Origin of the sequence: Streptomyces olindensis, assembly GCF_040645895.1 — a bacterium.
Classification (GTDB): domain Bacteria; phylum Actinomycetota; class Actinomycetes; order Streptomycetales; family Streptomycetaceae; genus Streptomyces; species Streptomyces olindensis.
On sequence record NZ_JBEYZD010000051.1, the window covers coordinates 1 to 57,671 of the forward strand.

Consider the following 57,671-nt stretch of genomic DNA (forward strand, 5'->3'; position numbering starts at 1 on the left):
CCCTCACTTACATCCCCCCGCCCCGGGCGCGGCGTTCGGCCTCTCAGGCGAACGGCCCGGCTTCCGTGTGCGGGGCGGCTTCCGCGCCGCCTATAGGGGCGAGATAGGCGGCGTCGGGATCCTCCGCTCGGAGCGTCACGCCGTCATGGGCCGACGCCTTGGTCCGCACTGGTACACCGTTCTGGGAGCGTGAGTCGGTTGGCACTTTCCGAGGTTCGAGACGACGTCCGCCTGCCGGTCACCGCCGCCCAACTCGGCGTGTGGGTGGCTCAGCGGCTGGAACCGGAGAGCCCGCTCTACCAGTGCGCCGTCCACTTCGACACCGCTCCGCTCGACATCGAGGTGCTGCGCCGGTCCGTCGAGCGAGCGGTGGCCGAGACCGACACGCTGCGGTCCCGGTTCGGCGACGACGGCGAGGTGTTCCAGATCGTCCGTGCCGAGGTGGACGCCACGGTGGACCTGGTGGACCTGCGGGCCGAGACCGACCCGGAGGCCGCCGCCCGCGCCTGGATGGACCGGGACCTCGCCACCGTCGCCGACCTGGAGTCCGGTCCCCTGTTCCGGCACGCCCTGCTGGTCCTGTCGGACGAGCGGCACTTCTTCTACCTGCGCTACCACCACATCGTCCTCGACGGCTTCGGGCAGACCCGCTACCTGGACCGCCTGGCCCGCGTCTACACCGCCCTGGCCGCCGGGGAGGAACCCGCCCCGGCCCGCCGCCGCGGACTCGGCGAACTCGTGGCCGAGGAGCGCGCCTACCGGGACTCCCCGCACCACGCGAGCGACCGCGACTTCCTCCTCGCCCGTCTCGCCGGGGCCGAGGAGCGCCAGACCCTCGCCGACGGCGCGGCCGGCCCGGCCCCCCGCGCCCTGCGCCGCCACACCGACCTGCCGGGCGAGCTGACCGGCCCGCTCACCGCGGTCGGGCCGTGGCCGGCCGTGATCGCCGCCGCCACGGCCGTGTACCACCACCGGATGCTCTCCGTCGACGACGTGGTCCTGGGCATCCCGGTGGCCGCCCGTCGCACCCCGGCCGCGCTGGCCACCCCGTCGATGCTCGCCAACGACCTGCCGCTGCGCGTCACCGTCACCCCCGGCACCACCTTCGCCGAACTGGTCGGCACGGTCCGCGCCGAACTGGGCGCGCTGCTGCGGGCCCAGCGGTTCCGTCGCGAGGAACTGCACGAGGCCCGCGACCTCACCGGCACCGACGCCGCCCTGTTCGGCACCGCCGTCAACGCCATGTCCTTCGACGCCCGGGTCCGCTTCGGCGACGTGCTCGCCACTCCCCGTCAGCTGTCCAACGGGCCGGTGGCCGACCTGGCGGTGGCCACCTTCGGCGACCCCGCCGACGGCGAGGTCCGCCTGGAGATCGCGGCCAACCCCGAGCTGTACTCGGAGGACGAACTCGCGGCCCACCAGGAGCGGTTCCTCACCCTGCTCGCCTCGCTCGCCGCCGCCCCCGGCGCCCCGGTCGGCCGTGCCGAACTGCTCGACCCCGCCACCGCCGGCCGTCTGCTGCACGCCCCCAACGACACCGCGGGCCGGGTGCCCGGCGGCCTCGTCGAGCTGTTCGAGCGGCGGGCCGCCGCGCGTCCCGACGCGGTGGCGCTGTGTGCCGACGAGACGCTCACCTACGCCGAGCTGGACGCCCGCGCCAACCGGCTCGCCCGCCTCCTGGCCGCCCGCGGCGTCGGCCCGGAGCGGCTCGTCGGGGTGGCGCTGCCGCGTACCGCCGGTCTGGTCGTGACCCTCCTCGCCGTGCTCAAGACCGGCGGCGCCTACCTGCCCATCGACCCCGAACACCCCGCCGACCGGCGGGCGATGGTCCTCGAGGACGCGGGCCCCGAGCTGCTCGTCACCACCTCCGGCACCGACGTCCCGGACGGGGTGCCCACCCTGCTGCTGGACACGGTGGACTGGACGGCCGGCGACCCGGGCCCGCTCGGCCGCCCGCAGGACGGCCGGTCCACCGCGTACGTCATCTACACCTCCGGCTCCACGGGCCGTCCCAAGGGCGTCGCCCTGGAGCGGGCCGCGATGGACAACTTCCTGGCCGCGATGGCCCGCGCGGTGCCGGTCGGGCCCGAGGACCGGCTGCTCGCCGTCACCACCGTGAGCTTCGACATCGCCGTCCTGGAGATCTTCCAGCCGCTGCTGGCCGGCGCCCGCGTGGTGCTCGCCAGCCGTGACGAGGTGCTCGACCCGGACGCCCTGCGGGCCGTCGTCGAGCGCGAGGCGATCACCGTGGTCCAGGCCACCCCGAGCCTGTGGCAGCCGCTGGTCGAGACCCGCCCGGAGGTCTTCGCCGGGGTGCGCGTGCTGACCGGCGGCGAGGCCCTGCCGCAGTCCCTGGCCGGTCTGCTGGCCGAGCACGCCGCGAGCGTCACCAACATGTACGGCCCCACCGAGACCACCGTCTGGTCGATGACCGCTCCGGTCGAACGCGACGGCGGTCCCGTGCGGCTCGGCGCCCCCGTCCTCAACACCCGGGTGTACGTGCTCGACGGGGCGCTGCGCCCGGTGCCGGCCGGCTACAGCGGAGAGCTGTACATCGCCGGTGACGGCGTGGCCCGCGGCTACCGGGGCCGTCCCGGGCTGACCGCCGAGCGGTTCGTCGCCGACCCGTACGGCCCGGCCGGCACCCGGATGTACCGCACGGGCGACCTGGTGCGGGTCGAGCCGGACGGCGCCCTCACCTTCCTGTCCCGCCTGGACCACCAGGTCAAGGTGCGCGGCTTCCGCATCGAACTCGGCGACATCGAGGCGGCGTTGCTGGCCCACCCGCCGGTCGAGCGGGCCGCCGTGCTGATGCGCGAGGACCGCCCCGGCGACAAGCGCCTCGTGGCCTACGTCGTCTCCCCGCAGGGCGACTCACCGGCCCTGCGCGCCCACCTCGCCGAGCGCCTGCCCGAGTACATGGTGCCCGGCGCCGTCGTGGTCCTGGACGCGCTGCCGCTGACGCCCAACGGCAAGCTGGACCGACGCGCTCTGCCCGCGCCCGTGCGGATCTCCCTGCCCGACGGGCGGGCCCCGCGCACCGAGCTGGAGGAGCGGCTGTGCGCCCTGTACGCGGAGGTCCTCGGTCTGGACTCCGTCACCGTCGACGACGACTTCTTCACGCTCGGCGGCACCTCCCTGTCGGCCACCCGCGTCGTCTCCCGCGCCGCCCGCGAGGGCGTCACCGTCGCGATACGCGACCTGTTCCGGGCCCGCACCGTCGCCCGCCTCGCCCCCTCCTGCACGGCGGGTGAGCGCACCGGCGGCGAGGTGCCGGCCCCGGCGCTGCCCGCGCCGCTGCCGGACGACGAGCTGGCGGCGCTGTTCACCGACCCCGGGGTCGAGGACGTACTGCCGCTGACGCCGCTCCAGGAAGGCCTGGTGGTGCACAGCCTCACCGCCGGCCACGGCGACGGCGTCTACACCGTCCACATCGGGCTCGACCTGTCCGGCGAGGTGGACGCCGAGCGGCTGCGCGCCGCCCTCGGCACCGTCGTCGCCCGCCACCCGGTGCTGCGGTCGGGGATCGTCCACGACGGTGTGAGCCGGCCGGTGCTCGTGGTGCGCGGCCGGGCCGCCGTGCCGTGGCGCGTCCACGACCTGCGGGGCCGTGCGGACGACCTCGACGCGGTGCTGCGGGCCGAGGCCGCCGAGCCCTTCGACGTGGCGTCCGCGCCGCTGCTGCGCGCGGCCCTGCTGCGCCTCGACGACGGATACCGGCTCGTGGTGACCTGTCACCACCTCGTCCTCGACGGCTGGTCGGTGCCGATCCTGCTCGGCGAGACCCTGCGCGCCTACCGGGGCGGGCCGGCCGGCCCCGAGCCCCGGCCCTACCGCGACTACCTCGGCTGGCTGGCCGGCCTCGACCACGAGCGCTCCGCCGCCGTGTGGGGCGAGGCCCTCGCCGGGGTGCGTCCGACCCTGGTGGGCGGGTCCGGCGACGCCCCCGCGCGGGACGCCGTACGGCTGGAGAGCGCGCTGGACGCCGCCACCACCCGACGCCTGGAGCACACCGCGCGCGAGCTCGGCGTCACCGTCAACAGCCTGGTGCAGGCCGCCTGGTCGGTCGCGCTGCGCGAGCTGACCGGCCAGGACGACGTGGTGTTCGGCATCACCGTGGCGGGCCGCCCCGCCGAGGTGCCCGGTGTCGCCGAGATGGCCGGTCTCTTCGTCAACACCGTCCCGCTGCGGGCCCGTCCGGGCTCCGGCCGCACCCTGGCCGAGGTGGCCCGCGCGGTCCAGGACGACCAGGCCGACCTCCTCGCCCACCAGTACCTGCCGCTCGTCGAGGTGCAGCGGGCAGCCGGTGTCGCGGGCCTCTTCGACACCGTCGTCGCCTTCCAGAACTATCCGGTGGACCGGGAGGCCCTGGACGCCGTGGCCCGGGAGAGCGGCCTGGTCGCCGGTGCGGCCGACGTCACCGACGTCAACCACTACCCGCTCACCCTCACCGCCGTGCCCGGCGAGCGGCTGGCCGCCCGGCTCACCTGCCGCCCCCACCTGTTCGAGCCGGCCGCCGCGCAGGTCCTCCTCGACCGGTTCACCGACACCCTCGCCCGTCTCGCCGGTGCCCCCGGCACGCTGGTCGGCGAGCTGGTGCCCGACCGCGGGCCGGTCGTCGGGCAGGAGCGGGGCGACCTGGTCGAGCTGCGTGGCTTCCGGTTCGACCCGGCCGAGGTCGAGGCCGCGCTCGCGGCCCACCCCGACGTGGTGCGCGCCGCGGCCGTCGTCCGCGAGGACACCCCCGGCGAGCGCCGCCTCGTCGGCTACGTGGTGCCGCGCCGGGGCGCCGCCACCGACCCGTCGGACCTGCGGGACGCCGTGGCCGCGGCCCTGCCGGACTACATGGTCCCGTCCGTGCTGGTCACCCTGGACACCCTGCCGCCGGCCGCCGGCGGCGGGATCGACCGGCGCGCACTGCCCGTCCCGGTGATCTCCGGCACGGCCGTACGCGGTCCGCAGACCCCGCTCCAGGAGCTGCTGTGCGCGCTCTACGCGGAGGTGCTCGGCATGGAGTCGGTCGGGATCGACGAGGACTTCTTCGCGCTCGGCGGGGACAGCATCCTCGGCTTCCGGCTGCTCAGCCGGGCCCGCGCCCGCGGTGTCTCGTTCGGCTTCCGCGACATGTTCGAGCGGCGCACCGTGGCCGCGCTGGCCGAGGTGTGCTCCGTCCACGAGCCGGCGGCCGGGCCCCGGCGGATCACGCTGCCCGTCTCCGCCGAGGAGGCCGGGCGGCTGGCCGCCGAGCCCGGTGTGGAGGCCGTGCTGCCGCTCTCGCCGAACCAGCAGGGGCTGTTCTTCCACCACGCCTTCGACGACGCCGAGGCGGACCCGTACACCCTCCAGGTCGTCCTCGACTTCGCCGCTCCCGTGGACACGGCGCGGCTGGGCGCCGCCCTGGACCGGGTGCTCGGCCGGCACGAGGCGCTGCGCGCCTCCTTCCGCACCACGGAGGACCAGCGGTCGGTGCAGCTGGTGCACGCGGCACCGCGGGTGCCGGTGCGGGAGGTGACCCTCGCCGACGACGCCGCGTTCGACGCGCTCCTGGACGAGGACCGGGCCACCCGCTTCGACCTGGCCCGCCCGCCGCTGGTGCGGGCCACGGCGGTGCGCCGCGCCGACGGCGGCGGCACGGTCGTCCTGACCCTGCACCACATCGTGGTGGACGGCTGGTCGTTGCCGATCGTCGCGCGCGACCTGTTCACCGAGTACGGCGCCGCGGAGGCGGTGGCCGTCCCGGACGACGGGGAGCGGGCCCGCTACCGCGACCACCTGGCCTGGCTCGACGGCACCGGCACCGAGGCGTCCCTGGAGGTGTGGCGGTCCGCGCTCGCCGAGGTGACGGAGCCTTCGCGGGTGGCCACCGGGCAGGGTGCCGGGGTGGTGGAGCCGGTCCGGCAGGAGCACCTGCTGACCGTCGAGGAGACGGCCGGCCTCGCCGCCGTCGCCCGCCGGTACGGCGTCACCGTCAACACTCTGGTGCAGGCCGCCTGGGCGATGGTGCTGCGCGGTCTGACCGGCCGTGACGAGGCGCTGTTCGGCGTCACCGTGGCCGGCCGCCCGGCCGAGCTGCCGGGCGCGGGCGACCTGGTGGGCCTGTTCATCAACACCGTGCCGCTGTCGGTGCGGCTCGACCCGGGCGAGAGCCTCGGCGACCTCGCCGTGCGGCTGGGCCGGGAGCAGTCCGCGCTGCTCGACCACCACCACGTCGCGCTCGGCGACATCCAGCGCGCCCTGGGCATGGGCGAACTCTTCGACACCCTGCTCAGTTTCGAGAACTACCCGCTGGACCTGGCCGCCATCACCGCCTGCGCGCGGGACGCCGGGCTCGAACTGGCCGGTGCCCGGGTCCGCGACGGCAGCCACTTCGCCATCAGCGTCGTCGTCGAGCCCGGTGACCGGATGCGGCTGCGGGTGCGCCACCAGCCGCAGTTGGTGGACGAACAGACCGCGCTGGCCGCCGCCGCGGAGCTGCTGGCCGCGCTGCGCGCCTTCGCCTCCGCTCCCGAGCTGCCGCTCGGGCGCCTCGCCCGGGCCGGCGAGGAGGCACCGGCGGACCGCTCCCAGGGGCCGTCGGCCCCGGCGGTCACGCTGCCCGGGCTGTTCGCCGCGCAGGCGGCCCGCACCCCGGACGCGCCCGCCGTGCTGGCCGGTGGCGAGACCCTCACGTACCGCCAGCTCGACCGCCGCTCCAACGCCCTGGCCGCCGAGCTGATCGCACGCGGCGCCGGGCCCGGGCGCCTGGTCGCGGTGCTGCTGCCGCGCTCGGTGGACCTGCCGGTCGCGCTGCTCGGCGTCCTGAAGTCGGGTGCCGCCTATGTGCCGGTGGACCCGGCCTACCCGGCGGAGCGGATCGCCGTCATCCTCCAGGACAGCGCTCCGGCGCTGGCCGTCACCGCCGACCCGGACCTGGCGCCCGAGGGCCTGGCCACCGTGCGGCCCAGCGCCGCCGAGGCCGACGCGGTCGGCCGTGTCCCCCGCCCCGAGGACGCCGCGTACGTCATCTTCACCTCGGGCTCCACCGGCCGCCCCAAGGGCGTGGTGGTCGAACACCGGGCGCTGGGCGCCTACGCGGCCCGGGCCGCCGAGGCCTACCCCGACGCGGCGGGCCTCGCCCTCGCGCACACGTCGGTGTCGTTCGACCTCACCGTGACCTGCCTGTACACCCCGCTGGTCGCGGGCGGCCGGGTGCACCTGGCCGAACTCCCGGACGCGCTCGGGGCCGAACGCCCCACCTTCCTCAAGGGCACGCCCAGCCATCTGCGGCTGCTCGACACGCTGTCCGAGGAGGTGTCCCCGTCCGGCACCCTGGTGCTCGGCGGTGAGGCGCTGCGCGGTGAGATGCTCGCCGGCTGGCGGGCCGCGCACCCCGAGGCGACGGTGGTCAACGCCTACGGCCCGACCGAGGCGACCGTCAACGTCATGGAGTACCGGATCGAGCCGGGGCAGCCGCTGCCCGACGGCCCGGTCCCGATCGGCCGGCCCTTCCCGTACGCCCGGGTGCACCTGCTCGACAGCGGTCTGCGGCCGGTGCGGCCCGGTGCCCGGGGCGAGCTGTACCTCGCGGGCGAGGGCCTGGCCCGCGGTTACCTCGGCCTGCCCGGCCAGACCTCGCACCGGTTCGTGGCCGACCCGTTCGGCCCGGCCGGGAGCCGGATGTACCGCACCGGCGACCTGGCCCGGCAGCGTCCGGACGGCACCATCGAGTACCTGGGCCGGGTGGACGACCAGGTGAAGGTGCGCGGCTTCCGCATCGAGCTGGGCGAGGTGGAGGCGGCGGCCGAGGCCGTGCCCGGCGTGACGCGTGCCGCCGCGGCCGTCCGCGGCAGCGCGGGTGAGGCCCGTCTGGTCGGCTATCTGGTGGCGCCCGACGGCGTGGACACCGCCGAGGTCGAGGCGCGGATGCGCGCCGCGCTGCCCGAGTACATGGTGCCCGCCGCCTTCGTGGTCCTGGGCGAGCTGCCGCTGACGCCCAACGGCAAGGTGGACCGGGCGGCCCTGCCCGAGCCCGCCGTCACCACCGGCACCGCGACCCGTGGGGCCGGAGGCAGCCCGCTGGAGGAGCGCCTGCTCGGCCTGTTCCGCCAGGTGCTCGGCCGCGACGACGCGGGCGTCCAGGACGACTTCTTCGCCCTCGGCGGCGACAGCATCATGTCCATCCAACTGGTCGGCCGCGCCCGGGCCGCGGGACTGAAGTTCTCCGCCCGCCACGTCTTCGAACACCGCACCCCCGCCCGACTCGCCGCCGCCCTGGCCGACCAGGCCGGAGGCAGCCCGCTGGAGGAGCGCCTGCTCGGCCTGTTCCGCCAGGTGCTCGGCCGCGACGACGCGGGCGTCCAGGACGACTTCTTCGCCCTCGGCGGCGACAGCATCATGTCCATCCAGCTCGTCGGCCGCGCCCGGGCCGCAGGACTGAAGTTCTCCGCCCGCCACGTCTTCGAACACCGCACCCCCGCCCGGCTCGCCGCCGCCCTGGCCGACCAGGCCGGACCTGCGTCGGCCCCGGCGCCCCAACAGGGGTCGGACAGCGCGCCGTTGCTGCCCCTGATGCGCCGCCTGGTCACCCGCGGCGGCCGCTACGCCCAGTACCACCAGTCGGTCACCCTGACCCTGCCGCCGACCAGCCGGGCGCACTTGGCCGTCGCCCTGGGCGCCGTACTGGAGCGGCACGAGAGCCTGCGGATCCGCGTCGCGGACGCGGACGGCTTCACCGTCACGCCGGTGGGCGCGGGCGGGCCCGCGGCCCTCGCCGAGTCCCTGCTGACCCGGGTCGCCGTCCCCGGGGACGCCGGTGACGAGGAGCTCACCGCCCTCGTCGCCGAGCACACCGCCGCCGCCCGCGACAGCCTCGACCCGGCCGCCGGGCGCATGCTGCGAGCCGTCTGGTTCGACCGGGGCGCCGAGCGGGCCGGGCGACTGCTGCTCGTCGTGCACCACCTGGCCGTCGACGGCGTGTCCTGGCGGATCATCGTGCCCGACCTCGCCGCGGCCTGGGAGGCCGTCGCCGCGGGCGGCCGGCCCGACCCGGCGCCGGTGGGCACCTCCTTCGCCCACTGGGCCCGGGCGTTCACCGCACTGCCCGCCGACGACGCCGACCACTGGCGCGAACTGCTCGCCGCGGACGACCCGTTGATCGGTCCCCGCCCCCTCGACCCCGGCCTCGACCTGCGCGGCGACGCCGGACGGCTGACCCTGCGGCTGCCCGCCGACGTGACCGGCGCGGTGCTCGCGGACCTGCCCGCGGCCTTCCACGCGGGCCCGGACGACGTACTGCTGACCGCGCTCGCCGCCGCCGTGCCGCTGTGGCGCGGCGACCGGGCCGGCCTGCTGGTGGACGTCGAGAGCCACGGCCGTCACGAGGACCTGGTCCCGGGCGCCGACCTCTCCCGCACCGTCGGCTGGTTCACCGTCGCCCACCCCGTGCGCCTGGACACCCGGGAGGCCGACCCGCGCGCCGTCCTGGCGGGCGCGGACGCCGCCGGTGACGCCCTGCGCACCGTCAAGGAGCAGCTGCGCGCCACCCCGCGGCAGGGCATCGGCCACGGCCTCGCCCGCTTCGGCGACCCGCGCACAGCGCCGCTGTTCGCGGAACTCCCCGAGGCGCAGTTCGGGTTCAACTACCTGGGCCGGGTGAACCTGGCCGGCGCCCTCGCACCCGGCTGGGAACTGGCCTCCGTGGGCGCCGACGACGCCCCCGAGGTGCCCCTCTCCCACACGGTCGAGGTGAACGTCGCGGCGCACGACGGCCCCGACGGGCCGGAGCTGGTCGCCACCTGGACCTGGGCCCGCGCCCTGGTCTCCGACGCCGACGCGGCCCGCCTCGCCGACCTGTGGGACACCGCCCTGCGCGGCCTCGCCGCCCACGGCACGCGCCCGGGCGCCGGCGGGCACACCCCGTCCGACCTGCTCGTCCCGCTGGAGCAGGCGGAGATCCGGGAGCTGGAGGCGGACGGTGACGTGGCGGAGCTGCTGCCGCTCGCCCCGCTCCAGGAGGGCCTGCTCTTCCACCACCAGTACGGCGACGGCGCCGACGACCCGTACGTCTCCCAGCTCCGCGTGGAGCTGACCGGTCCCCTGGACCGCGCCCGGCTGCGCGCCGCCGCCGCCGAGGTGCAGCGCCGCCACCCCGCGCTGCGGGCCGCGTTCCGCCGCACCTCCCAGGGCACGCCCGCGCAGGTGGTGTTCCGCGACCCGCCCCTCGACTTCACCGAGGTCGAGCCGGCCGACGCGGGCGATCTCGACGCCGTGTGCGCGGCCGACCGCCGGCGCGGCTTCGACATCACCCGCCCGCCCCTGATCCGCTGGACGCTGGCCTCCCTCGGGAAGCGCCACACCCTCGTCGTCTCCGCGCACCACAGCATCCGGGACGGCTGGTCCATGCCGATCGTGATGCGCGAGCTGATGGCCCACTACCTGGGCGACCCGCTGCCCCGGGTCCGGCCGCACCGCGACCACCTGGCGTGGCTCGCCCGCCAGGACCGTGCCGCGGCGAGCGCCGCCTGGAGCCGGGCGCTGGCGGGCCTGGACGGCGGCACCCTCCTGTCCGACGGCCCCGCCCCGGCCGGGCAGGAGCCCGGCCGGCTCGACCTCGCCGTCGACGGACTCGACGCGCAGGGCGCCGCCCGCCGCCTCGGCGTCACCGTCAACACCCTCGTCCAGGCCGCCTGGCTGCTGCTGGTGGCCCGGCTCACCGGCCGGGACGACGTGGTCACCGGCGTCACCGTCAGCGGCCGTCCCGCCGACCTGCCCGGAGCGGCCGACATGGTCGGTCTCCTCATCAACACGGTGCCGCTGCGCGCGACCCTGCGCGCCGACGAGCCGGTCGGGGACTTCGCCCGGCGGCTGCAACTGGAACAGGCCCAGCTCGTGGAGCACCACCACCTCGGGCTGGTGGACATCCGGCGCCTCGCCGGGCACGGCGAACTCTTCGACACGTCCATGGTGTTCGAGAACTACCCGCTGGACGTGGCGGCCCTGACGGCGGTGGCCCGCCGCGCCGGTCTGGAGGCCGGCGAGGTCGCGCACCACGCCGTCACCCACTACACCCTCGCCATGGAGGCGAGCCCCGGCCCCGACGGCCTGCGGCTGCGGCTGCACCACCGCCCCGACGTGCTCACCGAGGAGCGGATGGGGCAGATCGCCGACCTGCTGCCCCGGCTGCTGCGCACCGTCGTCAGCGAGCCCGCGACCCCGGTCGGCCGGATCTCCGGGCACACCCCCGCCTCCCGGGCGGACCTCCTGGCGCTCGGCCACGGCCCCGAGGACGCCGCGGACCCGCGCACCTGGCCCGAGCTCTTCCTCGACCAGGCCCGGCGGACGCCCGACGCGCCGGCCCTCGTCACCGATGCGGAGACCGTCACCTTCCGCGAACTCGCCGACCGGGCCGGCGCCCTGGCCCGCGTCCTCGCGGAGGCCGGCGTGGACACCGAGAAGCGGGTGGCGATCGTGCTGCCGCGCTCGGTCGAGATGGTGGTGGCCCTGCACGCCGTCGCCCTGGCGGGCGGCGCGTTCGTGCCGGTCGACCCGGCCCACCCGGCCGAGCGGATCGCGCAGACCCTGGCCGACGCCGCGCCCGAACTGGTCCTCACCACGGCCGCGACCACACTGCCCGGGACCGGGCTCCCCCGTTTCGACCTGGACCTGCTGGACCTGTCCGGCGAGGGACTGGTCCGGCCCGTCCGCCCCGAGCAGGCGGCGTACGTCATCTACACCTCCGGCTCCACCGGCCGTCCCAAGGGTGTGGTCGTCACCCACGCGGGCATCCCCGGCCTGGCCCGGGCCCAGCGCACCGGCTTCGACGTCACCGAGGACAGCCGGGTGCTCCAGTTCGCCTCGCCGAGCTTCGACGCCTTCGTCTCCGAGGTCGCCGTCACCCTGCTCGCCGGTGCCCGCCTGGTCCTGGCCTCGCGCGAGGAGCTGCTGCCCGGTGCCCCGCTGGCGCGGACCGTCGCCGAGCACGGCGTCACCCACGCCACCCTGCCGCCGGCCGCCCTGCGCGAGCTGCGGCCCGAGGACCTGCCGACGCTGCGCAGCCTGGCGGTCGCCGGTGAGCAGTGCCCGCCGCAGGTGGCCGGACTCTGGTCGGCCGGCCGCCACATGGTCAACGCGTACGGCCCGACCGAGACGACCGTGTGCGCCACCATGAGCGCCCCGCTGTCCGGGTTCGGCGTGCCGCCCATCGGCACCGCCCTGCCGGGACTCGCGGTCCGCGTCCTCGACGCGCATCTGCAGCCCGTCCCGGTGGGTGTCGTGGGCGAGTTGTACGTGTCGGGCGCGGGCCTGGCGCGCGGCTACCTCGACCGGCCGGCGCTGACCGCCGAGCGGTTCGTCGCCGACCCGTTCGGCGCCCCGGGCGGCCGGATGTACCGCACCGGCGACCAGGTCGCCTGGCGCGAGGACGGGCAGCTCGTCTACGTCGGCCGTGCCGACCGGCAGATCAAGCTGCGCGGTTTCCGCATCGAGCCGGGCGAGATCGAGGCCGCCGTGGTGGCGGCCCCCGAGGTCGCCGCGAGCGCCGTCGTCGTCCGCGAGGACCGGCCCGGCGACCGCCGGGTGGTCGCCTACGCGGTGCCCGCCGCGGGCGCCACGGTGGTGCCGGCGGCGCTGCGGGCCCGGCTGCGCGAGGCGCTCCCGGACCACATGGTCCCGGCCGCCGTCGTCGTCCTCGACCGGCTGCCGGTCACCGTCAACGGCAAGCTGGACCAGGCCGCGCTGCCCGCACCGCGCTACGACTCCGGCGCCGGGCGCGGGGCCGCGAGCCCCGCGGAGGAGCTGCTCGCCGGGGTCTTCGCCGAGGTGCTCGGCGTGGACCGGGTCGGCGTGGACGACTCCTTCTTCGACCTCGGGGGCCACTCGCTGCTCGCCATGCGCCTGGTCGCCCGGGTCCGCGCCGTGCTCGGCGCGGAACTCGGGGTCCGCGAGGTGTTCGAGACGCCCACCGTCCGGGAGCTCGCCCGGCTCGCCGCCGGCGGGCCGCGCCCCGCCGGCGCCGCCCCCGGCGACCTGCCCCGCCCGGACCGGCTGCCGCTGTCCTACGCGCAGCAGCGCCAGTGGTTCCTCGACCGCTTCGACGGCACGGACACCGCGTACCACATCCCGATGGCGCTGCGTCTGACCGGCGTGCTCGACGAGGCGGCGCTCGCCGCCGCCCTCGACGACCTCGCGGCCCGCCACGAGAGCCTGCGCACGCTGATCGCCGAGGACGAGGAGGGCCCCTACCAGCGGATCGTCTCCAACGGCCTGCCGTTCGAGCGCGCCGAGGTCGGTGCCGAGGAGCTGGACGGCGCCCTGCGCGCGGCCATCGCCCGCCCCTTCGACCTGACGGCCGAAGCTCCCGTGCGGGCCCGGCTGTTCACGGTCGGCGCCGAGGAGCACGTGCTGCTCGTCGTGGTCCACCACATCGCCGCGGACGGCGCCTCCGTGCCGGTGCTCGCCCGCGACCTCGTCGCCGGCTACCGCGCCCGCCTCGCCGGCGGGACGCCCGAACGCCCGGGCGACGTGCCGCAGTACGCGGACTTCGCGCTGTGGCAGCGCTCGGTGCTCGGCGCGGAGGACGACCCGGACTCCGTGCTCGGCCGGCAGCTCGACCACTGGCGCACGACGCTGGCGGGGCTGCCGGAGGAGCTGACGCTGCCCACCGACCGGCCCCGCCCGGCCGCGGGACCGCACCGCGCGGGACGCCACCGCCTGGCGATCCCCGCCGGCCTGCACGGCGACCTGGCCCGGACGGCGCGCGAGCTGAAGGCCACCCCGTTCATGGTGGTGCAGGCCGCGCTGGCGGCCCTGCTGTCCCGGCTCGGCGCCGGCACCGACATCCCGATCGGCTCCCCCGTCGCGGGCCGCTCCCACGAGGCCCTGGCCGACGTGGTGGGTCTGTTCGCCAACACCCTGGTGCTGCGCACCGACGTGTCCGGCGACCCGAGCTTCGCCGAACTGGTGGGCCGGGTACGGGAGACGGACCTGGCCGCCTTCGCCCACCAGGACGTGCCGTTCGAGCGTCTGGTGGAGGCCCTGCGCCCGGAGCGCTCCGCCGCCCGGCACCCGCTGTTCCAGGTGGTCGTCGAATGGGGCGACGACGAGACCAGCGCCCTGAACGCCCTGGAGGAGCTGCCGGACCTCGCCGTCGAGCCGCTCCACCTGACCATGGACACGGCCAAGTTCGATCTGGTCCTGCACCTGCGCCCGCAGTACACCGACGAGGGCGCCCCCGCGGGCATCACCGTGGACCTGGAGTACAGCGCCGACCTGTTCGACGCGCCGACCGCGGCGAGCCTGGGCGAGCGCCTCGTCCGGCTGCTCGGCGCCGCCCTCGCCGAACCGGCCCGGCCGGTGACCGACCTGGACGTCCTGGCCGAGGACGAGCGGCGGCTGCTGCTGACCGACTGGGCGCACACCCCGGCCGAGCCGTACCGGCCGATCGACGCCGGTGACACGATCGTGCGCCGCTTCGAGGCGGCCGCCGCAGCCCGGCCCGGCGCCGTCGCCGTCACCGGTGAGGACGAGCGGGGCCGGGAGGTCTCCCTGACGTACGCGGAGCTCGACGCCCGGGCGAACCGGCTCGCCGCGCTGCTGCGCGAACACGGCGCCGGACCCGAGCGGTTCGTGGCGCTCGCCCTGCCCCGGGTGCCCGACCTCGTGGTGGCCGTCCTCGCCGTCCTCAAGTCCGGCGCCGGCTACCTGCCGGTCGACCCGGCCTACCCGGCCGAGCGCGTGGCCCTGCTGCTGGGCGACACCCGGCCGGTGGTCACCGTCGGCACCCGGGCCACCGTGGCGGCCCTCGGCGGCGACGACACCTGGCTGGCCCTGGACGACGAGGGCGTCGTCGCCGACCTCGCCGGACGGGATCCCGCCGCCCCGGCGCCGACCGCGGCGGCCGACCACGCGGCGTACGTCATCTACACCTCCGGCTCCACCGGCACCCCCAAGGGCGTGGTGGTCACCCACCGGAACGTGCTGCGCCTCTTCGACGCCACCGACCACTGGTTCGGCTTCGGCGCCGAGGACGTCTGGACCCTCTTCCACTCGTACGCCTTCGACTTCTCGGTGTGGGAGCTGTGGGGCCCGCTGCTGCACGGCGGCCGGCTCGTGGTGGTCCCGCACGCCGTCAGCCGGGAGCCCGCCGCCTTCCTGGAGCTCCTCGGGCGGGAGCGGGTCACCGTCCTCAACCAGACCCCGTCCGCCTTCCACGAGCTGATCCGCGCCGACGAGGAGGCGGGCGGCGCCGACCTCGCGCTGCGCTACGTCGTCTTCGGCGGCGAGGCCCTCGACCCGGCCCGCCTGCTGCCCTGGTACGAGCGGCACGCCGACGACAGCCCGGTCCTGGTCAACATGTACGGGATCACCGAGACCACCGTGCACGTCACCCACCGCGCGCTGACCGCGGGCGAGGTGCGTGCCGGGGTGGTCGGCGCCATCGGCGTCGGCATCCCCGACCTCGGCGTGCACGTCCTGGACGAGCGGCTGCGGCCGGTTCCGCCCGGCGTCGTCGGCGAGATGTACGTCTCGGGTGCGGGCGTGGCCCGCGGCTACGCCCACCGGCCCGGGCTGACCTCCGGCCGCTTCGTCGCCGACCCGTTCGGCGCCCCGGGCACCCGGATGTACCGCTCCGGTGACCTGGCCCGGCGCCGCCACGACGGCTCCCTGGAGTACCTGGGCCGGGCCGACGCGCAGGTCAAGGTGCGCGGCTTCCGCATCGAGCCCGGCGAGATCGAGTCGGTGCTGCTGGCGCTGGAGCCGGTGGCCCAGGCCGCCGTCGTGGTCCGCGAGGACAGCCCCGGCGACCGGCGCCTGGTGGCGTACGTCGTCACCGGCTCCGCGGCGGGCCAGGTCACCGGGGCCGCCCTGCGCGAGGCGGCCGCCGAGGCGCTGCCGACGCACATGGTGCCCTCGGCGGTGGTCGTCCTGGACCGGCTGCCGCTGACCGTCAACGGCAAGCTCGACCGCAAGGCGCTGCCCGCCCCTCAGGCCGCCGTCCGCGCCGCGGGCCGTGCCCCCTCGGGCCCGGCCGAGGAACTCCTCGTGGACGCCTTCGCCGAGGTGCTCGGCGTGGACCGGGTCGGCGTGGACGACTCCTTCTTCGACCTCGGCGGGCACTCGCTGCTCGCGATGCGCCTGGTCACCCGCGTGCGGGCGGCGCTGGGCGCGGAGCTCGGGGTGCGCGACCTGTTCGAGTCCCCGACCCCGGCCGCCCTGGCCCGGCGCGCCGCCGGCGTCGCGGGCACCGGCAGGGCCGCGCTGACCGCGCGGCCGCGCCCGGAGCGGGTCCCGCTCTCGCACGCGCAGCAGCGCCTGTGGCTGCTCGACCGGCTCAGCGACCTGGACGCCGCCTACAACATCCCGATCGCCCTGCGGCTGACCGGCGCCCTGGACGCCGACCGGCTGCGGGAGGCGCTCGGCGACGTGGTGGCCCGGCACGAGAGCCTGCGCACCCTGGTCGACGACCGGGGCGGCGAGGGTGCCGACGCCTGGCTGCGGGTGCTGCCCGAGGCCCGGGTCGACCTGCCGGTGGTGCGGGTGCGCGCGGAGGACCTCGACGAGCGGATCGCCGCCGGTGCCGCCGCCGGCTTCGACCTCACGGCCGACGTCCCCGTCCGGGCCCGGCTGTTCGAGGTCGGCCCCGAGGAGCACGTGCTGCTCGTCGTGGTGCACCACATCGCGGGCGACGGCACCTCCATGCCCGTGCTCGCCAGGGACCTGGCCGCCGCCTACGCGGCCCGCCTCGACGGCACGGCCCCCGACTGGGAGCCGCTGCCCGTCCAGTACGCCGACTACGCCCTGTGGCAGCGCGAGCTGCTGGGCGACGGCGCCGACGGCGCGGGCGACGGCGACCGCGGCGAGACGGCGCGGCAGCTCGGCTTCTGGGCAAAGGCGCTGAGCGGACTGCCGGAGGAGCTCACGCTGCCGGTGGACCGGCCGCGCCCGGCGGTCGGACCGCACCGTGCGGGGCGGCACACCTTCGCCGTGCCGCGGGAGCTGTACGAGCGGGTGGGCCGGGTGGCCCGCGAGCTGAAGGCCACCCCGTTCATGGTGGTGCAGGCGGCACTCGCGGCCCTGCTGTCCCGGCTCGGCGCGGGCACCGACGTCCCGCTCGGCTCGCCCGTGGTCTCCCGCCCCGACGAGGCCCTCGCCGACGTGGTCGGCTTCTTCGTCAACACCCTGGTGCTGCGCACCGACGTGTCCGGCGACCCGAGCTTCGCGGAACTGGTCGGCCGGGTGCGCGAGTTCGACCTGGCGGCCTTCGCCCACCAGGACGTGCCGTTCGAGCGTCTGGTGGAGGCGCTGCGCCCCGAGCGCTCCGCCGCCCGCCACCCGCTGTTCCAGGTGGCGCTCAGCCTGGACAGCGCCGGCGGTACCGCCCTGGCCGAGGTCGCCGGGATGCCCGGTCTCACGGTCGAGCCGCGCCCGGTGGCGCCCTCCGTCGCCAAGTTCGACCTCACCTTCACCCTGACCGAACGGATCGGCGACCACGGCGGGCCGGCCGACTGGAGCGGTTCCGTCGAGTACAGCGCCGACATGTTCGACGCCGGCACGGTGAGCCTGATGGCCCGCCGCCTGGTGCGGCTCCTGGACGTCCTGACCGACCGGCCCGACGCCCCGGTCTCCGCCCACGACGTGCTGGTGGACGGGGAGCGCGAGCACATTCTCGGCAGCTGGCTGGAGAACGCCGCCCCGGTGGCCCCGGCGAGCCTGCCCGAGGCGATCTCGCGCCGGGCGGCCGAGCACCCGGACGCGCCCGCCGTCACCTTCGCCGGCACCACCCTCACGTACGCCGAACTGGACGCGCGGGCCAACCGGTTCGCGCACGCCCTGCTGGCCCGGGGCGTCACCCCCGAGGCGCGGATCGGCGTCCTGATGGAGCGCTCGGCGGCGCTGGCCGTCACCCTGCTCGGCATCGTCAAGGCGGGCTGCGCCTACGTGCCGCTCAGCCCGGCCAACCCCGACGAGCGCCTGGTGTGGCTCCTCGACCAGGTGCAGGCGCCGCTCCTCGTCGTCGACGAGGCGTGCCGGCGACGGGCCGAAGGCCTGGACGTCCGGGCCGGGCTGGTGCACGCCGGGGCGGACCTCTCGGCGCTGCCCGCCGGGGCACCCGACGTGCCGGTGGCCCCGGAGCAGCTCGCGTACCTGATGTTCACCTCCGGCTCCAGCGGCCTGCCCAAGGGCGTCGCCATCTGCCACGGGGACATCGTCCAGCTCGCCGCCGACCGCTGCTGGGACGGCGTCACCGACCGGGTGCCGCTGCACTCCCCGCACGCCTGGGACGCCGCCGTCCTGGAGTTGTGGGTGCCGCTGCTGCGCGGCGGCGAGGTCCTCGTGGCCCCGCCCGGCGACCTGGACGTCACGGACCTGAGGGCACTGATCGCGGACTCCGGGATCACCTCGCTGTTCCTGACCGCCGGTCTCTTCCGGGTGCTCGCCCAGGAGATCCCGGAGGCGTTCGCCGCCGTGCGCCAGGTCGCCACCGGCGGTGACGTGGTCTCCGGGGCGGCCGTGCGCCGCGTCCTGGAGCACGCCCCCGGCCTGCGGGTCGTCAACGCCTACGGGCCCACCGAGGTCACCGTGATGGCGCTGTCCCACCGCGTCGACCCGGACGCGCTCGACCCCCGCTCGCACAGCGTCCCGATCGGCCGCTCCCTGGACGCCATGCGCCACTACATCCTGGACGACGCGCTGCGGCCGGTGCCGCCGGGCGTCACCGGCGAGCTGTACGCGGCCGGTTCGGGTCTGGCCCGCTGCTACTGGAACCGCCCGGACCTCACCTCCGACCGGTTCGTCGCCGACCCGTACGGTCCGCCCGGCACCCGGATGTACCGCACGGGCGACCTGGCCCGCTGGACGGCGGACGGCCTGGTCGAGTTCGCCGGGCGTGCCGACGAGCAGGTCAAGCTGCGCGGCTTCCGCATCGAGCTCGGCGAGATCGAGTCGGCGCTCGCCGCGGGGCCCGGCGTGACCGCCTGCGCGGTGATCGTCCGCGAGGACCGGCCGGGCGACAAGCGCCTGGTCGCCTACACCGTGGCGGGCGACGGCTACGACCGGGCCGCGCTCGGCGCCCACCTGGGCCGCACCCTGCCCGACTACATGGTGCCCGCGGCGATCGTCGAGCTGACCGAGCTGCCGCTCACCGCCATCGGCAAGCTCGACCGCAGGGCGCTGCCCGCCCCCGAGTTCGGCAGCGCCGGCGGCCGGTCCGCCGCGAACGCCGAAGAGGAGGTGCTGGTCCGGCTGTTCGCCCAGGTCCTCGGCCTGCCCGAGGACTCCGTCGACGCCGACAGCGCGTTCTTCGACCTCGGCGGCGACAGCATCATGGCCATCCAGCTGGTCAGCGCCGCCCGCCGGGAGGGCCTCGCGATCACGGGGGCCGACGTCTTCACCCACCGGACGGTGGCCGAACTGGCCCGGGCCGCCGCGGCGGCCGGGGAGCCCGAGGAGGCCGAACCGGACGAGGCCGTCGGCGCACTGCCCGCCTGGCCGATGCTGCACTGGCTGGCCGAGCGGCGCGTCCCGGTCGACCGGTTCAACCAGACCACCGTGCTGCGCGCGCCCGCCGAACTCGACCTGGACCGGCTGCACGCCCTGGTCGGGGCGCTGCTCGCCCGCCACGACAGCCTCCGCCTGAAGGTGGCCGTCGACGACCCGGGCGACGCCGCGACCTGGACCGTCGAGGTCCCCGAGCCGGACGCCGTGCGGGCCGAGGACCGGGTGCTCCGGGTGGCCGCCGCCGACCTCGGTGAGGCCGAACTCACCGAAGCGGTGCGCGCCCACGGCGAGGCCGCCGTCGGCCGGCTGTCCCCGCGCGACGGGGCCATGGTGGAGATCGTCTGGTTCGACCGGGGAGAGCGGCCCGGCCTGCTCGTGGTGGCCGTCAACCACCTGGCCATCGACGGGGTGTCCTGGCGCATCCTGCTGCCCGACCTGTTCCGGGCGTGGGCCGACGTGCGGGCGGGCCGCTCGCCCGACCTCGGCGCCGGCGGCACCTCACTGCGCCGCTGGGCCGAGCGGGCCGCGGAACGCGCCACGGCGCCGCGCACCCTGGCCGAACTCGACCACTGGACCGGCACGTTGCGGCGCGGACCCGGCCGGCTGGGCTCACGCCCGCTGGACCCGGCGGTGGACGTGCTCGCCGGCGCGCGGCGGCTGCGCCGCACCCTGCCGGCCCGGGCCACCGGGCACCTGCTGACCACGGCCCCGGCCGTGTTCGGCGCGGGCGTGGACGACGTCCTGCTCGCGGGCCTCGCCCTGGCCGAGGCCCGCAGGCGCCGCGACGCCGACGCCCGCGTCCTGGTCGACGTGGAGAGCCACGGCCGCGAACGCGACGGCGCCTCGGACCTGTCGCGCACCACCGGCTGGTTCACCGCGCTGTACCCGGTGCTCCTGGACACCGCCGGTGTCGACCTCGACGAGGCGTTCGCGGGCGGCCACGCCGCCGGCACCGTCCTCAAGCACGTCAAGGAGCAGCTGCGGGCCGTGCCGTCGGAAGGCCTGGGCTACGGGCTGCTGCGCTACCTCAACCCGGAGACCGCCGCGGCCTTCGAGGGGCTCGGCAGCGCCGACATCGGCTTCAACTACCTGGGCCGGTTCGTTCCCGGCGAGACCGGCGACTGGTCGGTGGCCTCCGACGCCCCGCGCCCCGAGGGCGAGGACCCGGCGACCCCGCTGGCCCACGCCGTCGAGATCACCGCGTACGTCGAGGAGAGCGCGGACGGGCCGCGCCTCGGGGCGACGTGGACCTGGGCCCCCTCGGTGCTCACCGAGGACGAGATCGGCGCGCTCGCCGACGGCTGGTTCGAGGCGCTGACCGCTCTGGTGGAGCACGCCCAGCGGCCCGACGCGGGCGGCCTGACCCCCACGGACGTGGGGCTTATAGAGATCACACAGAGCGAGATTGAAGAGTTCGAGGACGAACTGGCCTCGGACTGGGAGATTTGAAGTGGCGAGAACCACCCGCGCAGTCGATGACATCCTGCCCCTCTCCCCGCTCCAGAGCGGTCTGCTGTTCCACAGCGTCTTCGACCAGGCGACGCCCGACATCTACACCGTCCAGTCGACCTTCCACCTGGCCGGCCCGCTGGACGCGGGCCGCGCCCGGGAGGCCGCCGAGGCCCTGCTGCGCCGGCACGCGAGCCTGCGGGTGGCGTTCCGTCAGCGCAAGGGCGGGGAGTGGGTGCAGATCGTCGCGGCCCGGTACAAGCTGCCGTGGACCGAGATCGACCTGTCCCACCTCGGCGCGGAGGAGGCCGACGCTCAGGCCCGCCGCGTCACGCTCGCCGACCGTGAGCAGCGCTTCGACACCGGCCGCCCGCCGCTGATCCGGTTCACCCTGATCCGGCTCGGCGGCGAGAGCCACCGCCTGGTCCTCACCATCCACCACACGGTGCTCGACGGCTGGTCCCTGCCGACGCTGCTGAAGGAGTACCACGCCCTGTACCTCTCGGGCGGGGACCCGAGGGGGCTGCCGCCGGTGGCCCCCTACCGGGACTACCTGGCCTGGCTCTCCCGCCAGGACGCGGACGCCTCGCGCGCCGCCTGGGACAGCGCCCTCGACGGGCTGACCGCCCCCACCCTCGTGGCCGGCACCACCGAGCACACCCCGCAGGACCCCGGGCGCCACGAGTTCGGGCTCACCGAGGAGCAGACCCGGGCCCTGACGGCCCGGGCCCGCTCCGCGGGCGTCACCGTCAACACCGTGGTGCAGGCCGCCTGGTCACTCGTGCTCGCCGGTCTGACCGGCACCGACGACGTGGTCTTCGGCGTCACCGTCAACGGCCGCCCCGCCGAGCTGCCTGGCGTGGAGTCCATGGTCGGCCTGTTCATCAACACCCTGCCGCTGCGCGTCAGGCTGCGCCCCGGGCAGACCACCGGCGAACTGCTGGGCAGCGTGCACCGCGCCCAGGCCGAGCTGATCGCCCACCAGTACCTGGGCCTGTCGGAGGTGCAGCACCGTGCCGGGCTCGGCCCGCTCTTCGACACCTCCGTCGTCTTCGAGAACTTCCCCTTCGAGTCCGGCCCCGCGGTCTCCGGCGAGGCCGACCCGCTGCGGGTGGTGGGCGCCGAGAGCCACTCGGCCAACCACTTCCCGCTCAGCCTCGTCGGGATGCCGCAGGACGCGCTGCGCTTCAAGCTGTTCCACCAGAGGGACCTCTTCGACGACGCGGCCGCCGCGGCGATCGGCGAGCGGTTCCTCGCCCTGCTCGACACCCTGGTGAGCGAGCCGGAGCGGCCGCTCGGCCGGATCGACGTCATCGGCGCCGAGGAGACCGCCCGGGCCCTGGCCGCGGCGGCCGGACCCGCCGCACCCGCGTCGTACGCCGACCTGCCCACCCTGCCCGGGCTGTTCACCGCCCAGGCCGCGGCGACCCCGGACGCTCCCGCCGTCCGCGCCGGGGACCGGGTGCTGACGTACCGGCAGCTCGACGCCCGCGCCAGCTTCGTGGCCCGCGCTCTGGTCGAGCGCGGGGTCGGCCCGGGCCGGACGGTGGCCGTGCTGCTGCCGCGCGGCATCGACCTCGTGGTGGCGCTGCTCGGCGTGGCCAAGTCCGGCGGCGCCTACATACCGCTCGACCCGGACCACCCCGCCGAGCGGACCGCGGCGGTGCTCGCCGACGCCGCGCCCGTGCTGGCCCTGACCGGGCCCGGCACCGAGCTGCCCGGCGTCGCGACGCTGGCCGTCACCGACGAGGAGGCCGCCTCCTTCACGACGGCGCCGCACCCGCACGACCCGGCCTACCTGATCTTCACGTCCGGCTCCACCGGCCGCCCCAAGGGCGTCGTCGTCGAGCACCGCTCGGTGGGCGCCTACCTCCTGAGGGCCCGCCAGGCCTACCCGGACGCCGCCGGGCTCACCCTCGTGCACTCCTCGGTCACCTTCGACCTCACCGTGACCGGCCTGTACACCCCGCTCGTCTCCGGCGGCTGCGCCCACCTGTCGGAGCTCCCGGACGCGGTCGGCGGCCCCCGCCCCACCTTCCTCAAGGGCACCCCCAGCCACCTGGAGCTGCTCGACACCCTGCCGGCGGAGGTTTCCCCGTCCGGCACCCTCGTCCTCGGCGGCGAGGCGCTGCGCGGTGAGGCCCTGCGCGCCTGGCGCACGGCGCACCCGGACGCCACGGTGATCAACGCGTACGGCCCGACCGAGGCGACCGTCAACTGCCTGGAGTTCCGCATCGAGCCGGGCACCGAACCGGCCGACGGACCCGTGCCGATCGGCCGCCCCTTCGCCGGCACCCGCGCCTACGTCCTGGACGCGGCCCTGCGCCCGGTCGCCCCCGGCGTCGCCGGAGAGCTGTACGTGTCCGGTGTCGTCCTCGCGCGCGGCTACCTGGGCCGCCCGGACCTCACGGCCGAGCGCTTCGTCGCCGACCCGTACGGTCCCCCCGGCGCCCGCATGTACCGCACCGGCGACCTCGCCCGCCGCCTGGCGGACGGCACCTTCGTCTACGCGGGCCGCGCCGACGACCAGATCAAGCTGCGCGGCTTCCGCATCGAGCCCGGCGAGATCGAGGCCGCGGCCGCCGCGCATCCCGACGTCACCCGGGCCGTGGTCCTGGCCCGCGAGGACCGGCCGGGCGATGCCCGCCTGATCGCCTGGGTGACCCCCGAGACCGTCGACACCGAGGCACTGCGCGGGCACCTCGCCGACGCCCTGCCCGCCTACATGGTCCCGGCCGCGATCGTCGCCCTGCCCGCGATGCCGCTCACCCCCAACGGCAAGGTGGACCGCAAGGCGCTGCCCGCCCCGCAGGAGACCGCGACCGCGCTGCCCGTCGAGCGCGCCCTGCGGGACCCGCGCGAGGAACTGGTCCGCGAGCTGTTCGCCGGTGTCCTGGGCCTGACCGGCGTCGGCCCCGACGACGACTTCTTCGCGCTCGGCGGCCACTCCCTGCTCGCCATCCGGCTCGTCAGCCGGCTGCGCGCGAGCCTCGGCGTCGAACTCTCCGTCAAGAGCCTGTTCCGCAACCCCACCCCGGCCGCCCTGGTCCGCTCCCTGGGCGAGGCCGAGGACGCGCGCCCGCCGCTCGTCCGCGCGGAGCGCCCCGAGCGCCTGCCGCTCTCCTACGGCCAGCAGCGGCTGTGGTTCCTGCACCGGATGGAGGGACCGAACCCGGTCTACAACCTGGCCTCCGCGCTGCGCCTGACCGGCCCGCTCGACCACGACGCCCTGCGCGCGGCCTACGCCGACGTCGTACGGCGCCACGAGAGCCTGCGGACGGTCATCGCCGAGGACGAGCAGGGCGCCCACCAGGTCGTCCTGTCCGACGTGCGCCCCGAGCCGGTCCACGTGCGCTGCACCGAGGAGGAGCTGCCCGGGCTGCTCGCCGAGCACGCCCGGCACCCCTTCGACCTGTCCGCCGAGATCCCGCTGCGGCTGTTCCTGTACGAACTCGGCGAGGACCGGCACGAACTCCTCGTCCTGCTGCACCACGTGGCCGGTGACGGCTGGTCCACCCCGCTGCTCACCCGCGATCTGACCCGCGCCTACGCGGCCCGGGCCGTCGGCGAGGCCCCGCAGTGGGAGGAACTGCCCGTCCAGTACGCCGACTTCGCGCTGTGGCAGCACGAACTGATGGGCTCCGAGGACGACCCGGACAGCCGTGCCGCACGGCAGCTCGCCTTCTGGCGGGAGACCCTCGACGGCCTGCCCGAGGAACTCGCCCTGCCCACCGACCGGCCCCGTCCCGCCGTCGCCTCCTACCGGGGCGACAACGTGGCGATCACGGTCCCGGCCGCGCTGCACCGCGCCGTCGCCGAGTGCGCCCGGGCCGCCGACGCCACCGTGTTCATGGTGGTGCAGGCCGCTCTCGCGGTGACCCTGTCCCGGCTCGGCGCCGGTGACGACATCCCGCTCGGCTCCCCGGTGGCCGGCCGCCTCGACGAGGCGCTCGACGACCTCGTCGGCGACTTCATCAACACGCTGGTGCTGCGCACCGACGTCGGCGGCGACCCGACCTTCTCCGAACTCCTCACCCGGGTGCGGGAGTCCGACCTCGCCGCCTGGTCCCACCAGGACCTGCCCTTCGAGCGGCTCGTCGAGGTGCTCAACCCCGTCCGCTCCCTGGCCCGTTCCCCGCTGTTCCAGACCCTGCTCGCCTTCAACAACACCGGCGACCGGGCCGGTTCGGGCACGGCCGAGGCCCGGCTCGGCGACCTCACGGTGACCGCCCGGGGCGGGGTCGGCGGCGGCGTCGCCAAGTTCGACCTCGCGTTCAACCTGCGTGAACGGCACACCGCGGACGGTGCCGCGGACGGCATGACCGGCATCCTCGAGTACGCCGGAGACCTCTTCGACCACGCCACCGCCGAACGCCTGGCGGACCGCTTCGTCACGGTCCTGGCCCGCCTGGTCGCGGACCCCGGGCAGCGCGTCGGCGCCGTGGACGTGCTGCTCGACGGGGAGCGCGCGGCCGCCCTCACCGGCCCGGCGGACACCGCCCGCGACGCCCGGGACCGCTGGTTCCTGGACCGGTTCGAGCAGCACGCCGCCGAGCGCCCCGACGCGCCCGCCGTGTCCGACGGGGAGTCCGCGCTCACCTACGCCGAGCTGAACGCCCGCGCCAACGCCCTGGCCCGGCTGCTGACCGAGCGCGGCGCCGCCCCGGAGCGCTTCGTGGCCGTCGCCCTGCCCCGCACCACCGAGCTGCTCGTGACACTGCTCGCCGTCCAGAAGGCCGGCGCCGCCTACCTGCCGATCGACACCGCCTTCCCCGCGGACCGCGTCCGCCGGATGATCACGGATGCCGGCCCGGCCGTCCTCGTCACCACCGGGGAACTGCTGCCCGGCCTGCCCGCCGTCGCCGTGCCCACCGTCCTCGCCGAGGAGGCGGACCTTCCCCGGTACGAGGACACCGACCTCGACGTCCGCGTCCCGGCCACCGGCGCCGCGTACGTCCTGCACACCTCCGGCTCCACCGGCGTCCCCAAGGGTGTGGTGGTGCCCCGCGGCGCCCTCGACAACTTCCTCCGGGCGATGGCCGACCGGTGCGCCGCGAGCGCGGAGGACCGCCTCCTCGCGGTCACCACCATCGGCTTCGACATCGCGGCCCTGGAGCTGTACCTGCCGCTGGCCTGCGGCGGCAGTGTCGTCCTCGCCGGCCCCGACACCGTCCGCGACCCGGAGGCGCTGCGCGCCGCCGTCACCCGCCACGGCATCACCCTCATGCAGGCCACCCCGACCCTGTGGCGGGCCGCCACCGGACGGGACGCCTCCTTCCTCGCCGGCGTCCGCGTCCTGGTGGGCGGCGAGGCGCTGCCCGCCGACCTGGCCGCGACCCTGACCGGCGCCGCACGGTCCGTCCTGAACGTGTACGGCCCCACCGAGACCACCGTGTGGTCCACCGCCGCCCCCATCACCGACCCGGCCCTCGTCCACCTCGGCGAGCCGCTCGACAACACCGGTGTGTACGTCCTGGACGACCTGCTGCGCCCGGTCGCGCCCGGGGTGCCCGGTGAGCTGTACCTGTCCGGCGCCGGACTCGCCCGCGGCTACCTCGGCCAGCCGGGCCGTACCGCCGAGCGGTTCGTGCCCGACCCGTTCGGCGCCGCCGGCACCCTGATGTACCGCACCGGCGACGTCGTACGCCGCACCGCGCAGGGCCTCCTCACCTACGTCGGCCGCGGCGACCAGCAGGTCAAGCTGCGCGGCTTCCGCATCGAGACCGGCGAGGTCGAGGCGGTGCTCGCCGCCCACCCGGACGTCACGGCCGCGGCCGTCGGCGTACGCCCCGACGCGGCCGGCGAACCCCGCCTGGTCGCCTGGGTGGTGTCCGACCTGGACCAGCCGGCGCTGCGCGCCCACGTGGCCGCCGCCGTCCCGGAGTACATGGTCCCCGGCGCGTTCGTGCCGCTGCCCGAGCTGCCGCTGACCGCCAACGGCAAGCTGAACCGGGCCGCGCTGCCCGACCCGGCCGAGACCCAGGACAGCGCGGGACGGCCGCCGCGCTCCCCGCAGGAGGAGATCCTGTGCGGCCTGTTCGCGGAGATCCTCAGCCGGCCCCGGGTCTCCATCGACGACGACTTCTTCGCCGTCGGCGGTCACTCCCTGGCCGCGATGCGCCTGGTCGGCCGCATCCGCTCGGTCCTCGACGTGGACCTGCCGATCAGCGTCCTGTTCGAGGCGCCCACGGTCGCCGCCCTCGCCGCCCGCGTCACCGGGGCGAGCGCGAGCCGCGCGTCGCTGGTGGCCGGTCCGCGCCCCGAGCGCCTGCCCGCCTCGCCGGCCCAGCAGCGCCTGTGGTTCCTGGGCCGCTTCGAGGAGCCGGGCAGCCCCACCTACAACGTGCCCGTGGTGCTGCGTCTGACCGGCACCCTCGACCGGGACGCGCTGGCCGCGGCCCTCACCGACGTCGTCACCCGCCACGAGACCCTGCGCACGGTCTTCGCCGAGGACGCCGAGGGCCCCCACCAGATCATCCTCGACCCGCGGCCGGTCCCGACGACCGTGCGGACCGCCACCGAGGAGGAGCTGCCCGCCCTGCTCACCGAGGCCGCCCGGACCGGCTTCGACCTCGCCTCGGACCTCCCGCTGCGCGCCCACCTGTTCGTCCTGGGACGCGGGACGGCGGACCCGTCCGCCCCCGAGGAGCACGCCCTGCTGCTCGTCATGCACCACATCGCGGGCGACGGCGGCTGGTCGGTCCCGCTGCTCGTCAAGGACCTCGCCACCGCGTACGCGGCCCGGCACGACGGCACCGCACCGGCCTGGCGGCCGCTGGCCGTCCAGTACGCCGACTACACCCTGTGGCAGCGCGAGGTGCTCGGCTCCGCGGACGACCCGGACAGCGAGCTGGGCCGCCAACTCGCCCACTGGCGCGAGGAACTCGCCGGCCTGCCGGAGGAACTCACCCTGCCCACCGACCGCCCGCGCCCCCGCCAGGGCACCGGTCAGGGCGCCGACCTGCGCTTCCACATCCCCGCGGAGCTGCACGCGGAGCTGGAGTCGCTGGCCCAGAAGCACCGGGCCAGCCTCTTCATGGTGGTCCAGGCCGCGCTCGCGGTCACCCTGTCCCGGCTCGGCGCGGGCGAGGACATCCCGCTCGGCACCCCCAGCGCGGGCCGCGTCAACGAGGCGCTCGACGGTCTCATCGGCTTCTTCGTCAACACCCTCGTGCTGCGCACGGACCTGTCCGGCGACCCCTCGTTCACCGAGGTGCTCGACCGGGTCCGCACCACCTCCCTGAACGCCTACGCGCACCAGGACGTGCCGTTCGAGCGGCTCGTGGAGGCCCTCAACCCGGACCGCTCGCTGGGCCGGCACCCGCTCTTCCAGACGATGGTCACCTGGAACAACGCCGCCCAGGACACCACGGGGCGGCTCGCCGAGGATCTGCCGGGCCTGCGCATGCGCGTCGGCGAGGTCGGCACCGGCGTGGCCACCTTCGACCTGCTGTTCGCCTTCTCCGACCGGCGCACCGAGCGCGGCGCGCCGGACGGCCTGACGGTGCGCCTGGAGTACGCGACCGACCTGTACGACCCGGCCACGGCCGAGCTGTTCGCCTCGGCCCTGCTCGCGGTCCTCTCCGCGGTCGCCGCCGACGCCGGACGTCCCGTGCACCGCGTCGACGTGCTGCCGGAGGCCGCCCGCGCCGAGTTGGGCGCCGCGTCGCAGGGCGCCCGGCCCCGCCCCCACCGGCCGCTCGCCCGGCTCCTCGCCGAGCAGGCCGCCCGGACCCCCGACACGGTCGCCGTCACCGACGACCGCGGCAGCCTCACGTACCGCGAACTGCACGAGCGGGCCCGCGCCCTGGCCGTGGAGCTGCGCGGCCTCGGCCTCGGCCCCGAGGACCGGGTCGCGGTCGCCCTGCCGCGCGGCACCGACCTGGCCGTCGCCCTCGTCGCCACGCTCACCGCGGGTCCCGCGTACGTGCCGGTCGACCCGGAACTCCCGGCCGAGCGCATCGCGTTGCTGCTCGCCGACACCCGGCCCGGCGCGGTGATCACCACCGCCGGGACCGGTGCGGGCCTGCCCGCGTCCGACGCCGTCCGGATCCTCGTGGAGGACCCGCGACCGGCCGCTGAACCCGGCACGGCCTTCCCGGCCGCGCTGCCCGAGCACCCCGCCTACGTGATCTACACCTCCGGCTCCACCGGGCGCCCCAAGGGCATCGTCATGCCGCACCGCGCCCTGGCCGGGCTGCTCGACTGGCACGAGCGGGCGGTGCCCGGCGCACCCGGCACGGTGGTCGCCCAGTTCACCGCCGTCGGCTTCGACGTGTCCGTGCAGGAGATCCTCTCCGCGCTGCTGTCCGGCAAGACCCTCGCGGTCTGCCCCGAGGACACCCGCCGCGACCCACGCGAACTGGCCCGCTGGCTGGCCGAGCAGCGGGTGGCCGAGCTGTACGCCCCGAACCTGGTCGTCGACGGCGTCCTGGAGGCCGCCCGCGAGTGCGGCGCCGACCTGTCCGGGCTGCGCCACGTCGTCCAGGCGGGCGAGGCGCTGACCCTGCGGGAGCCGGTCCGCGACCACCACGCGCGGCACGCGACCGTGCTGCACAACCACTACGGACCCGCCGAGACCCATGTGGTGACCGCGTGGACGCTGCCCGCCGACGTGGCCGACTGGCCGGACACCCCGCCGATCGGCCGCCCCGTGGACGGCGTCGGCGTCCGCGTCCTGGACGCGGGTCTGCTGCCCGTGCCGCCCGGCGTGGTCGGTGAACTGCACCTGACCGGGCAGGCGCTGGCACGCGGCTACCTGGGCCGTCCCGACCTGACCGCCGAACGGTTCGTCGCCGACCCGTACGGCCCCGCGGGCTCCCGCATGTACCGCACCGGCGACCTGGTACGCACGACCGCCGACGGCGACCTCGTCTACGTCGGCCGCGCCGACCACCAGGTCAAGATCCGCGGCTTCCGCGTCGAACCCGGCGAGATCGAGGCCGCGCTGACCGCCCACGCGGAGGTGACCCGGTGCGCGGTCGTGGTCCGCGAGGACACCCCGGGCGACAAGCGCCTGGTCGCCTACGTGGTGGCCGGCCGGGACGGCGCGGCCCCGTCCGCCGCCGCGCTGCGCGCCCACCTCGCGAGCCGGCTGCCGGCCCACATGGTGCCCGCCGCGTACGTCCTGCTGGACGAGCTGCCGCTGACCCGCACCGGCAAGCTGGACCGGGCGGCGCTGCCGGCCCCGGCCCACGAGACGGACACCACGACGCGGGCCCCGCGCACGGCACGCGAGGAAGCCCTGTGCGGGCTGTTCGCCGAGGTCCTCGGACGTCCGGCGGTCGGCGTCGACCAGGACTTCTTCGACCTGGGCGGCCACTCCCTGCTCGCCACCCGGCTGGTGGCCAGGATCCGCACCGTCCTCGGCGTCGAACTCGCCGTCCGCGGCCTGTTCGAGGAGCCCACCCCGGCCGGGCTCGCCGCCGTCCTGGACCAGGCCGAGGGCGCCCGCAGCGCCGTCACGCGCCGCGAGCGGCCCGCGCGGATCCCGCTCTCGCCCGCCCAGCGCCGCCTGTGGTTCCTGCACCGCCTGGAGGGACCGAGCGCGACCTGGAACATGCCCACGGCCCTCAGGCTCACCGGCGCCCTCGACGAGGACGCCCTCGCCGCGGCCCTCGCCGACGTCGTCACCCGGCACGAGTCGCTGCGCACCGTCTTCGCCGACTCCGCGCATGACGCGGACGGCGCGGACGGCGCGGAGGGGGCAGAGGGGACAGAGGGGACAGAGGCGGCAGAGGGGGCAGACGGCGGCCACCAGCTGATCCGTACGCCCGAGGAGACCCTCGCCGCCCTCGGCGCCCTGCGCGCCGCCGACGTGGCACCGGCGGATCTCGCGGACCGGCTCGCCGAGGCGGCGTCCCGCCCGTTCGACCTGGCCGCCGAGCCGCCGCTGCGGGTCACCCTGCTGCGCACCGGCCCGCAGGAGCACGTGCTGCTGCTGGTGCTCCACCACATCGCCACCGACGGCTGGTCGGCGCCCGTGCTCGCCCGGGACCTCACCGAGGCGTACGCGGCCCGGCGGGCCGGCGAGGCGCCCGGCTGGGCCGAACTGCCGGTCCAGTACGCCGACTACACGCTGTGGCAGCGGGAGGTGCTGGGCTCCGAGAGCGACCCGGACAGCATCGCCGCCCGCCAACTCGGCTACTGGAAGCAGGCGTTGGCCGAGCTGCCCGAGGAACTGGCGCTGCCCGCCGACCGTCCCCGGCCGCCGGTCGCCTCGCACCGCGGCGACACCGTGCCCTTCCACGTCCCCGCCGACCTGCACGCGGGTCTCGCCGCGCTCGCGGGCGAGAGCCGGGCCAGCCTCTTCATGGTGGTCCAGGCGGCCTGGGCCACCCTGCTGTCCAGGCTGGGAGCGGGCGAGGACATCCCGATCGGCACGCCGATCGCGGGACGCACGGACGAGGCCCTGGACGACCTGGTCGGCTTCTTCGTCAACACGCTCGTGCTGCGCGCCGACCTGTCCGGCAACCCCGCGTTCACCGACCTGGTGGACCGGGTGCGCGAGACCTCGCTCGCGGCCTTCGCCCACCAGGACGTGCCGTTCGAGCGGCTCGTGGAGGTGCTCAACCCGGCCCGGTCGCTGGCCCGTCACCCGCTGTTCCAGACGATGCTGATGTGGAACAACAACGACGACCGCGTCGCGGCCGGCGTCGCGGACCGGTTCCCCGGCCTGACCGCCGAGACACTGCCGCTCGGCACCCGGGTCGCCAAGTACGACCTCACCCTGGCTCTCAAGGACGCCTACGGCGCCGACGGTGACCCGGCCGGCCTCCACGGCCACCTGGAGTTCGCCACGGACCTGTTCGACCGGGCCACCGCCGAGAGCCTCGTGGAGCGGTTCGTACGGGTCCTGCGGACGGTGGTGGAGGCGCCGGGAACACCGGTGTCGGACGTGGACGTGATGGCCCCGGGAGAACGGGAGAGGGTGCTCGATGAGTGGAACGACAGCGACCGCGAGGTCCCGGACGCCTCGCTCGCGGAGCTCTTCGCCGACCGTGTGGCGGTGTCGCCTCAGGCGCCTGCTCTGGTCCTCGGTGAGCTGGCCGTCTCCTACGGGGAGCTGAACGCCCGGGCCAACCGGCTCGCGCACTGGCTGATCGAGCAGGGCGCGGGCCCGGAGCGACTGGTGGCCGTCGCCCTGCCCAGGTCGGTCGAGCTGGTCGTCGCCCTGCTCGCCGTGCTGAAGTCGGGTGCCGGATACGTCCCGGTGGACCCGGAGTTCCCGCAGGAACGGATCACCTACATCCTCCAGGACGCGGACCCGGTGCTGACGCTGACCGAGGACGTCCTCGCCGACGCCGACGTGTCGGCGTACCCCTCCACCGACCCGGTGATCTCGGGGCGTTCGGGCGAACACACCGCCTACGTGATCTACACCTCGGGATCGACCGGCCGCCCCAAGGGCGTCACCGTCCCGCAGGCAGCACTGGTGAACTTCCTGACGGCCATGCAGGACCGCTTCACCCTCACCCAGAACGACCGCCTCGCCGCCGTCACCACCGTCGGATTCGACATCGCCGGCCTGGAACTCTTCCTGCCACTGCTGCACGGCGCCCAAGTCGTCCTGGCCCCGCGCGACATCGTCCGCGACCGCGCCGCGCTGGCGGCCCTGATCGAGGAGTCGGGCGCGACGATCGTCCAGGCCACTCCGAGCCTGTGGCACGCCCTGGTCGAGGCCGGCACGGTACCGGCGGGAGTGCGTGTCCTCGTCGGCGGTGAGGCGCTGCCCGCGTCGCTGGCCCGCACGCTCGCCGAAGGCGGCCGGTCGGTGACGAACCTCTACGGCCCGACCGAGACCACCATCTGGTCCACCGCCGCGCAGGTCGATGCCTCCGGAGAGGTGTCCATCGGCGCTCCGATCGCCAACACCCGCGTGTACGTGCTCGACGCGGGTCTGCGTCCGGTCCCGCTGGGTGTGGCGGGTGAGCTGTACATCGCGGGCGCGGGTCTGGCCCGTGGCTACCACCGCAGGCCCGGACTGTCGGCGGAACGCTTCGTCGCCGACCCGTACGGCCCCGCCGGGACACGGATGTACCGCACCGGCGACCTGGTCCGCCGCACCGCCGACGGACGCCTCGACTATCTCGGCCGCACCGACTTCCAGGTCAAGGTCCGCGGCTTCCGCATCGAACTCGGCGAGATCGAGGCCGCCGTCCTCGGTCACCCGGACGTGGTCCGCGCCGCCGCCGTGGTCCGCGAGGACGCCCCCGGGGACAAGCGCGTCGTCGCCTACGTCGTCCCGGCCCCGTCCGGCGCCCCCGACGGGGACGTGCTCCGCAAGCACGTGGCGGCGAGCCTGCCCGACTACATGGTCCCCGCCGCCTTCGTCACCCTCGACGAGCTGCCGCTGACCCCCAACGGCAAGCTGGACCGCGCCGCCCTGCCCGCCCCCGCGCTGGGCGCGCTCGGCGAGGGACGCGCGCCGCGCACCCCGCAGGAGGAGACGCTGTGCGGGCTGTTCGCCGAGGTCCTCGGCGTCACCACGGTGAGCATCGACGACGACTTCTTCGCCCTCGGCGGCCACTCGCTGCTCGCGAACCGGCTGGCCGCCCGGGTCCGATCCGCCCTGGGCAAGGAAATGAGCATCCGCGCCTTCTTCGAGAAGCCCACTGTCGCCGCCCTGGCCGAAAGCCTCGAAAGCGCGCAGACCACCACCACCCGTCCCGCGCTGCGCCGCCGTACCGGGAACAAGGAGAACTCGTGACCACGCTGTCCTTCTCGCAGCGCCGCCTGTGGTTCCTCAACCAGTTGGACGGCCCGAGCGCGATCTACAACATCCCCACCGCCCTGCGGCTGACCGGCACCCTCGACCGGGACGCCCTCGCCGCCGCCCTCACCGACGTCGTCACCCGCCACGAGACGCTGCGCACGGTCCTCGCCGACGGGCCCGACGGGCCCCGCCAGGTGGTCCTCGCCGCCGACTCCGACGCCGCCGTACCCGCCCTCACGGTGGTGCCCACCGACGAGGCGGGCCTGGACCCGGCCCTGGAGGACGCGGCCCGGCACGAGTTCGACCTGCTCGGCGAGACCCCGATCCGCTGCACCCTGTTCGAACTCGCGCCGGACGAGCACGTCCTGCTGGTGCTGCTGCACCACGTGGCGGGGGACGGCTGGTCGATCCCCGTCCTCGTCCGCGACCTGCTCGGCGCGTACGCGGCGCGGCAGGCCGGCCGGGCGCCCGGCTGGGACGAACTGCCCGTGCAGTACTCGGACTTCACCGTCTGGCAGCAGGAGCTGCTCGGCTCCGAGGACGACCCCGGCAGTGTGATCAGCCGGCAGCTCGCCTACTGGCGTGACACCCTCGCGGACCTGCCGGACGAGCTCGGCCTGCCGACCGACCGGCCCCGCCCGGCGACGGCCACCCACCGGGGCGACACCCTGCCCCTCGCGGTGCCGGCCGACGTGCACGCGCGCCTGCTGGACCTGGCCCGCGAGACCCGCTCCAGCCTGTTCATGGTCGTCCAGGCCGCCCTGGCCACCCTGCTGTCCAAGCTGAGCGGCAGCACCGACGTGCCCATCGGCACCCCGATCGCGGGCCGCACCGACGAGGCCCTGGACGACCTGGTCGGCTTCTTCGTCAATACCCTGGTGCTGCGCGCGGACCTGTCCGGCACGCCCACGTTCCGGGAGCTGCTCGACCGGGTCCGGGACGCCGACCTGCACGCCTACGAGCACCAGGACGTGCCCTTCGAGCGGCTCGTGGAAGTGCTCAACCCGCCCCGGGCGATGGCCCGCCACCCGCTGTTCCAGACCCTGCTGACCTGGAACGACAACGACCAGCGGCAGGCCCGCACGGCCGCCGCCGAACTGCCCGGCCTCACCGTCGGCGGGCACACGGCCGAGACCCGCACCGCCCGCTTCGACCTGTCCTTCACGGTCGAGGAGCGCCAGACGTCCTCCGGTGCGCCGGAGGGGCTGAGCGGCGCCCTGAACTACAGCACGGACCTGTTCGACCGGGCCACCGCCGAGCGCATCGCCGAGCGGTTCACCCGCGTCCTGGCGGCGGTGGCCGCCGCCCCGGACGCGCCGGTGGCCCGCGTGGACCTGCTCAGCGCCGCCGAGCGGCACGAGGTCCTGGAGCGCGCCAACGCGACGTCCCGGGACGTCGAACCGTCCTCCGTCGCCGAGCTGTTCGCGGCGCGCGCGGCGGCCATGCCCGAGGCACCGGCCCTGACCTTCGGTGAGCTGGCCGTCTCCTACGGCGAGTTGAACACCCGGGCCAACCGGCTCGCGCACTGGCTGATCGAGCGGGGCGCGGGCCCGGAGCGACTGGTGGCCGTCGCCCTGCCCAGGTCGGTCGAGCTGGTCGTCGCCCTGCTCGCCGTGCTGAAGTCGGGCGCCGGATACGTCCCCGTGGACCCGGAGTTCCCGCAGGAGCGCATCGCGTACATCCTCCAGGACGCGGACCCGGTGCTGACGCTGACCGAGGACGTCCTCGGTCAAGCGGACCTGTCCGCGTACGCCTCGGAAGACCCGGTGATCTCGGGGCGTTCGGGCGAGCACACCGCCTACGTGATCTACACGTCCGGATCGACGGGCCGCCCGAAGGGCGTCACCGTCCCGCAGGCAGCACTGGTGAACTTCCTGACGGCCATGCAGGACCGCTTCACCCTCACCCAGAACGACCGCCTCGCCGCCGTCACCACCGTCGGATTCGACATCGCCGGCCTGGAACTGTTCCTGCCACTGCTGCACGGCGCCCAAGTCGTCCTGGCCCCGCGAGACATCGTCCGCGATCCGGTCGCCCTGGCGAACCTGGTGCGCGAGACGCGCACCACGATCATGCAGGCCACCCCCAGCCTGTGGCACGCCCTGGTCGAGGCCGGAGGAGTGCCGGAGTCGCTGCGGGTGCTGGTCGGCGGTGAGGCGCTGCCCGCATCGCTGGCCCGCGCGCTCGCCGAGGGCGGCAGGTCGGTGACGAACCTCTACGGCCCGACCGAGACCACCATCTGGTCGACGGCGGCCGGTGTGCCCGCCTCGGGAGACGTCTCCATCGGCGCTCCGATCGCCAACACCCGTGTGTACGTGCTCGACTCGGGCCTGCGTCCGGTCCCGGACGGAGTCGCGGGTGAGCTGTACATCGCGGGCGCGGGTCTGGCCCGTGGCTACCACCGCAGGCCCGGACTGTCGGCGGAACGGTTCGTCGCCGACCCGTACGGCCCCGCCGGGACACGGATGTACCGCACCGGCGACTTGGTGCGCCGCACCGCCGGGGGCGAACTGGAGTACATCGGCCGCACCGACTTCCAGGTCAAGGTGCGCGGCTTCCGCATCGAGCTGGGCGAGATCGAGAGCGTGATCGCCGACCATCCGGACGTCGCCCGCGCCGCCGTGCTCGTCCGCGAGGACGCTCCCGGAGACAAGCGCGTCGTCGCCTACGTCGTCACCGCCCGGGACGGGGCCCCGGACGGTGACGTGCTGCGCAAGCACGTGGCGGCGAGCCTGCCCGACTACATGGTCCCCGCCGCCTTCGTCACCCTCGGCGAACTGCCGCTGACGCCCAACGGCAAGCTCGACCGCGCCGCCCTGCCCGCCCCCGCCTACGGCCTGGAGAGCACCGGCCGGGCCCCGCGCACCCCGCAGGAGGAGATCCTGTGCGGGCTGTTCGCCGAGGTCCTCGGCGTCCCGCGGGTGTCGGTGGACGAGGACTTCTTCTCGCGCGGCGGCCACTCGCTGCTGGCGCTGCGGCTCATGACCCGCGTCCGCGCCACCCTCGGTGTGGACCTCCCGGTGCGGCAGCTGTTCGAGACGCCGACCGTGGCGGGCCTCGCCGAGCTGCTCGGCTCCGGTGACGCGGCCCGGCCCGCGCTCCGGGCCCGTCCGCGGCCCGAGCGGGTGCCGGTCTCCTTCGCCCAGCGCCGGCTGTGGTTCCTGGGCCGCCTGGAGGGACCGACCGCCGCCCACAACATCCCCACCACACTGCGCCTTTCCGGCTCGCTCGACCGGGATGCCCTCACCGCCGCGCTGGCCGACGTCGTCACCCGCCACGAGACCCTGCGGACCGTCTTCGCCGAGGACGAGCAGGGCCCCCATCAGATCGTCCTCACTCCGGAGCGGGCCCGGCCCGAACCCAGCGTCACCCGGACCGACGAAGCGGGCCTGGCCGAGGAGCTGCGCCGGGCCGCCCGCCAGGGCTTCGACCTGGCCATCGAACCGCCGCTGCGCGCCCACCTGTTCGAGCTGGGCCCCGACGAGCACGTGCTGATGCTGCTCGTCCACCACATCGCGAGCGACGGCGGCTGGTCCACGCCGGTCCTGGTCCGTGACCTCACCACCGCCTACGCCGCCCGCTGCGCCGGCAACGCACCCGCCTGGTCACCGCTGCCGGTGCAGTACGCCGACTACACCCTGTGGCAGCACGAGGTGCTCGGCTCCGAGGACGACCCCGACAGCCTCATCAGCCGCCAGCTCGCCCACTGGCGCGAGGCACTGCGGGACCTGCCCGAGGAGCTGCCGCTGCCCACGGACCGGCCGCGCCCCGCCGAGAGCGGCTACCGGGGCGGAACCGTGCCGGTCGCCATCCCGGCGGCCCTGCACCAGCGTCTGGAGCACCTCGCCCGCGAGCACCGGGCCAGCCTGTTCATGGTCGTCCAGGCCGGCCTCGCCGCCCTGCTGGCCAAGCTGAGCGGCAGCACCGACGTGCCCATCGGCACCCCGATCGCGGGCCGCACCGACGAGGCCCTGGACGACCTGGTCGGCTTCTTCGTCAACACCCTCGTGCTGCGCACCGACGTCTCCGGCGACCCGGCCTTCGCCGAGCTGGTGGCCCGGGCCCGGCAGACCGACCTGGCGGCCTACGCCCACCAGGACGTGCCCTTCGAGCGGCTCGTGGAGGTGCTCAACCCGGCGCGGGCCAGGGGCCGCCACCCGCTGTTCCAGACCATGCTCGCCTTCAACAACGTCGACCAGAAGGCCGCGCTCGGCGAGGGCCGGCTGCCGGGACTGACCGTCTCCGGCGACCGGGTCGGCACCGGCGTCGCCCAGTTCGACCTGCTGTTCGCCGTCGCCGACGGCCGCGCCGACGACGGCTCCCCCGCCGGGATCACCGGGCACCTCGAGTACAACGAGGACCTGTTCGACCGTGCCACCGCCGAAACCCTCGTCCGCCGGCTGACCCTGCTGCTCGACGCCCTCGCCGAGAACCCGGAGCTGCCGCTGAGCCGCATCGGGATCCTGGAGGAGGACGAGCGCCGCCGCATCCTGGGGACGTGGATCGACACCGCGCGCGACGTGCCCCGGGCCACCCTGCCCGCCCTCTTCGAGGCACAGGCCGCCCGCACCCCCGACGCCCCGGCCGTGCGCCACGCGGACCGCACCCTCTCGTACGCCGAACTGGACGCCCGCGCCAACCGGCTGGCGCGGCTGCTGATCGCGCGCGGCGCCGGGCCGGAGCGCTTCGTGGGCATCGCCCTGCCGCGCAGCGAACTCACCCTCGTGGCGGTGCTCGGCGTCCTCAAGTCCGGTGCCGCGTACGTGCCCGTCGACCCCGGCTACCCGGCCGACCGCATCGCCCACCTCCTGCGGGACGCGAACCCTGGCCTGCTGCTCACCACCCGGGAGGCGCTCGGCCGGCTGCCCGGCGAGGGCCCCGAGCGCATCGTCCTCGACGAGGCGGGCACCGAGGCCGCGCTCGCGGCTCTGCCCGCGCACGCTCCGGACGACGCGGAGCGGCACGCTCCCCTGCGGCCCGGGCACGCCGCGTACGCGATCTACACCTCCGGCTCCACGGGGCTGCCCAAGGGCGTGGTGGTGCCGCACGAGAACGTCGCCGACCTGGCGGCCTGGGCGGTCGGCGAGTTCGGCGCCGACGGCATGGCCCACGTGGTGGCGTCCACCTCGCTCAACTTCGACGTCTCCGTCTTCGAGATGTTCGGCCCGCTGCTGTGCGGCGGCACCGTCGAGGTGATGCGGGACGTCCTGGAACTGGGTGACCCGGCCCACGCCGGCCGCTCGGTGTCGCTCATCAGCGGCGTCCCCTCGGCCGTCGCCCAACTCGTCGGCGACGGCGGACCGTCGGTGACCGCGCGCGAGGTGGTCCTCGCCGGGGAGGCCGTGTCCGCCCGCGACGCCAACGCCGTCGTGCGGGCGGTCGGCGCCGAACGGTTCGCCAACATCTACGGCCCCACCGAGGCCACCGTGTACGCGGCGGCCTGGTACACGCGAGGCGAGATCACCGGCGTCCCCCCGATCGGCGCGCCCCTGCGCAACACCCGGCTCTACGTCCTCGACGCTGCCCTGCAGCCGGTCCCGGTCGGGGTGGCGGGCGAGCTGTACATCGCGGGGCCGGGCCTGGCCCGCGGCTACCACCGCCGGCCGGGCCTGTCGGCCGAGCGGTTCGTGGCCGACCCGCACGGCCCGGCGGGCACCCGCATGTACCGCACCGGCGACCTGGTCCGCTGGAGCGCCGACGGCAACCTCGACTACCTCGGCCGCACCGACTTCCAGGTCAAGGTGCGCGGCTTCCGCATCGAACTCGGCGAGATCGAGGCCGTCGTCCTCGGCCACCCGGACGTCGCCCGCGCCGCCGTCCTGGTCCGCGAGGACCGGCCGGGCGACAAGCGGCTGGTGGCCTACCTGGTCCCGGCCGCCGGCCGCACCGTGGACCGGGCGCGGCTGCGCGCCCACGTGGCCGCGGCCCTGCCCGACCACATGGTGCCGTCCGCGTTCGTCGTCCTGGACGCCCTGCCGCTCAACCCCAACGGCAAACTGGACCGGGCCGCGCTGCCCGCACCCGAGTACGGTCCGGCCCGGGCGGGCCGGGCGCCGCGCACCCCGCAGGAGGAGATCCTGTGCGGCCTGTTCGCCGACGTGCTCGGCGTGCCGCGGGTGTTCCTCGACGACGACTTCTTCGCCCTCGGCGGCCACTCGCTGCTGGCCACCCGCCTGGCGGGCCGCATCCGCGCCATGCTCGGCGAGGAGCTGACCATCCGCCAGTTCTTCGAGACGCCGACCGTGGCCGGACTCGCCGCCGCCCTCGGCTCCGGCGGCCCCGCCCGCACCCCGCTGGTCGCGGGCGACCGCCCCGAGCGCATCCCGCTGTCCTCGGCCCAGCAGCGCCTGTGGTTCCTCGGCCGGTTCGAGGGCCGCAGCCACACCTACAACGTGCCGACGGCCCTGCGCCTGTCCGGCGCGGTGGACCGGGGCGCGCTGGCCGCCGCCCTCGCCGACCTCGTCACCCGCCACGAGACCCTGCGCACCGTCTTCGCGGAGGACGCCCAGGGGCCGTACCAGACCGTGCTCGACCCGGCGGCGGCCCGCCCGGACCTGACGGTGCTCGACACCACCGCGGACGAGCTGACCGGGGCGCTGGAGGAGCAGGCCCGGTACGCCTTCGACATCGGCGCCGAGCCGCCGTTGCGGGCCGTGCTGTTCACCGTCGGCCCCGACGAGCACGTCCTGCTGCTGCTGGTCCACCACATCGCCACCGACGGCTGGTCGATGCCGCTGCTCGTCCGCGACCTCACGGCCGCCTACGCCGCCCGCTGCCGGGGCGAGGCACCCGCCTGGAGTCCGCTGCCGGCGCAGTACGCCGACTACACCCTGTGGCAGCGGGACCTGCTCGGCTCCGAGGACGACCCCGACAGCCTCGCCTCCCGCCAACTCGACTACTGGCGGCGGACGCTGGCCGGGCTGCCCGAGGAACTGGACCTGCCCGCCGACCGTCCCCGCCCGGCCGTCGCCTCCTACCGCGGCGACCTGCTGGACGTGGAGATCCCGGCCGGGACGCACGCCCTGCTGACCGACCTGGCCCGGGAGAACCACGCCAGCCTCTTCATGGTCGTACAGGCCGCCCTGGCCGCCCTGCTGTCCAGGCTGAGCGGCGCCACCGACATCCCGATCGGCACCCCGATCGCGGGCCGCACCGACGAGGCCCTGGAGGACCTGGTCGGGTTCTTCGCCAACACCCTCGTGCTGCGCACCGAGGTGGTGCCCGACGAGACGTTCACCGACCTGGTGGCCCGGGTCCGGGAGACCGACCTGAGCGCCTACGCCCACCAGGACGTGCCCTTCGAACGGCTCGTGGACGTGCTCAACCCGGCCCGCTCCATGGCCCGCCACCCGCTGTTCCAGACCATGCTGACCTTCGACAACGTCGCCGCCCGCGACGCCTCCGGCAGCGCTGCCGCCGGTCCTGCCGGGCCGCTGCCGGACGTGGCCGCCTCGGGGCAGCACGTCGGCACCGGAGTCGCCCGCTTCGACCTGATGTTCCGGCTCGGCGAACGGCACACCGCGGACGGCACACCCGGCGGGATCGCCGGTGTCCTCGAATACGCCGCCGACCTGTTCGACCGGGAGACCGCCCGGGGCCTCGCGGACCGCCTCGTCGCCCTCCTGACGGCCGCCGCCGCCCGCCCCGACGCGCCGGTGGGCACCCTCGACACGCTGCCCGAGAACGACCTCGGACGCATGCTCGTCGGCTGGAACGACACCGCCCGCGAACTGCCCGCCGACCACCTGCCCGTCCTGTTCCGGGCCCAGGCCGCCCGCACCCCCGACGCCCCCGCCCTCGACTTCGAGGACCTCACGCTCGACTACCGCGAGCTGGACCTGCGCTCCGACCGGCTCGCCCACTCGCTCGCCGCGCGCGGCGTCGGCGCCGAGGACCTGGTGGCCGTGGCCCTGCCCCGGACCGCGACGATGGTCGTCGCCCTGCTCGCCGTCCTGAAGACGGGTGCGGCGTACGTGCCGATCGACCCCGAGTACCCGGCCGACCGCGTCGCCTACATGCTGGCCGACGCCGCCCCCGTCCTGCTGCTCACCGACCGCGAGAGTGCCGGCGCGCTCCCCGAGGACACCGCCCCCGAGGTGCCGCGCCTGGTCCTGGACGACCCGCGCACCCGCCAAGCCCTCGACGCCGTCACCGACGCCGAGCTGGCGCGGGTCCGCCGCATCGCACCGCCGCACCCGGAACACCCGGCGTACGTCATCTACACCTCCGGGTCCACCGGCCGGCCCAAGGGCGTGGTCGTCGGCCACCGGAACCTGCTCAACCTGCTGACCGCGATGCGCGACCACCTCGCGCTGACCGAGCGCGACCGGCTGCTCGCCGTCACCACCATCGGCTTCGACATCTCCAACCTGGAACTGTGGACCCCGCTGGCGCACGGCGCCCGCCTGGTCCTCGCCGCCCGCGAGACCGTCAAGGACCCGGTGGCCCTCGCCCGGCTCGTCGAGGAATCCGGCGCCACCGTCCTGCAGGCCACCCCGACGGCCTGGCAGAGCCTGGTCGCCACCCGCCCCGAAGCCCTGCGGGGCCTCGTCAAGCTCGTCGGCGGCGAGGCACTGCCCGGCCCGCTCGGCCGCGCCCTGCACGATCTGGGCGGCTCCCTCACCAACGTCTACGGCCCGACCGAGACCACCATCTGGTCCACGGCCGCGCGCCTGGACGCCGCCACCTGCGAACGGCCGCCCATCGGACGCCCCCTGGACAACACCCGGGTCTACGTCCTGGACGCCGGACTGCGCCCGGTGGCCCCCGGCGAGGCCGGTGAACTGTACATCGCCGGCACCGGTGTGGCCCGCGGCTACCTGAACCGGCCCGGCCTGTCCGCCGAGCGGTTCACCGCCGACCCCTTCGGCCCGGCCGGCGGCCGGATGTACCGCACCGGCGACCTGGTCCGCTGGAGCGCGGACGGCGACCTGGAGTACATCGGCCGCACCGACCACCAGGTCAAGGTGCGCGGCTTCCGCATCGAACTCGGCGAGATCGAGGCCGCGCTGACCACCCAGGAGGAGCTCGCCCAGGCGGTGGTCGTCGCCCGCGAGGACACCCCCGGCGACAAGCGCCTGGTGGCGTACGCCGTGCCGGACCGGGGCGACGGGACCCGCGACACGGAGGCGGAGGCGAGCCAGGTCCGCGAGTGGGAGGCGGCCTACGACGCCCTCTACGGCGAGCCCGGCTCCGACCGCTTCGGCGAGGACTTCGGCATCTGGCGCTCCACGTACACGGGCGACCCCATCCCCCTGGAGGAGATGCACGAGTGGCGCTCCGGCACGGTCGAGCGCATCCTCGCCGGCCGGCCCCGCCGCGTCCTGGAGATCGGCGCCGGCACCGGCCTGATCCTCGCCCACGTCGCCCCGCACTGCGAGAGCTACTGGGGCACCGACCTGTCCGCGTCCGTCATCGAGCGACTCGCTGCCCAGGTCGCCGAGCGGCCCGAGCTCGCCGACCGGGTCACCCTGACCGTCCAGCCCGCCCACGACATCGACGGCCTGCCCAAGGGCGCCTTCGACACCGTCGTGCTCAACTCGGTGGTCCAGTACTTCCCGAGCGCCGACTACCTCGCCGAGGTCCTCGACCGGGTGCGCGAGCTGCTCGCCCCCGGCGGCACCGTCTTCGTCGGCGACGTCCGCAACCTCCGCACGCTGCGCACGCTGCGCGGGGCCGTCGCGCTGACCGGGCAGGACGCTCCGCCCGAGGGTGCCCAACGAGACGTGCTGCGCGCCGGGGTCGAGCGGGCCGTGGCCCGCGAGAAGGAACTGCTGCTCGCACCCGAGTGGTTCACCGGCCTTCCCGGCGTGAGCGGCGTGGACCTGCGCGTCCGGCGCGGCGTCCACCACAACGAGCTCACCCGGCACCGCTACGACGTGGTGCTGCACACCGCCCCCGCCCCCGACGTCCCCGAGGGGCCGGTCCTCACCTGGGGCGAGCGGCTGCGCGGGCTGGACGACCTGGCCGCCGAACTGACCGCGGGCGCCACGGCCCTGCGCGTCACGGGCATCCCCAACCTGCGGGTGCGCGACGAAGTGAGTGCCGTGCACGCCCTGTTCGGCGAGGAGACCGCGGACGTCACCGCCGTCGACCCCGAGGACCTGTACGCCCTCGCCGAGCGCACCGGCCACCGGGTGGCCGTCACCTGGGCGGCCGCCGACGACGAGGACGGCACACTGGAGGCCCTGTTCGTGCGCGGCGACGGGCCGGTGGACCTGGCGCTCGCCGGGGCCTACCGGCCGGCACCCGGGCCCGACGCCCGGCCCGCCGCCAACGACCCGGCGAGCCGCCGCGACGACACCGGACTCGGCCCGGTCCTGCGCGACCGGCTCAAGGAGACCCTGCCCGCCCACATGGTGCCCGCGGCCGTCGTCGTCCTCGACGCCCTGCCCCTGACCCCGAACGGCAAGGTCGACCGGGCCGCACTGCCGGTCCCCGACTTCGGGACGGGGACCGTGGGGCGGGCCCCGGCCACCCCGCGCGAAGAGCTGATGTGCGCCCTGTTCGCCGAGGTCCTCGGCCTCGCCCGGGTGGGCCTGGACGACAACTTCTTCGAACACGGGGGGCATTCCCTGCTCGCGACACGGCTGGTCGGCCGGGTCGGTGCCGTCCTCGGCACGGAGGTGCCCCTGCGCCGGCTCTTCCAGGCGCCCACCCCGGCCGAACTGCTGCGCGACCTGGACCCGGACGGTGAGCGCGACGGGCACGGCGTGCTGGTGCCGCTGCGCGCCTCCGGCACCGGAACGCCACTGTTCTGCGTGCATCCGGCGGCCGGCCTCAGCTGGTGCTACCTCGGACTGCTCACCCACCTGGACCCCGCGTACCCGCTGTACGGGCTCCAGGCACGCGGCACCGACGGCGCCGAGCCGCTGCCCGCCTCGATCACGGAGATGGCCGCCGACTACGCCGACCAGATCCGCGCGGTCGCCCCCGAGGGCCCCTACCGGCTGCTCGGCTGGTCGGTCGGCGGGACCATCGCCCACGCGATCGCGACCGAACTGGAGCGCCGCGGCGCCCGGGTGGAACTCCTCGCCGTGCTCGACGCCTACCCGGTGGCCGACGCGGCCGGCACCGAGCCGCCGACCGAGGCCGCGATCATCGCGCGCAACCTGCGGGCGATCGGCTTCGACTTCCAGGAGGGCGAACTCACCCCGGAGACCTTCCCCATCGAGCGCTACCGGGCCTTCCTGGCGCGCGAGAACAAGGTGATGGCCCGGTTCGAGGAGCACGAGATCCTCGCCATGAAGGACGTCTACGTGAACAACACCCGGCTCATGTGGTCCCACACCCCGGGCCGCTTCGGCGGGGACATGCTGTTCGTCACCGCCCGCCGCGACCAGGGGGCGCTCGCCCGCGAGCGGGGCCACCGGGCCTGGGCGGCGCACGTCGCCGGAGAGATCGTCAACCACGACGTGGACTCCGACCACGAGGGCCTGATGACCCGGCCCGGGCCGATCGCCCACGTCGGCCGGCTCCTCGCGGACCGCCTCGCGGCCCTGGACGCCGCGCCGGCCGGGATTCGTAGAAACGGCGTAGACCCCGCGCGCAGGCTCAGCGCATGACGGTGGTCGACGAGACGGCGGTTGCGGCGCTCCCCTTGCGCCGCAACCGCGACTTCCTCCTGTTGTGGACCGGGAACTGGCTGCAGTTCTTCGGCTCCCGGATGAGCGGCGTCTGCTACCCGCTGCTGGCGCTGCAGATCTCCGGCGGGTCCGCGCAGGCGGTCGGCCTGGCCTCGGCCGCCGCCGTGCTGCCGCAGGCCGTCGTGCAGTTGCCGGCCGGGGTCCTGGTCGACCGCTGGGACCGGCGCGCGGTGATGCGCTGGTGCGCGCTCGGCCGGATCGTCGTGCTGGGCACGGTGGCCGGTGCCACGGCCCTCGGCGGACTCGGCATGGGCCTGCTGCTCGCGCTGATCGCCGCCGACGTGTCCCTCGCCATCGTCTCCTCGCTCGCCGAGCGGGCCGCCGTACGCACCGTCGTCCCGGCGGAGCAGCTGCCCGCCGCGCTCTCCCAGAACGAGGCCCGCGGCCGGATCGCGGGCCTGCTGGGCGGGCCGGCCGGCACCGTGCTGTTCACCTGGACCCGCTGGAGCCCCTACCTCGCCGCCGCGGTCGGCGCCGTGGTCGCCGCCGTCAACCTCCGGTACATCCGGGCCGACCTGCGGACCGAGGCCCCAACGCGACGCCGGCCCATCCGCGAGGACCTGGCCGACGCCCTGCGCTGGCTGCGGGGACAGCGGGCGCTGCGCGCCATGCTGCCGGTGGTGACCGTGTCCACCGCCCTGCTCCAGGTGGTCATGCTCGGCCTGGTCGTGGTGCTGGTCAAGGAACAGGGGCTGCCGGAGTCCACGGTGGGCCTGGTGCTCGGCATCAGCGGCTGCGGAGGCCTGCTCGGGGCGCTCGCCGGACGCTGGTTCATGGCCCGGCTCCCCCTGTCCGTCCTCCTGGTCGGCGGCCTGGCCCTGTGGGCCGTGCTGATGACCGCCATGGCCTGGAGCACCGGGCCGGTCGTCCTCGGTGTGCTGTTCGCCGTGATGAACCTGATCGGGGCGGTCTTCGGGGTGGCCACCGCGGTGTACCAGGTGACCACGACCCCGCAGGAGTTGCAGGGACGGGTCGCGGCCCTGTCCGGGCTCGTCATCGCCCTCGGCACCACGGTGGGCGCGTTCGCCGCCGGGAAGCTCCTCGACGCCTGGGGCGGCCGGTCCTCCCTGCTGGTGACCGCCGCCGGGATGGCCCTGACCGCGCTGGTGGCCGGGCTGATCCCGGCCGTCCGACGGGCCCGTGTCCCGTCCTCACCGAGCCCCAAGACCACCGAACCGACCGAGCCCACCGAACCCACCAGGAACGCCTGACCCGCCCGACTCCCCGTCCCTCCGACTCCCGCCCGCACCGCGCCCCAAGACCACCGAACCGACCGAGCCTGCGGAACCGACCGAGCCCACCGAACCGACCGAGCCCACCGAACCCACCAAGAACGCCTGACCCGCCCGACTCCCGCCCGCCCGGCCCCCGGCCGCTCCGTGCCCCGAGACCCCCGAACCGGCCGAGAACGCCTGACCCGCCCGACTCCCCCGTCCCTCCGACTCCCGCCCGCACCGCGCCCCAAGGCCACCGAACCGACCGAGCCTGCGGAACCGACCGAGCCCACCGAACCGACCAAGAACGCCTGACCCGCCCGACTCCCGCCCGCCCGGCCCCCGGCCGCTCCGTGCCCCGAGACCCCCGAACCGGCCGAGAACGCCTGACCCGCCCGACTCCCCCGTCCGCCCGACTCCCGCCCGCATCCCACCCGGGACCGCCCGGGGCCCCGGGCCGCCCAGGCCGCCCGGGTCCCAACCCCTCCCCTCGCACCGCCCGTTCGCCGTGCCCCCCCGCAACCAATCGGACCACCCGAAGGACCGTCCATGGATCTGAGCCTGTTCTATTTCGCGCACGACTCCACCGCGCCGGGCCAAGCCGGCCGGTACGAGCTGCTGATCGAGGGAGCGAAACTCGCCGACCGGTCGGGGCTCGCCGCCGTGTGGACGCCGGAGCGGCACTTCGACCCCTTCGGCGGGGCCTACCCGAACCCGGCCGTGCTCGGCGCCGCCGTGGCCATGTGCACCCAGCGCGTGGGCATCCGGGCCGGCAGTGTCGTCGCCCCGCTCCACCACCCGGCGAGGATCGCCGAGGAGTGGTCGGTCGTGGACAACCTCTCCGGCGGCCGCGCCGGGGTCGCCTTCGCCTCCGGCTGGAACACCGTGGACTTCGCCCTGCGCCCGGAGAACCACGCCGACCGGCGCACCCTGGTCCGCGACACCGCCGAGGAGGTCCGCCGGCTGTGGCGCGGCGAGGCCCTCGCCACCACCGACGGTCTCGGGCGGCCCGTCGAGATCCGCAGCTACCCGCCCGCCGTGCAGCCCGAGTTGCCGGTCTGGCTGACGTCGGCCGGCGGTGTGGACACCTTCCGGGCCGCCGCCCGGATGCGCGCCGGCATCCTCACCCACCTGCTGGGCCAGTCCCTCGAGGAGGTGGCCGGCAAGATCGCCGAATACCGGCGGGTGGCCGCAGAGGAGCACGACGGCTGGACCGGCCACGTCGTGCTGATGCTGCACACCCTGCTCGGCGACGACCTCGACCAGGTCCGCGAGCAGGTACGCGAGCCCTTCACGAACTACCTGAAGAGTTCCGCCAACCTCACCGCCAAGTCGTTCACCGGCAAGGACATGGACCTGTCCGAGCTGAACGCGGACGACATGGACTACCTCGCGGCCCGCGCGTTCGACCGCTACTTCGAGACCGGCGGGCTCTTCGGCAGCGTCGAACGGGCCGCCGAACTGCTCCCGCGCGTACGGGCGCTGGGCGTCGACGAGATCGGCTGCCTCGTGGACTTCGGAGTGGAGTCCCGGGCCGTGCTCGACGGCATCGACAAGCTCGGAAAGCTGAACGAGATCATCTCCCGATGAGACAGGAGACGTCATGAGCACCACCCTGAGCGCGGGCCGGACCTGGGCCCCGCACGAGATCACCGGCGCCGGAGCCGAGGGCCAGGACCTCGCCGCACACCTCGCCGAACTCGGCGCCGACCGTCTCACCGAGCTGCTGACGGAGCACAAGGCGCTCGTCTTCCGCGGGTTCGGCGTCACGCCCGACGCGATCGAGCCCGTCCTGGACCGGCTGCTGCCCAACCGCCTGCCCTATGTGCACGGCAACTCCCCCCGCACCCGGGTGCGGGGCAACCTCTACACCTCGACCGAGTACCCGCAGCGCTTCACCATCTCCATGCACAACGAGCTGAACTACGCCCGCAGATGGCCGGCCCGGCTCGCCTTCTACTGCGAGAAGGCGGCCGAGTCCGGCGGCGCCACGCCGGTCGTCGACGGCGAGCTGTGGCTCGACTCCCTCGACGCCGAGGTCCGCGAGGCCTTCGCCGGCGGGATCCGCTACGTGCAGAACCTGCACGACGGCTACGGACTCGGCAAGAGCTGGCAGGACACCTTCGAGACCGACGACCGCGCCGAGGTGGAGCGGTTCCTGACGGCCTCCGAGGCCGAGTGGGAATGGGGCCCGGACGGCATCCGCGTGGTGCAGCACCGCCGGGCCACCACCACGCACCCGGTGACGGGCGCCGAGGTCTGGTTCAACCAGGCCGACCAGTGGCACCCGGCCGGCCTCGGCGACGAGACCTCCAAGGAGCTGTACGAGATCCTCTCGCCCGAGGAGTTCCCGCAGTACGTCACGTTCGCCGACGGCACGCCCATCCCGGACGCGTACATCACGCAGATCCGCGACCGGGGCCTGGAGCTGGCCGTGGACGTGGACTGGCGGTTCGGCGACGTGCTGGTGATCGACAACGTGCTCACCGGGCACGGCCGCCGTCCCTTCGAGGGCACCCGCCGCATCCTGGTCGCCATGTCCGACTGACCCGTGCTGCGCGGCGACCGCGGCCCCGTCCTCCCCGGCCACCGGGGCGGACGGGGCCGCGGCGTCATGCCCGCAGGAAGGCGAGGACCGCGAGGACGCGGCGGTGGCCCTCGGTGTCCACCGGCAGGTCCAGCTTGTTGAAGATGTTGCCGATGTGCTTGTTCACGGCCGCCTCGCTGATGAACAGGTGCTTGGCGAGGCTGGCGTTGGTGCGGCCCTCGGCGATCAGCGCGAGCACCTCGCGCTCGCGGGCGCTCAGCCGCTCCAGCGGGTCCTGGCGCAGCCGCACCAGCTGGGTGATGACCTCCGGGTCCACGACGGTGCCGCCGGCGGCGACCCGCTCGATCGCCGACACGAAGTCCGCGACCGCGCTGACCCGTTCCTTGAGCAGGTAACCCACCCCGGCGCCGCCGCCCGAGTCGAGGAGGCGCAGCGCGTAGGAGCGCTCGACGTACTGGCTGAGGACGAGCACGGGCAGCCCGGGGAACTCCTCGCGCAGCGCCACCGCCGAGCGCAGCCCGTCGTCGCTGAGCGAGGGCGGCATCCGCACGTCGGTGACGATCAGGTCCGGCCGGTCGGCGCGCACGGCCGTCATCAGCGCGTCGGCGTCCCCGACGGCCGCCACCACCTCGTGGCCGACCCGTTGCAACAGGCCGATGAGGCCTTCGCGTAACAGGACGGCGTCCTCGGCCACGATCAGGCGAAGCGACATGGAACCTCCACATGCAGCAGGGTGGGACCACCGACCGGACTCGACACCCGCATCCGGCCGTCGAGCGCCGTGACCCGGTCCGCGAGCCCGGTCACGCCGGTGCCCGCTTCGGGATCGACCCCGCCGTGGCCGTCGTCCACGATGTCGAGGACCAGCAGATCGGAATGGTAGCGCCCGCGTACCTGGGCGCTGGAGGCTCCGCTGTGCTTGGCGATGTTCGTCATGGCCTCGTTGATCAGGTAGTACATCGTCGTCTCGAGCTTCCTGGGCAGCCGCTCGGGCAGTTGCAGGTCCACCGTCACCGGGATCGGGAACCGGCCGGCGTAGTCCTCGATCGCCGCCACCAGCCCGTGGTCGGCGAGGACCGGCGGGTTGAGGCCCCGGATCAGCGCCCGCAACTCCTGGTGCGCGGTGGCCAGCTGGGACTCGGCCTGGGTCAGCAGCTCGTCCTGCGGGGAGCCCTCGGGGACCTCCAGGCGCATCAGCCCGAGCGTCATCCCCAGCGAGACGAGCCGCTGCTGCGCCCCGTCGTGCAGGTCGCGTTCGATGCGCACCCGCTCGGCGTCGAAGGAGTCGAGCAGCCGTGCCTGCGAGGCACGCACCTCGCGCAGCTCCTCCCCGAGTTCCTTGTCGCGCGGCGCGAGGAAGGTGCGCGCCATGGCGGCCCGCGCCCCCGCCCACGAGGTCACCGTGTACGGCGAGGCCAGCAGCACGATCACCCCGAACACCGTCCACGGCCAGGTGTCGCGGCCGGTCGAGGCGATGGTGGTGGCGGGAACGCCGAAGGAGAACGCGAGGACCATCAGGTCCATCCACCACAGCGCCGCCGCCGACAGCAGCGTGAACAGCAACTCCCGCCAGGTCACCTGCTCCTTGAGCCGGGTGGCCGTCCAGGCGCGCAGGCCGGGGCCGTCCGGGGCCCGGTGCGGGTCGGGCAGGTGGTCGAGGTCCACCAGACGCAGGCGGCGCCGCTCGACCCGGGCCACCAGCGTGGCCGCCAGCACCATGCCGACCAGGGGGGCGACGCCGATCAGTACGACCAGCAGGGCGAGTCCCGCGGCCAGGCCGAGGGCGAAGACCAGTACGGCCACGGCGCCGACCACGACGCCGCCGCTCAGATAGGCCAGCGACCGCCAGGGCCAGCTCGAGGTCAGGAAGCTCAGCGGACGCTGGGCCATGGCCTGCCAGGCTGTTGTGGGTTGCATGCGATCAACGTAACCACGGGCAGGGGCATTTGGGGACGCGTCTCTCCCCCGCGGTGACCTCCGGCCGGCAAAGGTAGAGCTGCCTCTACCTCAGGAGTAAAGAGAGGATCAGTGCCCCGCCCCTGCCCCGTGCAGTGAAATCGACGCATGACGACAACGAGGCAAACCCCGGTGCAGGACGCGGTCGAACTCCACGGTGTGCGCAAGGTCCACGGCTCGGGCGGACACCAGGTGACCGCACTGGACGGCGTCTCCATCAGCTTCCAGCGCGGCACCTTCACCGCCATCATGGGCCCCTCGGGCTCGGGGAAGTCGACCCTGCTGCAGTGCGCGGCGGGACTGGAGCAGCCGTCCGACGGCCGGATCGTCCTCGCCGGCGTGGACATCGGCCAGCAGAACGAGAAGGAGCGCACCAAGCTCCGCCGTGACCACATCGGTTTCGTCTTCCAGGCCTTCAACCTGGTGGAGTCCCTCACGGCGGCCCAGAACGTGGAACTGCCGTCCCGGTTCGCCGGCCGCAAGGTCAGCCGCGAGCAGATCGCGAACGCGCTCGCCGCGGTCGGTCTGTCCGAGCGCGCCGGGCACCGCCCCAGTCAGCTCTCCGGCGGCCAGCAGCAGCGCGTCGCCCTCGCCCGGGCCCTGGTCACCCGCCCCGACGTCCTCTTCGCGGACGAGCCCACCGGCGCCCTGGACACCGTCACCTCCCGCGAGGTGCTGAACATGATGCGGATGCTGGTCGACCAGGAGGGCCAGACCACCCTGATGGTCACGCACGATCCGGTCGCGGCGGCCATGGCCGACGTCGTGGTCTTCCTCAAGGACGGCCGCATCACCGACCGCATCCCGCTCGACCGTTACTCCGGCAGCAACAATGCCGCCGCGATCGCCGGCCACATGGCCCGGATGGAGGCGTGATGCTGATCCTCGCGAACGTACGCGAACGCTGGTCCGGCTTCCTCGGAGCCTTCGTCGCCGTCCTGGTCGGCGTCGCCCTGATCACGACCACGCTGGTCATCTACGACTCCGCCCGCCCCAAGGTCCAGCCCCGCTACTCCGGCACCGCCGCCCTGGCCCTGCCCCGGCAGGCCGTCGACGCCGACGGCAGCCCCGAGGACCGGATGCCGTGGAGCAAGGCCGAGGCCGCGCCGCTGGTGGCCGGGCTCGACAAGATCCCGGGCGTGGCCGACGCCGTGGTGGACCGCTCCTTCTACGCCCAGGCGATCAGGGACGGCAAGCCCGTCACCGACGAGGGCGCCCTGCAGGCCGGGCACGGCTGGGACAGCGCGCGGATGGCGCCCTACAAGCTGGTCTCCGGCCGCGCCCCGAGCGGCACCGACGAGGTCGTGGTGGACCGCGCCCTGGGCGCGGCCGTGGGCAGCGCCCTGACCGTCAACATCACCCAGGGCCGTGAGCAGTTCACCGTCGTCGGCACCGTCGACGGCCCCGGCTACTACTTCAGCGAGGCGTTCGCCGCGCGGCAGCAGCCCGGTGTCGGCGCCATCGCGCTCGTCGCCGACAAGGGAGCCGACACCGGCGCGATCGTCACCGCCGCGAAGAAGGTGCTCGGCGACAAGGGCGCCGTGGTCTCCGGCGACGGCCGGTCCGAACTGCAGCCGCAGTACATCGAGCACAAGCGGTTCCTGGGCGTCCAGCTCATCAGCGCCATGGCCATCCTCGGCCTGTTCACCACGGTGTTCGTGGTGGCCTCCATGCTGGTCCTGGCGACCGGGATGCGGCGCCGCGAGATCGGTCTGCTGCGCACCATCGGCGCCGCCCCTCAGCAGGTCAAGCGCATGATCATCGGTGAGGCCGCCGTGGTCGGCCTGCTCGGCTCGATCGCCGGCTGCGTGACCGGTGTGCTGGCCGCCCCGCTGCTGCGGAACATCCTCCAGGGCCTGGACGTGGCCCCGCCCGGCATGGAGGTCACCGTCGCCGCCTGGCCGCTGCTCACGGGCTGCGCCGTCGGTGTCGGGGTCAGCGTGATCGGCGCCTGGACCGCCGGCCGCAAGGCCGCGCAGGTCGCCCCCATCGAGGCCCTCCTGGACAGCCGCTCCGCCAACAAGGGCATGGGCCGCGGCCGTTGGATCGCCGGCCTGGCCGTCCTCGGCGCCGGTGTGCTCCTCGCCATCGGCACCGCCACCTCCAGCGCCGACAACCGCATCAACATGGCGATCTTCGCCACCATGACGCTGATCGTCGCGGCCGCCCTGCTGACCCCCGTGTTCATCGGGCCCGTCGGCCGGTTCCTGACCGCCCCGTTCCAGCGCGGCGGCTCCGCCGGCCCGGTCCTGATCCGGGCGGAACTGGTCGCCAACCCGCGCCGTGCCGCCTCCCTGGTGGCCCCCGTGATCGCCGCCGTCGGCTTCGCGGTGCTGCTCAGCGGCATGGTGGAGACCATGCGGGTGGCCTACCCGGCGGGCGAGGCCCTGAAGGTCTCGGGCCAGACGATCGTCACCCCGGACGGCACGCCCGGCAACACCGACGAGGTCGTCGCCGCCAACCCGGTGGGCAAGGCCGCCCTGCCGACCCGGGCGTTCGTGCTGAAGGACGCGTCGGCCGGCAAGGACACCGAGCAGGCCGGGACCGCGGCCGGCGCCACCGTCCTGGACGTCCTGGGCAGCCGGGACCCGCGCTGGAGCAAGCCGGGCGAGGCCGTCCTCGGCGAGCGCACCGCGAAGAAGCTGGGCCTGACGAAGGGCCAGGAGGTTCCCGTCCGGTTCGCCGACGGCACCGCCGTCACCCTGCGCGTCGGCGCGGTCCTGCCCGACGACCCGGCCCGCGGCGACTTCGTGGTCCCCCGTGACCTGGTCCGCGCCCACGACCCGGCCGCGCTCACCGACGACATCTTCGTCCCCGGCGACGCCAAGGCCTCCGACGCCGTCCCCGGCACCGCGCTGCACGACGCCGCCGAGTACGCGCTGGCCGACTACAACACGGACGCCAAGCTCACCGAGAGCCTCGCCATGATGCTGATCGTCATCGCGGTCGGCTACAGCGTGATCGCCGTCGCCAACAGCATGGCCATGGCCGCCCACGGCCGGCGCCGCGACTTCGGGGTCATGAAGTCCGCCGGCGGCACCGTCCGCCAGCTGCTGCTGGTCTCGGTCGGCGAGACGTCCCTGGTCATCGTCATCGGCGCCGCCCTCGGCATCCTGGTGACCCTGCCCCCGCTGGCGGGCATGGCCTCCGGTCTCTCCCAGGCCACCTCGTCCGACGTGGGCCTGCACCTGAGCACCGGCACCCTCACCACCGCCGTCATCGGCACTCTCGTGGCGGCCGTCCTCGCCGGACTCGCGGTCACGTCGAAGACACTGCGCAGGCAGGCGGCGTAACCGACACGCCACCCCCCACGACGGAAGCGGCTCCGGGAATCTCCCCGGAGCCGCTTCCGCGTGTGCGCGTATAGAGCACGGATAGCCCCTCTGGTTGTGCTGAGCCGCGCAAGCGCGATGGGAGGCGATGACAGTGACCGTTCCGGACCTGCACACGCGATCACGGTGGCTCAGGACGTTCAAGCCGGTGGCGCGGCCGCGGTGCCGGCTGGTGTGCGCCCCGCACGCGGGCGGCACCGCACAGGCGTACCGCACCTGGCCCACCGGCCTGCCGGCCGACGTCGAGGTGATCGGCGTGCAGTACCCCGGCCGCCAGGACCGGCTCGGCGAACCCGCCCCGGCCTCCATGGACGACCTGGTCGGCCCGGTCGCCGACGCGGTGGAGCCCTTCCTCGGCGAACCGCTGGCCCTGTTCGGCCACAGCATGGGCGCCGTCGTCGCCTACGAGGTCACCCTCGAACTCGAACGCCGGCACGGGCAGGTCGTCGACCTGCTCGCCGTCTCGGGGTCGCGGGCTCCCCACCACCGCGAGGAACACGAGCGGCACGAACTGGACGACGCCGCCCTGATCGAGGAACTGCGCCGGCTCAACGACGACTTCGGCGACCTGCTGGACTCCCCGGAACTTCTCGACCTGGTCCTGCCCGCCATCCGCGCCGACTTCGGCGTGGTCGCCCGCTATCTGCGCACCCCGCCGGTACCCGTCCGGGCGCCGTTGCTCGCCCTCGGCGGCAGCGCCGACCCGGACGTCGCCGCCGCGGACCTGGCCCACTGGCGGGCCTGTGCGGGCGGCGCCTTCGGCACGCGCGTGCTGACCGGCGGCCACTTCTACCTCACCGACGAACGGCCCGTCCTCGACGTGCTCGCCCCCTGGCTTCCCCACCGCCGCTCCACAGCCCACCGGGCCTCGTGACCCGGCGCCGTCCGGGCCCGGCCCGACCCCACGACCACAGGAGTACGCGCAGCATGGCTGACCTGTCCGGCGCCTCGAACGTCGTCGAGATCTTCACGGAGCACGCCCGCACCCGCGGCGATCACCGCACGGTCGCGATCGTGCCCGACCCCTCCGACCCGGCCACCGCCCAGTGGCTGACCTACGAGCAACTGGACCGGGCGGCCCGGGTCTGCGCCCGGGAGCTGCTGCGCTCCTGCCGCCCCGGCGACCGGGCCCTGCTGCTCCTGCCGAACTCCGCCGAGTTCGTCGTCGGCATCCTCGGCTGCTTCTACGCCGGCCTGGTGCCGGTGCCCTCCTCGATGCCCGGCCGCTTCAAGCAGGACCAGCGCCGGGTGCGCGGCATCGCCCGGGACGCCGAGGTGAGCTGCGTGCTCACCGCCCCCGACGAACTGGGCGACGTGCGCGCGTGGGCGAAGACGGAAGACCTGGACGTGCCGGTGCTGATCCCGGACGTCGACCCGGCCCCGCCCGCCGAAACGTTCATCCCGCACGCCGCGGGCCCCGCCGACCTGGCGCTGCTCCAGTACACCTCGGGCTCCACCAGCGACCCCAAGGGCAGCCGGGTCACCCACCGCAACCTGCTGCTCAACGCCCTCGCGATCGACACCCACCTGCCGGTCCGCGAGGGCCAGCGCTACGGCGGCTGGATCCCCAACTACCACGACATGGGCCTGATGGGGCACATCCTCACGCCGCTGCTGGCCGGCCGCGGCATCGCCCTGATGACCCCGGCCGCCTTCCTGCGCCGCCCGCGCGCCTGGCTGGAGCTCGTCGACCACTTCGACATCGGCCTGTCCGCCGCCCCCAACTTCGCCTACGAGCTGTGCCTCAGCCGCGTCCCCGAGGACTCGATCGCCGACCTCGACCTGTCCCGCTGGACCCAGGCCATCAGCGGCTCCGAGCCGGTCAAGGCGAGCGTCCTCGAGGACTTCGCCGAGCGCTTCGCCCCCGCGGGACTGCGCAGGGAGCAGCTCACCCCCTGCTACGGCATGGCCGAGACGACCCTGATGATCTCGACCACGTCCGACCGGGCCCCGCTCGTGCTCACCTGTGACGTCGCGGAGCTGGAAGCGGGCCGCGTGGTGCCCGCCGGTGACGGCGCCGCCGGCCGGACCCTGGTCAGCTGCGGCGCGCCGCGCGGACTGCAGGCCCGGGTCGTGGACCCGGCCACCGGCCGCGCCCTCCCGGCCGGTTCGGTCGGCGAGATCTGGCTGCGCGGCGACCTGGTGGTGGACGGCTACTGGCGCAATCCCGAAGCCACCGCGGCCACCTTCGGCAACCGGCTCGCCGACGACCCCGAGGACGCGGGCGGCTGGCTGCGCACCGGGGACCTCGGAGCCCTGGTGGACGGCGAGATCCACGTCACCGGACGGATCAAGGAGATGATGATCGTCCGGGGCCGCAACATCTACCCCCACGACATCGAGCACGAGCTGCGCCGGCAGCACGAGGAACTGCGTGACACCGTCGGCTCGGTCGTCACCGTCCCCACCGGCGCCGACGACACCGAGGGCCGGCTCGTGGTCATCCACGAGGTCCGCCGCCGGGCCGTCGACGAGGAACTGGCCCGCCTGGCCGCGAGCATGCGCACGACCGTGGCCCGCGAGTTCGGCCTGCGCGCCGACTCGGTCCTGCTGCTGCGCCGCGGCGCGGTCCGCCGTACGACCAGCGGCAAGGTCCAGCGGTCCACCATGCAGGCCCTGTATGCGAACGGCGAACTGGAGCCCCTGTGGGCCGACGGCTACGCGGCGGCCGGGCAGGCCGTCGCCGTCGGGGCGGGGGACGGCAGATGAGGACGTCCGACCTCGACGCCCGGATCGCCGGATGGTCCCGGCCGGGCGGCCCCTTCGACCCCGCCGTGCTGACCGCCCACGACGAGGCGGAGTCCTTCCCCGCCGAGGCGTGTGCCGCGCTCGACGCCTGGGGGCTGCCCGAGTACTACGTCCCGGCCCGCTACGGCGGCCGGCAGGACCGCCTCGACGAGTTCCTCGCCCTGCTGCGCCGGATCGCCGCCCGCGACCTGACGGTGGCCGTGGCCCACGGCAAGACCTTCCTCGGCGGTGTCTGCGCCTGGGTCGCCCGGGAGGACGGCCCGGCCGACCTGCTGGCCCGGCACGTCCTCGCGGGCCGGCCGGTGGCCTGGGGGCTCACCGAGCCCGACGGCGGCAGCGACCTGCTCGCCGGCTCGCTCACCGCGACCCGCCACGGCTCCGGCTGGCTCCTGAGCGGCCGCAAGTGGCCCGTGAACAACGCGACCCGGGGCGATCTGATGTGCGTCCTGGCCCGCACCGACCCGCAGGGCGGTCCCCGCGGTTTCACCGTCTTCCTGATCGACAAACGGGCCACCCCCGCCGGCACCGTGCGTCCGCTGCCCAAGATGCCCACCCACGGCATCCGGGGCGCCGACATCAGCGGCGTGGAGT

The 57,671-nt window shown here is 75.1% G+C and carries 13 protein-coding genes (1 of these 13 running past the window's edge); 11 read left to right on the forward strand and 2 right to left on the reverse strand.

The features are described 5' to 3' along the window. Positions 1-189 precede the first annotated feature (189 nt). The 6 genes from ABZ948_RS28305 (at position 190) to ABZ948_RS28330 (ending at position 49,044) form a co-directional block, all read left to right on the forward strand. The gene (locus tag ABZ948_RS28305) at positions 190-20,922 is read left to right on the forward strand and encodes a non-ribosomal peptide synthase/polyketide synthase (RefSeq protein WP_359764111.1); all 20,733 of its coding nucleotides are present in this window, start codon (positions 190-192) and stop codon (positions 20,920-20,922) included. Position 20,923: 1 nt separating this feature from the next. Further along, entirely contained in the window at positions 20,924-33,631 is a 12,708-nt protein-coding gene (locus ABZ948_RS28310) for a non-ribosomal peptide synthetase (RefSeq protein WP_359764113.1), read from the forward strand. Next, entirely contained in the window at positions 33,628-45,201 is an 11,574-nt protein-coding gene (locus tag ABZ948_RS28315; RefSeq protein ID WP_359764115.1) for a non-ribosomal peptide synthetase, read from the forward strand. Before ABZ948_RS28310 ends, ABZ948_RS28315 begins: the two co-directional genes overlap by 4 nt. Beyond that, complete coding sequence (locus ABZ948_RS28320) at positions 45,198-46,493, forward strand: MFS transporter (RefSeq protein ID WP_359764117.1); 1,296 nt, start codon at positions 45,198-45,200, stop codon at positions 46,491-46,493. Before ABZ948_RS28315 ends, ABZ948_RS28320 begins: the two co-directional genes overlap by 4 nt. 552 nt (positions 46,494-47,045) lie before the next feature. Then, complete coding sequence (locus ABZ948_RS28325) at positions 47,046-48,086, forward strand: MupA/Atu3671 family FMN-dependent luciferase-like monooxygenase (RefSeq protein WP_359764118.1); 1,041 nt, start codon at positions 47,046-47,048, stop codon at positions 48,084-48,086. Between the two features lie 13 nt (positions 48,087-48,099). Continuing rightward, on the forward strand, positions 48,100-49,044 hold the full coding sequence (locus ABZ948_RS28330; protein ID WP_359764120.1) for a TauD/TfdA family dioxygenase: 945 nt from the start codon (positions 48,100-48,102) through the stop codon (positions 49,042-49,044). Positions 49,045-49,108: 64 nt separating this feature from the next. Here ABZ948_RS28330 and ABZ948_RS28335 read toward each other — a convergent pair whose 3' ends face one another. Further along, positions 49,109-49,756, reverse strand: a complete 648-nt coding sequence (locus ABZ948_RS28335) for a response regulator (RefSeq protein WP_359764122.1) — start codon at positions 49,754-49,756, stop codon at positions 49,109-49,111. Further along, a complete protein-coding gene (locus tag ABZ948_RS28340; protein WP_359764124.1) occupies positions 49,741-50,961 on the reverse strand; it encodes a sensor histidine kinase in 1,221 nt (406 codons plus the stop codon). The genes ABZ948_RS28335 and ABZ948_RS28340 overlap by 16 nt, the downstream gene beginning before the upstream one ends. Before the next feature lie 147 nt (positions 50,962-51,108). Between ABZ948_RS28340 and ABZ948_RS28345 the strand changes: the two genes are divergently transcribed. The 5 genes from ABZ948_RS28345 to ABZ948_RS28365 all read left to right on the forward strand — a co-directional run. After that, positions 51,109-51,876, forward strand: coding sequence for an ABC transporter ATP-binding protein (locus ABZ948_RS28345; RefSeq protein WP_359764126.1), 768 nt, complete (start codon positions 51,109-51,111; stop codon positions 51,874-51,876). Then, the gene (locus ABZ948_RS28350) at positions 51,876-54,293 is read left to right on the forward strand and encodes an ABC transporter permease (RefSeq protein ID WP_359764128.1); all 2,418 of its coding nucleotides are present in this window, start codon (positions 51,876-51,878) and stop codon (positions 54,291-54,293) included. Before ABZ948_RS28345 ends, ABZ948_RS28350 begins: the two co-directional genes overlap by 1 nt. A gap of 127 nt (positions 54,294-54,420) precedes the next feature. Then, positions 54,421-55,206 carry a thioesterase II family protein gene (locus ABZ948_RS28355; protein WP_359764130.1) on the forward strand — a complete coding sequence of 262 codons (786 nt, stop codon included), beginning with the start codon at positions 54,421-54,423 and terminating at the stop codon, positions 55,204-55,206. Positions 55,207-55,259: 53 nt separating this feature from the next. Continuing rightward, complete coding sequence (locus ABZ948_RS28360; RefSeq protein WP_359764132.1) at positions 55,260-57,041, forward strand: fatty acyl-AMP ligase; 1,782 nt, start codon at positions 55,260-55,262, stop codon at positions 57,039-57,041. Continuing rightward, on the forward strand, positions 57,038-57,671 hold the beginning of the coding sequence (locus ABZ948_RS28365) for an acyl-CoA dehydrogenase family protein (protein ID WP_359764134.1). It continues 1,100 nt past the right edge of the window; the window shows 634 of its 1,734 coding nt (coding positions 1-634); its start codon is at positions 57,038-57,040; the stop codon falls past the right edge of the window. The genes ABZ948_RS28360 and ABZ948_RS28365 overlap by 4 nt, the downstream gene beginning before the upstream one ends.

Excerpts from the sequence above, each read along its gene's own strand:
- ABZ948_RS28320 (WP_359764117.1), top strand. The coding sequence starts at position 45,198 with ATGACGGTGGTCGACGAGACGGCGGTTGCGGCGCTCCCCTTGCGCCGC.
- ABZ948_RS28325 (WP_359764118.1), top strand. The coding sequence starts at position 47,046 with ATGGATCTGAGCCTGTTCTATTTCGCGCACGACTCCACCGCGCCGGGC.
- ABZ948_RS28330 (WP_359764120.1), top strand. The coding sequence starts at position 48,100 with ATGAGCACCACCCTGAGCGCGGGCCGGACCTGGGCCCCGCACGAGATC.
- ABZ948_RS28335 (WP_359764122.1), bottom strand. The coding sequence starts at position 49,756 with ATGTCGCTTCGCCTGATCGTGGCCGAGGACGCCGTCCTGTTACGCGAA.
- ABZ948_RS28340 (WP_359764124.1), bottom strand. The coding sequence starts at position 50,961 with ATGCAACCCACAACAGCCTGGCAGGCCATGGCCCAGCGTCCGCTGAGC.
- ABZ948_RS28345 (WP_359764126.1), top strand. The coding sequence starts at position 51,109 with ATGACGACAACGAGGCAAACCCCGGTGCAGGACGCGGTCGAACTCCAC.
- ABZ948_RS28350 (WP_359764128.1), top strand. The coding sequence starts at position 51,876 with ATGCTGATCCTCGCGAACGTACGCGAACGCTGGTCCGGCTTCCTCGGA.
- ABZ948_RS28355 (WP_359764130.1), top strand. The coding sequence starts at position 54,421 with ATGACAGTGACCGTTCCGGACCTGCACACGCGATCACGGTGGCTCAGG.
- ABZ948_RS28360 (WP_359764132.1), top strand. The coding sequence starts at position 55,260 with ATGGCTGACCTGTCCGGCGCCTCGAACGTCGTCGAGATCTTCACGGAG.